The organism is Colwellia sp. SU-HH00943 (assembly GCF_057546125.1).
In genome coordinates this window covers 1-57,671 of the sequence record NZ_BAAJLW010000006.1, presented here as the reverse complement: position 1 = coordinate 57,671, position 57,671 = coordinate 1, and the positions used below count along the sequence as shown (strand labels likewise).

The following is a 57,671-nucleotide window of genomic DNA, read 5'->3' as shown; positions in this document are numbered from 1 at the left end:
TACAGAGCGCTTTCCTCTCGTACTCCCCAATAAACCACAACTTTACGCGTTGCAGCCGTTTCAGCTAAAAACTCAAACATTGATTTAATATATGAGAAGCCCGTGCCACCTGCTAATAATAGTAGTGGTCGTTCGCTGTCTGTACGTAGTTGAGCATTACCTAATGGAATTTCAATCGCTACAGCACTATTATCAGTATGTGCTGACTTTATACGCTCAATCACTTGCATAGGATAACTATCAGCAACAAAAGCACCTATTTGCAATTCTATTAATTCACTATTTGGCGAACTAGCAATTGAAAATGGGCGTTTATCTTCATCACTCATCACAAAGTTTAAATATTGACCGGGAATAAATGCAACTTGCTCACTGGGTTTTAATAGTACTTTAAATACATGGGATGTTAATGATGTAATAGAGACTACCTGACAATTAACTTTCTTCATTCAATTAACCTTTTTCTGCTGTTGGGAAAATATTGAGATCTTCCCAAATATCATCTATATGCTGTTTTACCGACTCATCCATAACGATCGGCACGCCCCACTCTCTATCGGTTTCACCCGGCCACTTATTGGTCGCATCGAGCCCCATTTTAGAGCCTAAACCCGAAACTGGTGAGGCAAAATCTAAATAATCAATTGGCGTATTCTCAATCATAACTGTATCACGGCTAGGGTCCATGCGTGTGGTCATCGCCCAAATTACATCTTCCCAATCTCTCGCATTAACATCATCATCACAGACAATCACAAATTTGGTGTACATAAACTGACGTAAAAACGACCAAACTCCCATCATCACCCGCTTCGCATGCCCCGCATATTGCTTCTTAATAGTCACAACGGCTAAACGATAAGAGCAACCTTCAGGAGGTAAGTAAAAATCTTGTATCTCAGGAAACTGTTTTTGCAAAATCGGCACGAAGACTTCATTTAAAGCCACACCTAAAATAGCAGGCTCATCAGGTGGTCTCCCCGTATAAGTACTATGATAAATCGGCTCTTGACGCATCGTAATATGAGTCACAGTAAACACTGGAAAATCATCAACTTCATTATAGTAACCTGTATGATCACCATAAGGGCCTTCCGGCGCCGTTTCTTCAGGGTCTAAATAACCTTCAAGAATAATTTCAGCAGTAGCAGGTACTTGTAAGTCATTACTAATAGACTTAGTTACCTCTGTTTTCGCGCCACGTAATAAGCCAGCAAACGCGTATTCTGATAAGGTATCAGGTACTGGTGTTACTGCCCCTAAAATGGTGGCAGGATCAGCTCCCAAGGCTACAGAAACAGGATATTTTTCTCCCGGATTCGTCTTTTTAAATTCTTGAAAATCAAGTGCGCCGCCACGATGTGACAACCATCGCATGATAACTTTATTTTTACTTAACACCTGTTGGCGATAAATACCTAAATTTTGCCTTTCTTTATGAGGGCCTTTGGTGATGGTTAATCCCCATGTAATTAATGGGGCAACATCTCCTGGCCAGCAAGTTTGTATGGGTAGCTTAGTTAAATCAACATCATCACCACTAATTACAGTTTGCTGACACGGCGCTTTTTTTATCACTTTCGTCGGCATATTAAGCACTTGCTTAAATACCGGAATTTTTCCAATGGCATCGCGAAACCCTTTTGGCGGCTCAGGCTCTTTTAACATGGCTAATAACTTACCAATATCACGCAATGCCCCAACATTATCTTGCCCCATGGCAAGCGCTACTCGTTCAGGAGTACCAAAAAGATTCGTTAATACTGGTACATCAAAAGGGTTACCTTGCTCATCAACAGCATTTTCAAATAACAATGCCGGCCCTTTTGCACGTAAAGTTCTATCACTGATCTCTGTCATCGCTAAATGAGTAGAAATGGGTGTGCTAATACGCTTTAACTGCCCAGTTCTTTCCAATTGGCTGATAAAATCTCTTAGATCTTTATATTTCATAGGTAGTTACCAATCATAAACAAAAAACCAGCCGTTAAGACTGGTTTTTAACAAAGAAATTAAACTGCTTATTTACGCTTCATTGAATCAAAAAATTCATTGTTAGTTTTAGTCATTGCTAACTTATCAATAAGGAACTCAATAGCACCAACTTCATCCATTTCATGGACAATTTTACGTAATATCCACATTTTCTGTAATTCATCTGGCTTAGTAATAAGCTCTTCACGGCGTGTACCACTGCGGTTAATGTGAATAGCAGGGAAAACGCGTTTTTCAGAAACTTTACGTGACAGGTGTAATTCCATATTACCTGTGCCTTTAAATTCTTCGTAGATAACTTCGTCCATTTTCGAGCCTGTTTCTACAAGTGCAGTTGCAATAATGGTTAAGCTGCCGCCTTCTTCAATGTTACGTGCAGCACCAAAGAAACGCTTAGGACGATGCAAGGCATTAGCATCAACACCACCCGTTAAGATTTTACCCGATGAAGGCACTACCGTGTTATAAGCACGGGCTAAGCGGGTAATAGAGTCAAGTAAGATAACTACATCTTTTTTATGCTCAACTAAACGTTTTGCTTTTTCAATAACCATTTCAGCCACTTGAACATGGCGACTTGCAGGTTCGTCAAACGTAGAAGCAACCACCTCACCTTTAACCAAACGTTGCATTTCAGTCACTTCTTCCGGACGTTCATCGATGAGTAACACCATCAACTCAGCATCAGGGTGGTTATAAGCAATACTTTGGGCAATATTTTGTAGTAATAATGTTTTACCCGCTTTTGGCGGTGCAACAATCAAACCACGTTGCCCTTTACCAATTGGTGATGCTAAATCAAGTACACGCGCGGTAATATCTTCCGTTGAGCCATTACCACGTTCCATAGTAAGACGGTCATTAGGATGAATAGGTGTTAAGTTTTCAAATAAAATCTTATTACGCGAATTTTCAGGGCGATCGAAGTTAACTTCCGTTACTTTTAATAAGGCAAAGTAACGCTCGCCTTTTTTAGGTGCCCTAATCTTCCCTTGAATGGTGTCACCCGTTCGCATGCTAAAACGACGGATTTGGCTTGGTGATACATAAATATCGTCAGGGCCTGCCAAATAAGATGAGTCAGCAGAGCGTAAAAATCCAAAGCCATCTTGTAGTATTTCTAAAACACCGCCACCAAAAATATCATTATCATTTTCAGCATGTTTTTTCAGTATTGCAAAAATAATATCTTGCTTACGAGTTCGGGCAAGGTTTTCTAGCTTCATAGACTCAGCTAGCTTAACCAATTCATTAATGGATTTATCTTTTAATTCGGTAAGATTCATAGAGGGTTTCTTAAATTATTTTAAGTGGTTATGTCTGTGGCGATTGCCAGCGACAGTATGTTTCAAATGTATTTTTATAATCTTCTTTTCTAATAAACAATCAATTAAGTCGTATATAAAGACAATAGAATAGGGGTAAAGAGATGTTATTTTGTACTCAGAAGCTAAATTTAGCATTAAAAGTTAACTAGGTAAAGGTACTAGCTAAAATGTAAGCGAATATTTTCATCGCTTTTTGACAGGCAAATAAAAACCCAACGTTTAAGGTTGGGTTTTTCGTTCAAATAAAATATTTAACCAATTGAATTAAAGGTTTTTATCTAAAAACTCTTTTAACTGAGTTTTTGATAACGCGCCTACTTTTGTATCGGCAACTTCACCTTCTTTAAAAAGTAACAACGTCGGAATACCACGCACACCATATTTAGGCGGAGTAGCTGAGTTATCATCAATATTCAACTTAGCTACCGTCACTTTACCTTCGTATTCAGTAGCAATATCATCAAGAACTGGCGCTATCATTTTACAAGGACCACACCACTCTGCCCAAAAGTCAACCAATACTAAACCTGACGCCTGTAAAACATCTGCTTCGAAACTATCGTCCGTTAACTGAATAATTTTGTCGCTCATTATATTCTCCATTGTTATGGCGAACTCGCCAATTTGTATTATTTCAATATAGCATCTTAATGGGGTTTTATTAGCAAAATTTCAAGTCAGTTTTTATAACATTCGTATTAAATTAATAATTTGCTTAATTAGGCAACTATTTCGCCAACAAAAATGATAAGCTAGCGCCATGAATAAAACACACTTAACTGAAATAAAATTCGCTGACTTAAATCTTGCTCCACAAGTAGTGACCGGATTAGAAGCCATGGGCTTCACAAACTGTACGTCTATTCAGGCCAAATCTTTACCTGTATTACTTCAAGGCAATGACATTGCTGGACAAGCACAAACAGGTGAAGGTAAAACCATTGCCTTTTTAGCCGCTACTTTCCATCAATTATTGCAAAAAGAAGCGCCAACACATAATCAGCCTAGAGCGTTGATCATGGCTCCTACGCGTGAGCTTGCTATTCAAATCCATCGAGACGCCATTGAAATGGCTAAAGCTTCCGGTTTACGCCTTGGCGTTGTTTACGGTGGTGAAGGCTACGAAAGCCAACGATTAGAGTTAGAACAAGGAGTCGATATTTTAATCGGCACTTGTGGTCGACTAATCGATTACATGAAGCAAGGTATCTACAATTTAAAGAATATTGAAGCTATTGTGCTTGATGAAGCAGACAGAATGTTTGATTTAGGCTTTATCAAAGATATTCGTTATATGTTTAACAAAATGCCGCCGGCAACTGAACGCTTGAGCATGTTGTTTTCAGCAACCTTATCATTTCGAGTCAAAGAGCTCGCGTTTGAACATATGAACGATCCAACCAGTGTTGAGATTGAGCCTGAGCAAAAAACCAATACCCGTATTTCAGAAGAATTATTTTATCCTTCTAATGAAGATAAAATGGCACTGCTACAGACACTCATTGAAGAAGACTGGCCAGAAAAAGCCATTATTTTTGCCAACACTAAACATGTTTGTGAAAAAATTTATGATCATCTCATTGCCGACAAACTAAGAGTTGGTTTATTAACTGGTGATGTACCACAGAAAAAACGTTTGAAAATATTAGAGCAATTTACTGAAGGTAGTGTTGATATCTTAGTCGCGACTGATGTTGCTGCTCGAGGTTTACACATTCCTGCGGTAACACATGTTTTCAACTACGATTTACCTGATGATTGCGAAGATTATGTACACCGAATTGGCCGTACAGGTCGTGCTGGTGCAACAGGTCATGCTATCAGCTTAGCTTGTGAACAGTATGTTTTTAATTTACCTGCTATTGAAAGCTATATTGAACATGAACTACCTGTTACCAAATATGATCATGATGCCTTGCTAGACGACTTACCTAAGCCTAAGCCTCGTCAACGCCGTCATAGACCGAATACCGGCAGAGCAGGCTCAGGTCGTGGCAATAATAGACAAGGTGGTAATAACTACCGTGGTCGTCGTTAGTTTTCATTATTAATCATGGCAACACAAGACGCTATACCACAGTATGATAATAACCATTATGCTGTGGTTGATTTAGGTTCAAACAGTTTTCATTTGTTGGTCACCCGACTCACTGAAAATAACATTGAAATCGTGAATAAAGTTAAACGTAAAGTACGTTTAGCAGCTGGGCTTAGCGAAGACAATCAATTGAGCCAAGAAGCCATTGCCCGTGGCCTTGATTGCCTTGCTTTATTTGCAAAGCACCTCAGCACTATTCCTAAAGAAAACATGCGCATTGTTGCTACAGCAACATTACGCATAGCTCAAAATAATACGGATTTTATCAACGCCGCCAATAAAATATTACCCGTAAAAATAAAACTCCTTACAGGTATGCAAGAAGCTAACACTATCTTTAATGGTGCCGCCCGTACTTCTTCTGACAATATAGCGCAATCTCAATTGATACTCGATATTGGTGGCGCGAGTACTGAGATCATTATAGGTGAAAGCCATACTGCTTTGCATGCCATCAGTTTAAACTTAGGGTGTGTTAGTTTTAATGAGCGTTTCTTTAGTGACGGTGAGTTAACACGTCACCATTTTGATCAAGCCATCGCTGCGGCATCAAGCTTAATTGCTCCCTCAGCAGATACATTCATCAAGCTAGGTTGGCAAACCGTACTTGGCAGCTCAGGCACAATACAAGCATTAGCAGAGATATTACAATATCGTCAGCAAGATATTGTTATTACTGAAAGTTTTTTACAAGAAATAAAACATTCACTAATCGCTTATAAAACCATTAATGATATTGACTTTGCTGGCTTGAGATCTGATAGGAAAGCGGTATTAGCAAGTGGGCTAAGCATCCTTATCGCTCTTTTTAATTGCCTAGCTATTAAAGCGCTGTATTTATCTGCTGGGGCATTACGTGAAGGCCTGCTATTTGAAGTACTCCCTCAGTGCACAGGCCAAAAAATCACTTTTAATCTATAACAAATAATTAGCTATCTTCTTTTAACCATCTTGCAACTTGCTTAGCAAAATAGGTAAGAATTCCGTCGGCACCAGCGCGTTTAAAGGCAAGCAGTCCTTCCATAATACACGGTTTTTCAGCTAACCAGCCATTTTGAATAGCCGCCATATGCATAGCATACTCACCACTCACTTGATAAGCATAAGTGGGTACAGCGAAGGTGTCTTTAACACGACGAACAATATCTAAATAAGGCATTCCAGGTTTCACCATTACCATATCTGCACCTTCAGCAATATCTTGTGCAACCTCATGAAGCGCCTCATTACTATTAGCTGGATCCATCTGATAGGTATGCTTATCACCACCTTTTAAATTACCTGCAGAGCCAACGGCATCACGAAACGGGCCATAATAATTAGACGCATACTTAGCTGAATAGGCGAGTATTTTAGTATTAACATACCCTTGTGCTTCCAGTGTTTCACGAATAGCACCAACACGACCATCCATCATATCTGACGGCGCGACAATATCAGCACCCGCTTGTGCATGTGACAAGGCTTGCTTTACTAAAATCTCTTTTGTGACATCGTTAAGTACATAGCCTGTTGCACCGGCGATGTTGTTATCATCTTCACTTAAAATGCCGTCTTGCCCGTGTACAGTAAAGGGATCTAGAGCAACATCAGTAATCACGGCTAGTTGTGGAAATTTCGCTTTAATAGCTCTCACTGTACGCTGTGCTAACCCGTCAGGGTTATAAGCTTCTTCTGCCATTAACGATTTTTTATCACCTGGGGTAACCGGGAAAATAGCGATTGCAGGAATACCTAATTCAACAAGCTCTTGCGCTTCTTCTAGTAACAAATCAAGACTTTTACGCTCGACGCCAGGCATAGAAGTCACCGCTTCTCTTTGATTTTCTCCTTCCAAAACAAATACTGGATAAATCAAATCATTCACCGTTAGTTGATACTCTGCCATTAATCGGCGAGTATAATCATCTTTACGCATACGTCGCATGCGGCGTGCTGGAAATTGGCCAAAGGCAGTATTGCTATTCATAGGTTTATTCTTCTGTAAATTGATAAAATTGGCTTTGGTTTCGACCTGAATCTTTCGCGTGATATAGCGCTTTATCTGCACCAGAGAAAAGTTGCTCTGGTTGCATATCAGTTTGCTGAACGTATGTATTAACACCGTTACTAATAGTTAGAGGGATTTCTAGGTCATTATAAATAAATGGTTTTTCAGCAATGCGCTTTCTTAGCACCTCTGCCAATGCCATTGCACCTTGACTCTCTGTATCGGGTAAAATCAAACAAAACTCTTCGCCACCGTAACGAAATGCCGTATCAGTACTTCGCTTCAAACTGTGCTTTATTTGCTCAGCTAACCAAACTAAACATTTGTCTCCAGCTAAATGACCATATGTATCATTCACCGACTTAAAGTGGTCGATGTCAATGAGCACTAAACTCAATGGCGTCAAATTACGTTTACTTCGACGGTATTCGGCAACAATTTTTTGATCGTAAAATCGCCTGTTAAATAGACCCGTTAGTTCATCTAGAGTATTTTTTTTCTCAAGCTCGCTATTAACTTCCTCTAACTCTTGTAAGGCAATATTTAACTCTAATGTGCGCTCTTGTACTTTATCTTCTAACAGGCCTTGATTGGCTTGCTGCTCTTCCAGTAAAGATTGTCTGGCTTGCTCTGAGAGTTCCTTGTCCTGACGAACCTTAGTTAGTTCAGCCATTAAATGCTGTCTATCAGCCTTAAGCCGACGGAACATAAAAAAAGCACAAACAATAAATAATACCAAACACAGTAAAAAACCTATGCTTAGGCCTTGAAGAAATGACGTATTAAATTGGGGGATAAAATTGGTCACTACATAAATACTTTAGTTATAAGTTAAAAACATTTTCTGTATTGAGCTTAGTTTGGCAAGCTATTTCCTTCGGGTCAATACCTGTCAACATTGCCAGTTGTTCAACCACATAGGGTAAATAACTCGGCTCATTACGACTACTTTTAGGTTTCGGTCTAATGGTGCGTGGCGTTAAATACGGAGCATCCGTTTCAATCAATAATTTATCTAAAGGAATTAGCTTTACAATATTTCGTAACTCCTGCCCTCTGCGCTCATCACATAGCCAACCTGTTATGCCAATATACATACCAGCCGATAAACACTGCTCTAATTCTTGTTTATTACCCGTAAAGCAGTGCGCCACCATAGCTGGCACTTCATCGATAAAAGGCTCAAGCACTGAAAACCATGCTTCAAAGGCGTCACGCTGATGTAAAAATAGCGGCATGTTTAACTGGGCAGCTAAATTCACTTGCGCAGTAAACACTTGAAGTTGTTGTGCTGGTGCAGAAAAGTTTCGATTAAAATCTAAACCACACTCGCCAATAGCCTTTACTTCAGGTTTGCTAGCCAGTTGAGTTAACTGCGATATGTAGTCATCACTAACGCCATCCGCATCATGTGGATGTACACCCGCCGTCGAGTATAAGCTATCAGGAAATTGCCCCTGATAATACTGACACAGATTTAGTGCTTGTTGACTTTCTTTAACACTTGTACCAGTAATAAGCAGGCCTGTAACCCCCTGCACTTTTGCACGACGAATAACATCAGTGCGATCTTTATCAAAACGCTTGTTGGTTAAGTTAACACCTATATCAAACAAATGACTCTGCCGCTATTTCAATCGCTTTACACGGATACTACGATGACTACCTTCTTTATAAAGGTAAATTGCTCCCATCGCCCCTTTGTTCATCTTAACGCTATCACCAACTTTCAATTTAATGGTTTTACTATCTTTTTGTTGCCATTGCTGTCCATTCGCTAAATCAATAATCCACTGACCTCTGATCATTTTTTTAAGCTTGGTAACCGTTGAAGATATACTTTCCAGCCCTTGTTCTTCTGGTGCTTTCTTTAAATGTTCTTTAGCAAAATCATCAACTTCTTTTTTAGTGACTGCTGGATCAGCCTTAGTTTCAACAGCAATAGAAACTTCTTCGGCAACATTTGCAGGTTGCACTTTTGGTATTAACGCATCATAACAAGCTAATCGTTCTTCATTTATTGAAACTGTTCGACACTGATTTAACTTATCAAGTAAAGCCGTCTCAGCATGAGCCACACTTAACCATAAACATACCAATATACAGCTAATGGCAACTTTCATGAAAATTTTCATGAATTGATTTCCTCTTCTGCGTTTTCTGTTTCATCACTTTTATTGTTTAATGAGGCAATGATGATACCCAGCTCAAATAAAAGTAACATAGGAATAGCTAACATTGACTGTGAAATAATATCCGGCGGGGTTAACAGCATACCAATGACGAAGGCACCAACAACCACATAAGGACGTTTTTTTCTTAAGCTACTTGGGCTTGTTACACCGGTCCAGCACATCAAAATAATCGCAATAGGTATTTCAAACGCGGCACCAAAGGCAAAAAACAGCTTTAAAACAAAATCTAAATAGCTACTAATGTCTGTTGCAATCACAACGCCCTCAGGTGCTACTGATGTAAAAAAAGCAAAAACAACAGGAAACACTAGAAAATAAGCAAATGCGATACCGGCATAAAACAATAATGTTGAACCTAACATTAATGGCGCCACCAGTTTTTTCTCATTTCGATATAGCCCAGGTGCTACAAAAGACCATATTTGAAATAAAATATAAGGCATAGCTAAGAAAATAGATAACACTATAGTTAATTTAAAAGGCGCAAAAAAAGGTGATGCAACATCAGTTGCAATCATTTGAGAACCTGACGGCATTGTAGATAACAATGGTTGAGCTAAGTACTGGTAAATATCTTGAGCGAAATAAACTAAACTACAAAAAACAACAAGTACACCTAAAACAGCACGTAACAAACGCGTTCTAAGTTCAAGAAGGTGATCAAAAAGCGTTGCACTTTTTGTAGGCTCTGGCTGCTGAGAATATGAACTCATTTTATGATTTTTGCTCTGATGATTGAGATTGTGTTTCGTCTGGTGATGGTGAGTCAATACTCTGTTGAGCTACTTTTTCAGCATCACTTGTACTTGACGATGCTGAATGAGCATCTTTGGTTGCTAATGACGAAGAAATCATTGAATCTAATGGGCTTGTATCAACTTGCTTAAATGGTTCATTAACCATATCAGCAGCCTCTTGTAATGATTTTACCGACTCCGCAACCTCAGGGCTTAAGTTACTCATATTACTTTGTTCTGCCTTTTTCAAATTGGCATGCAACTCATGAATACGTAACTCTTCTGATAACTCAGTTTTAACGGTATCGCTAAATTTTCGAACACCGCCTATCCAGCTTCGTACCGTTCTAATAGCAACAGGTAAACGCTCTGGCCCTAACACCACTAGCCCCATTACTGCTATCAGCATTAACTCCCAAAAACCAATATCAAACATCGACTACGCCTGACTATTTTCTTTTTGGCTTTCTTTTACTTTTTCACCACTTTCCGCAGTGTTATCAGCTAAAGTTTCAGATGTCTTTTCTGCAGGTTTAGCAGCCTCATTTTCATCACCGATAGCCTTTTTAAAACCTTTAACTGCTGAGCCTAAATCGCCACCTAAATTACGTAACTTTTTAGTGCCAAATAATAATACAACAATGACAGCAATAATTAATAATTGCCAAATACTGATACCACCCATAACAAACTCCTATAATCTAATTAGTTGCAGTATAACACCGAAATTATCTCATGAAACGAGCAAAACACTCTACTAATAAGAATTTTATGCGCTAGATTAAAGTTTGTTAGGATATAACCGAACTATGCGTAAGATTTATCAGGACTTCCGAAGGGGGAAAGCGATAATTTTTGAGGTCGACTAATATGATAGCCTTGACCAAAATCACAACCAACAGAGTGCAATTTACCCAAAACTTCTTCGCTCTCGATACCCTCAGCGACAAGTCGATACCCAAACTGCTCACCTAGATCGTGCAATGCCTTCACTAATGAAAGGTTTTTATTATTATGTTTTAACGTACGAATAAATTCTCGATCTAACTTAATAAACTCAAATGGATAATTATGCAGGAAACTAAATGATGAAACGCCGGAAGCATAATCATCTAGCGCTAATCGAACACCTAGCTCTTTTAATTTTCTTAAGCCTTGTAATGCAACTTCATTTTGTTGAGAAAACGCCGATTCATTAAACTCTAAAATCAGTTTTTGTGGCTCAAAGCTTTGCTCTTTAATTAAAGTGATCAGGTTATTTAGCTGGTTAGATTGTGTTAAATGCCTGCCTGAGATGTTGATAGCAATAAAAGCGTGCTGATACTGGCTATCGTGCTGCCATGATAATAACTGCCTTGCGACTTCTTCGACAACCCAGTTTTCTATCGTTAAAATAATACCTGTTTCTTCTGCAAGAAATAAAAACTCACTCGGTGTTAATATCCCTTTCTTAGGGTGTCGCCAGCGTAATAATGCTTCAAAACCAATGGTGGTTGAGTTATTCAGGTTAGAAATTTTCTGATAATGTAATTCAAACTGCTGCTTGTCTATTGCTAAGCGAAGCTCTTGTTCTAGCGTCATGGTAGCAATCAGTTTTTCTCTCATGCTGTCATCAAAAAACACATAACGACCACGACCTAAACTTTTAGCTTGATACATAGCTGCATCAGCATCACGTAATACTTCATCTGAACTTTTATATTGAGTACCACAAACAGCAATACCAATGCTTGCATTAGAGTACAGGGTGTTATTTTCAATCGTATAAGGCTTTTCAATAGCACTAATGATGCGCTCAGCAACATCTTCTGCATCATCAGATTTAAGGGAGTCGAGTAAAATAACAAATTCATCGCCACCTAAACGCGCTAAAACATCATTATCACGTACACATGCACGTAGGCGATCGGCTATTTCAACTAAAAACATATCACCGGTATGATGACCCAAAGTATCATTGATCATTTTAAAGCGATCTAGGTCAATAAAAAGAACCGCAAAACGTTGATTAGGATGGCGCTTTAAATGTCGAATGGCATAACTGAGCCTGTCGGAAAACATAGCTCGGTTTGGAAGTTTGGTTAAGGCGTCATGATGGGCTTCAAAATAAAGCTGTTCTTCAGCTTTACGTCGTTCAGCCATTTGCATACGCAAATTTAAATTTGCGGCTTGCAATTCTTGGGTACGCTCAGCTACTAAAGACTCCAGCTCTTTTAAATGCTGTTGCTCTAGCTTTTTTCGCTGCTGTTTTTCTAATTCAAGTTGCTCGTTAGCTTGTTGCAACTCTTGCAACAACAACTTAACTTGATGCAGCTCTTGCGGCGCACTCGGCTGTTTTTTATCCCTTGGTTCCATCAAGGTTCCCATTTTTAGCTTTTTCCAAACGTATTATTTGTGTTTATATATGAAGAAAAGCTTTTATTAGTATTATTTTTGAGCGCTAAGTGTATCAAATTTTTTGAGCTAGGCTAGCATTAATCGGTAAAAAGTTACTAGAATGTAACTATACAACAAAAAGACAACAAAAAAGCGGCAAACAAAGTTGCCGCTTTTGATGGTTATTCTAATTACTTAGCTTATTAGAAACGATAAGTCGTACTGATAAAGAATGTTCGACCCACAACATCATAAATGTTAGGTACGGTATTCATATCATTGCCATCTGGCACTGGCTCTGGATCTGTATCAAATATATTTTTAATACCGCCAGTTACCTGCCAATCGTTGTTAATGAAGTATGCTGCAGATACATTGTGGTATATAACATCGTCTGTTTTATAATTACTCCCTTCCATACCCTTAATGTAATTTGCTGTATACAATAAACTCAAATCTTCACTGATATTGGCGCTTACGGTTAAATTAGATTTTAATTGCGAATAACCTCCCATATTACCATCAATAGTCCCTTCATAACTGACATCATCTTCTTCGAATTCAAGTAAATATGTTGTATCTAAGGTAACTTTAAAGATGTCGTGACTATAGCTGATATTCCAATCTATACCGGACGTATTTTGTTGGCCGATATTAGTCAATGTTGCGGTCATATTCGATAAATCACCATCAGGGGTAACATTAATTGTTTGACAAGCACTTAAATCACCTGCTTCACAAGCATTTAATTGCGCCTGAACATTCACTCTGGCTATCGCATTGGTGATATCAAATTCCCAGTAGTCAATGGTCGTAGACAATCCTTCACTGATTTCCCATACGGCACCAAATGTAAATGACTCACTTTCCTCAGGCTTTAAGTTTTCATCACTGGTATAGTTCACTAAAATCTGAGAGTCTTCTTCATTTCCCCATGGATCATCGAGATAGTCAAAAGAGCCTGAATTACCGCCATATAACTCACTAACACTCGGTGCTCTAAAGCCAGTAGCTGCAACCGCACGAAGCATAAATGTTTCAGTGAAGCGATAAGTTGCTCCTAATTTCCACGTCGCTGCACCGCCAAAAGTAGAGTAATTATCGTAGCGAGTCGCAGCATCAACTGTTAAAGCATCAGTTAATGGTACAGATATTTCAGCATACATTGACTGCACTGAATAGTTACCAGCTGTAGGATCTTGTTGTGCCGCTGTACTCTCACCAGCTTGTACTATCTCATCTGGCGTGTAATAACCGCTTTCAAAGCGACTTTCAATACCAAAAGCATAGCCAATATCATTTTCACTTACGCCGCTGTAACCTGCCGCCAAAGTAAATTGCTCATTACCTCCTTCATTTTCTTCTGTATACATAATGCCTTGTGCGGCTAAGAAGTCTTGTGATATTTGGTCACCACTAAACCATAAATCTTGATTTTCATAAATGCTTTGCTCCATGTTACCGCCATGGATTGAGTTTTGTACTCTGTCTTTGGAGTCATTGCGGCCATAGGTTGCAGTAAGACTCCACTGATCATCATTATCTAAATACCCAGTCAGACCAATCGAAGCTTGATAGGTATCAGTAACTTGCTCATATATACGAGGGCCAGCGTCAACCATGCGTCGCTTATACAATAGCTCATCGGGTAAATTACCGTCTTCATCTTCAAATTGTTCGGTATATATATCATCAAGTAAGCTAGTATCTAAATCGATCGCTGCCGGTTGCGGAGCCATTTGTTGATTTGAGTCCCGTCGGGTATACATGAAATCAGCACTAAACTCTGTATCTGAGGCTATTTCAGTATTAAAGCTACTGAATAAGCTAAACAATTCATTGGGTGTTTGAGCGTAGCTGTCTTGTGTATAGTCATATGAGCTATCTCTTTCTTTCCAACCACCGTTACCATCTGGCACTAAGCCACCTAGTGAACCCTCTGGAATATATGACGACTCACCTGCGGGCACAAAATCACGATCCGCCTGAATAATTTCACCACGATTTGAATATTGGGCACCAACAACTAAGTTGCCACCGGCAAAATCAGTGCCATGCAAAATGCTGAAACCACCACTCTCACCATCACTTTTATCAGTGATACTTCCTTCCCCTCTAACTTCTGTACCCTGGAAGTCTTTTTTAGTGATGATATTCACAACACCTGCAATTGCATCAGATCCATAAACAGCTGAAGCACCATCTTTAAGAATTTCTATCGATTGGATTATAGAAACCGGAATAGTATTTAAATCAACAGATGAGTCTGCTCCTGTACCTGAAGCAACCATACGTTTACCATTTAATAATACCAAAGTGCGTTGTACACCCATACCACGTAAGTTAACCGTTGCTGAACCACCAGAGCCATTATTTGAGGTGGCTCCTAGACTCATACCGGCTGCTGCTGGCTGTGCCGATAAGATTTCTTGCACTGAGGTATAACCGCTCTTTAGGATAAAATCTGATGATATAACAGTAACTGGGCTTGCCGTTTCGATATCTGTTCTGTTTATTCTAGAGCCAGTGACTGCAATGCGCTCTATTTCATCTACACCTTCCTCAGCCAATGCTTGCGCTGTTGTTATAGATGTTGTTGCTATACCGAAAATCACTGCTTGATTAATACGGTTTTTTGTATTGGAAATTTTTTTCATAAAGATCTCTGAGTTTCTCTGGTTGTTATAGACACCATAGATACTGCAGGATCGTTTCAAAAAAGTTCGTTAAGAAATGTTGGGGAATTGTTATCTTTGTAACTTAACTGGAGCTATTTTAAGCACTTGTGGAGGGACTATATAAATTTCAGGCACAAAAAAACCGACAGATGTCGGTTTTTAAAATTATCTATTTTGCTTTATAACACCATAGTGTTTTTTAATTTTGATAAAGCATTTTTTTCAAGCTGCCTAACTCGCTCAGCAGATATTTGATATTTATTGGCCAACTCTTGTAAAGTTGACTTATCTTCATCTAACCAGCGCGTTTTAATAATATCTTGGCTACGTTCGTCTAACGCTACTAAAGCAGTTGATAAACGATTATTTGCATGGTTTTCCCAATTAGCATTTTCTACTTCAACAGCTAAATCAGATTGTTTATCTTCAAGATATAAAGCTGGTGAAAAACTGCTTGCACTTGCATTGTCATCGTCATCAGCAGAAAGCTCAAAGGCTTGATCATGACTGCTCATACGATTTTCCATTTCTAAAACGTCTTTGGTACTAACGCCTAATGTTTCAGCAACAGTATTGACTTCATCTTGGCTAAACCAGCCTAAACGTTTTTTATTTTTACGTAAGTTGAAAAATAATTTACGTTGCGCTTTAGTCGTTGCAACTTTAACAATACGCCAGTTTTTTAATACATACTCGTGGATTTCAGCTTTGATCCAATGCACGGCAAATGAAACTAAGCGCACGCCTACTTCTGGGTTAAAACGCTTAACAGCTTTCATCAGACCAACATTACCCTCTTGCACTAAATCAGCTTGGTTTAAACCATAACCGGCATAGCCTTTGGCAACATGAATAACAAAACGTAAATGTGACATGATAAGCTTTTGTGCTGCTTGTAAGTCATTCTCTTCATGCAAACGAGTAGCAAGATCATGCTCTTCTTCAGCGCTAAGCATAGGAATGCTGTATGCTGATTGCATGTATGCTTCTATACTGCCACTTTGTGAAACGGCTAGCTGCATTGTATTACTCATAAATGACCTCTTTCGTACTAAAACTGAACTTCCCTTCGCTTGTCACTGTAACATAAAACAGCAATTTTAACTAGCTGCTCCCAGCCAAGCGAACACAAACATTAGCTTAATAGAAAGGGCAAAACAAGATGATCTTTCATTTAATTAATGAATAATTTGTGAAAATTTGTAATTAGCTAAAATTAGCCTAGATATAGCAATGACTTACTGTTAATCAGCCTAATTAATCGGCATTAGGCTCTATAGTACGAATATGCTTACGTACTGAGATATAACTCCCCACCAAGCCCAATAAGACTGCAAAAACTATCAACACTAAAGCTTCGTTCACTGCTAATCCTTGCAACTGAAAATCACTTTCGTACAAGTCAGTTAACTGGCTAATGGCTGATGTTAAATATTGGGCAAGTAAGGTAACCGCTAACCAAGAAAGTAAGCCGCCAAAAATGCCATACCACATACCACTATACAAAAATGGTCGTTGAATAAAACTATCGGTTGCCCCAACTAACTTCATGATAGCTATAGCATCTTTCTGATTTAATATAGCTAAACGTATCGTGTTACCAACAATAAGTACCACAGATAGACAAAGTAATAATGCCACTCCTATCACTATATCTTGTATTAATTGTGCCATGGCTTCTAAGCGAGTTAACCACTCAAGATCTAACTTACCTTGATCAACTTCTCGTTCCTTCTGCAGTTTAATCAATAACTCATTGGCAGCAAGTGCTTGGCTTGCTCTTTGCGTAGGTGTCACTAACAAAGTTGCAGGCAGTGGGTTCTTGTTCAAATACTCTAATGATTGACCAAATCCAGATAAAATTTTAAATTCTTTTAACGCTTGCTCTGCTGAAATATAATGAACACTATCAACTTCTGGATACAAGCTAATGCGTTTAACAAGGCTTTGCGCACTACTTTCACTAGTGGATAACTTTAAAAACAAGGTGATTTGTGAAGCACTATCCCACTGCTCACTCACTTGTTGAGCATTTTTAACAAAGAGATGTAACGTAGCAGGCAATGCCAAACTAATACCCAAAACAAAAACAGTCATCACAGAGGTAAATGGTGTTCGCCATAAATCTCCTAAACTACCTATGGCTTGCTGTAAATGACGAATAGGTAAGGTTAATAATCGTCTCAAGAAACTACTTCGCCCACTTAATCCACTTGAGTGCAAATGTTTAACCATTGTACACTCCTTGACTTGCTACTGGCTCAGACTGTAAACCATCAACTAAGCCATCATTAATCATGGTGCCTTCTTTAAGTGTGAGGGTACGATACTTCATTCGGGCAATTAACCCCAAGTCATGAGTAGCAATGAGGACAGTGACGCCAGCAGCATTAAATTCTTCAAAAAGGCGAATAATATCTAAGGATAGTTTGGGATCTAAATTACCTGTAGGTTCATCTGCTAGTAAAATAGGTGGTTTATTGACAATAGCGCGGGCGATACCTACTCGTTGTTGTTCACCGCCAGATAACATATGTGGATAACATTTAAGCTTGGCACCTAAATGTACTTTTTCCAGAGCCGTTTCAACTCGCTTTTGGATTTCTTTTCGACTAACGCCTTCAATTATCAGTGGTAATGCTACGTTATCAAAAACCGTTCGGTCTTTTAACAGGTTGTGACTTTGAAAGATCATCCCTATGCCACGACGAACATAGGGGATTTGCTGATACTTTATTTTCGCAAGTTCACAATGATTGACTAAAATACTGCCTGAGCTAGGCTTTTCCATCATGGAAATTAGTTTTAATAATGTACTTTTACCTGCCCCTGAGTGCCCTGTTAAAAAGGCCATTTCGCCGGCTTGCAGGGTAAAGTTAACCTGCTTTAGCGCAAGAAACCCGCCTGGGTAAGTTTTGTTAACACTATTAAAACTGATCATATTTTATTGTTATTTATTATCTAGTTGTTGTGCAGTTTATTACTATTTTTCAAAAAGCGCATCAATAAAATCATCACCTACAAATGGACGTAAATCATCAATACCTTCTCCTACACCTAAATAACGAATTGGAATGTTGTGCTTATCTGCAATGGCAAAAACAACACCACCTTTAGCGGTACCATCAAGCTTAGTTAAGGTTAACCCTGTTAAGCCAACAGCATCATCAAATAACTGAGTTTGACTTAACGCATTTTGCCCTGTGCCCGCATCTAGCGTTAGCATCACTTCATGAGGTGCATTAACATCAAGTTTTTTCATTACTCGAACCACTTTTTTCAATTCTTCCATTAAGTGGGCTTTATTTTGTAAACGACCTGCTGTATCAGCAATGATGACATCAACATTACGTGCTTTTGCAGCACTAATCGCATCAAAAATAACGGATGCGCTATCTGCTCCTGTATGCTGAGCAATAACTGGGATGTCGTTACGTTCTCCCCACACTTGTAATTGCTCTACCGCTGCAGCCCTGAATGTATCACCAGCAGCCAACATAACGGACTTACCCTCTGCTTGAAATTGCTTAGCAAGTTTACCAATAGTTGTGGTTTTACCAACACCATTAACACCCACCATTAACATGACAAATGGGCCTTCGCTGTTATTAATATCTAACGGTACGCTGACATCTTCAATAACTTTTTTAAGTTCTATTTTTAACAGCTCGTATAAAGCTTCTGCATCTTTTAACTGTTTACGATTGGCACTTTGCGTTAACGAGTCAATGATTTTCATCGTGGTTTCTACACCAACATCGGCCATTAAAAGGTGTGTTTCTAACTCTTCAAATAAATCATCGTCTATTTGCTTTCCGCGAAATAAATCAGCTAAGCCGCCACCTAAGTTGGCACGCGTTTTACTCAGACCTTGCTTAAGACGAGCAAAAAAACCTAAGTTAGACTGTGGCTTTTGCGTTTCAGGTTCCTCTGCTGGCTCTGGCTCTGGCTCTGGCTCTGGCTCTGGCTCTGGCTCTGGCTCTGGCTCTGGCTCTGGCTCTGGCTCTGGCAAGTCATCTTCAATATTCTGTGCAACACTTTCAACGGGATTATCATCATTAGGTGCAGACTCAACTGATGCTGATAACGTTTCTTCAACGCTTTCACTTTCTTCAGTTTGAGCTTGCTCCGTTGTGACATTCTCTTTTTCGTCCTGACTAAAGCCTAACCAGGAAAACATACCTTTTTTCTTCTTCGACACTATCTTCGACCTAAGTAATTTGTGTTATTTAATTGGTATTAAGACCAAATAGGGATAAAATTGCCGCTATATTAGCATCAAATCATCTAGCTGTCAGTGATATGAATCAAGGTAAAAAACCACATAGTAAAAAGGCTCCACTCGGAAATATTCGTATTATCGCTGGCAAACATCGCGGCAGAAAACTACCTGTTTTGATGGCTGATGGTTTAAGGCCGACCACCGACAGAGTAAAAGAGACGGTATTTAACTGGTTAGCACCCTACCTACATAAGGCTCATTGTTTAGATTGTTTTGCCGGAGCAGGCAGCTTAGGATTTGAAGCACTCTCTCGTGGCGCTGAACTAGTAACTTTAGTAGAGCTACATAAGCCTGCTGTTAAGCAGCTAGAAGCCAACAAGGCGTTATTAAAAGCAAGCAACTTAACGGTTATGCAAAACGATGTGTTGTCTTTTTTGGGAAATGCAACCAAACAAGGTTTTGATATCATCTTTATTGATCCGCCATTTCGCCAAAATTTAGTTGAGAAAACGGCGCAATTACTTACCCAAGGTTGGCTCAATAAACAGGCATTAATTTATCTAGAAATGGAAACTGAAACCAGCCCTTCGTTACCCAATAACTGGCAATTACTCAAAGAGAAAACTGCTGGCCAAGTGACTTACCGTCTCTACCAAGTACAAGAATAAGCGTTTACCATGATAAAATTACATGTGTTTAATGGTTATATTCAGTCAATTTTACTGGCTGAATACGCTGATAAATTATTATTACTTGATGGCTGCTGTCGTGCTGATGTTCCTTTAATCAAACGCTTTATTACTGAAACGCTCGCACGCCCTTTCACAGACTTAACCTTAGTAGTAGTTACGCATATGCATCCTGACCATGCTGGAGCCGCACACAAGCTAAGAAAACTCACCCGTTGTAAAATAGCTAGTGCCAATGTTCCGGGCCAATGGTATAGCGGTTTTGACGGTAAGATGATGCATCTAACGGATTTACTTTTAACCCGCTATGTTGCCAATAAAAAGCAACAAAAGCAGCGTTGGTTATGGTATTCAAGTATCTTAAAGCCTGATTATCAACTCAATGAAGGTGATTTATTACCAGGCTTTAATGATTGGCAAGTGCTTGAAACCCAAGGGCATACAGATAGAGATATTTCGTTGCACCACTTACCTACCAATAAAATATATATTGCGGATTTAATCGTAAGTATTAAAAAAGGGCTTATTCCCCCTTTTCCAGTTTTTTACCCGAATCGGTATCGAAGCTCTGTCTCAAAAATAGCGAATATGAATGCTGATAGTGTGATTCTTGCCCACGGTGGTGAACTTCGTTTAACCCAAGAAGACTTTGAGCAAGTATTAGCAAAAGCCCCTACCGAGCCAATGACTCATTGGCGCTCAGTAAAAGCCAAATTAAGGCAAGTATTTGTAAAGTAATCGACTAGATTTCTATGCCTAAATTTGACAAACCTTCGGATAAAGCCATTTTTTTCGCAAGCTGACATGAACGTTTATTTTCTGCGGCTAACTTTAAAAAATCAAACAATTCATTTTGTGTTTCTTTTTCCCAAACGATAAGCGGGTGCGCTTTTATCGCATGAACATGTGCTTCTTCAGAGGCTTGAATGTTCTCTTCATCGTCTTCTTCAGCTATGAGTAATTCTACATAGTAGCTAACACTGTTGTAGGATAACCTGCTAACGCTACTGACATCTTCATTCTGTTTATCTTTCCCCTTGCTTTGTATGAGCTGCCAGACTGACATCATTGCCATACACACATCTAGTGCAGGAAAAACACCAAAAAAGTCAAACTCTTCAGGATCCGGCGTTTGCTCTTCGAGCTTATTTAATTGCGCATCGATATTTATTTTAACTGCACTATTTTTATCTAACCATTGCCAGATAAGATCGAGTTGATTGCGGATGATGCTATGATCACCAAATTCAGCTGCCGTTGAAAACATTTGGTAATTAGGCAACATGCGTTCAATTATTGCGGCTGAAAAAGCAACTTGTTGCCAGTAACTTAGTTTTGCAAAAGGAAGGTGTAAAGCCAAGTGCTGCCCTTATAAAAATCAAAAATCGTAAATGGCTATTATACGCGAAAAGTTAGCCGCTTACTTTTAACTATTTTGGTTTAATTGCTTTTGCGCATATTCGAATTTAAGTCGATATTCGGTTAGCTTGCTTTCTAAATCATTAATCTGTTCGATAAATTGCTCTTTTTGCTGATTATGTTGGGTGATCATCTCAGAGTTTTCATCGCGTAAATACTTAATAGTTTCACGTACTTGATTATTTTCTTTTTCCTGTTTGTCTCTATTGGCATTAAAACGATTAAGAATATTCTCTTGCCCTTCCTGCGCTAATTTCACTTGTGATTTTAACGAGGCAGCTTCTTTTTGATAGAGCTTAATATCTGCTTGCTCAGTAATTAAATTTTCAGCTAACTCTTTATTTTTTTGAGTTAATTCTTCGATTTGTTGCTCAGCTGCTTCTTTTTCTTGTTGCGATTGCTTTTGTAATAATGAAGCTGATTTTTTATCTTCAAGGTGCTGCTGTTTTAACTTAGCTAGCTCATCACTGGTCTGCAAGATTTCCTGCTTATAATCTTGAGCAATTTTAACATGCTGTTTAATTTTTTCTTCTAAGAAAGTTTGCTGTTCTTGTTGATCGGAAATGGTTTGTTTCTGCTTCTTGCTCTCACTGGTTAATTGTTGCAACTCCAGGGTTAACTGATCAATCTTCTTACCCGCTTCTTGATTACTAGCAGTAAAGGCTTGATGATGTTGTTCTTGAAGTTGAGTGAAGTCTGACTGAGAAGTATTGAGTTGAGTAGTTAACTCAGCAATTTGAGCTTTTTGTTCCGCTAAGGTACCAGTTTGCAATGCTAATGTTTTTTGCTGTTGTTCCGTTTCAGTTTGCAACGATTGTATTTGACCATCAAGTTTAGCCACAACTTCCTTCGTGGTTAATTCGTTATCCGTAACTTGTTGTTTATGTTGCTCTTGAAACTGTGTTAAGTCATTTTGAGAAGCGCTAAGCTGTGCGGTTAATTCGACAATTTGAGCTTTTTGTTCCGCTAAAGTGCTGGTTTGTACCGCGAGTGTTTTTTGTTGTTGCTCCGTTTCAGATTGTAACTGTTGTATTTGCTCGTCAAGTTTACCAGCTGTTTGCTCCGCCGCTAAATTACTATTAGATAGTTGCTGTTTATGCTGTTCTTGAATATGTTCTAAATCGCTTTGTGCAACATTTAGCTGTTTAGTTAATGTAACAATTTTATTTTTCTGTTCAATTAAAGAATGCGTTTGCAATTCATCTGTTTTTTGCCAAGTTGCTTCTGCCTTTTTTAACTTACTTTCAGTATTATCTCTTTGCTGTTCGACAATATCTAACCGCTCTGTCAAGCTTTGCTCTTGTTCAGCTAATACCGCTAAACTTTCATTCAGCGTTGAAATTTCTTGTTGCTGCTCCTGTTGAGTTTGCTCATTTTTTGCAGTGGTACTTTTTAATACTTTCGCTAACTCACTCGACTTATCTTGCTCTTGCTGTAGTTGTTGCTGTTGAGTGGCGACTTGTTGCTCTAGGGTTACGATTGTTTGTTGTAAACTTTGGCCTTGCTCTGATATTTCTGCTTGTAACGTTTGCTGCTCAGATTGTAGCTTAGCTTGCTCGTGTGTTAATGAATCTTTTAAACGTTTATTCTCATGCTCTAAACGCTCAATGGTTTCTGTAAAGTTGATGTTATTTTGAGTCAATTCAACTTGATAGTTTTGCTCACTTGCTTCAAGTTTAGCTTGTTCATCTGCTAATTGCTCTTGAGTTTGGCTTAGCTCTTCTTCAAGTTGAGAAATTTTATTTGTAGCATCGACATCATGTGCTTTTAGTTGTTTTTCACTGTCTTGCTGTTTATTTTTTTCATCGTTAAGTTGGCCAGTAAGTGAAGACACTTCTTTCTCTAAAGTCGTAATTTTTTCAGAGAAATTTTTAGTTTTTTCTGTTAATTCACTTTGGCTAGTTTGGTAGTTATTTTGCAAAGCAATATAGGCAGGATCTTGCTCTACAGACTTGTTATCTTTTGAATTTTCTGGCGTTGCAGCAGATATTAGCTGTGTTAGTTTTTCTTCTATTTGAATATAAACATCACTTGCTAAACTTTGAATTTGCTCTTCTACATCCTTGGAAAGCTTATCTTTTTCTGCCATTTCATTTCCACGCTCAAATACTAGTACCATTAAATTAGCACAAGAATGCAGCTATCGAAATAAGCAATTGAGTTTATTTAACTTTAAATAAAAAAAAGGAGCTAAAAAGCTCCTTTTAATTAATATTAGTTATTAAAACTACGCTTCTTCTTTAGCTTCTTGACCTACTGGCGCAATTTGAACACCCGTCACTTTCGCTTCAGACGTTTGATTGCGTAACTGAACTAAACGGTTAACTTGGCTTAATGAGCTTAGCATAGAGTAGATAGGTACAAATAAACCACGCTTATGGAAATCAACGACTTTATCTTCTGCTAGCGCTTTCACTTTGTCTTCATTGATAGTGAAAATACCAACCAATTTTTTCTTCTCGCCGGTACTTAAATTAATATTTAGCTCAAGCTCTTGTAATAATTCATTGTCATCAAGCTCTTTAATGAAGTTTTCTGTCATTCTTTCGTTGTCATATAAACGACCAAGCGCTTGTTGAACATTTGTTAATACTTCAGACTCTTTACCGTCTTCTTCAAAAAGTGCTAACTCTTGATCTTCACCTACAAACTTACTGTCTAGATCAACACAAGCCGTTAAAGTATTTTCTTTGTCTGGATCAAGGCCTAATGAGAAAGGTACCATAGCAATGCTTTGTGGTAATGATAAGCCAGTCCATTTTTCATCTTGATAATATAAGTTTTCGCCTGCTTCTAAGCCAAGCATAGCCACACTGCGATAACGCTCTGAGTCTGGGTTTTTAACAAGTACAATTGGAAAGCTAGCTGAAGCTTGTGCGTATTCAGCTGCTGTTACAGGAATGATATGCTGATCGGTAACGTGTGTTAAGTCGCGTGATTTTGCAAGTTTTAAGTTTTGGTGCTGTTCTTTTCTTACTGGAACGAAATTAGCCATAATTGAATCTCTTTCTTATTGTACTGATTTTATCTACTTAAAGGTAAGCGGATATTTTTATAATAATGTAATTGAACTTGTGTTTTAATTACTGCGTTATTTGTTGCTTGTATAAGTTATGGAGACATCTTTTGAGCTTTCAATACTAAACTTAAAAATAATTACTTTTTTCTCAAAAAAATATTTAGGTTGTCACGATGAAAACAAAAATTCTGCTTTGTTTGCTACTTATATCGGTATCATTTTATGGTGTTACGAAACCTAAAACTCTGATTAAGCACAAAAGAAATTTAAAAAACTTAGCTGAAATACAAATAGTTAACCAAACACAAAAAGAATTAGTGTGCTACGTTGCTATTGACGGCCATAAGATTAGGTTTATTCTACCACCAAGGCAGCCATCTAAATGGTATCAAGCAACGGATCCGCGCTTTAACCACAAAAACTTTAGCACCTGGTGTGACTATTTAGCTTCACACCCTAAATACCAACCGAAACAAAACTGATAACACTAGTTCAAACGCTTGAGATCACTGTGCGGTGAATATTTTGATATAAATGTTTTATGCCGCTACACTTAAATGACTAAAACAAGTAGTGGCTACAAATGTTAAAATCCTCTCCATTAACGATTAAAATTTCAGTTATATTCTTGTGTTTCATCAGTCTATATGTAAAAGCACAAGACTTTGTAATAAACCTGCCACAACCTCTTGAAAACTCAGACTTCTCCAAAGAAGTACAAACGTTTCTTATCAAGGTATATGGCGATGTTAATATAGAGCCCTCTTTCATTTTTACTTCACCCTCGCGGGGGTTTAATTTATTAAAACAAAATCGAATTCAAGCCGAAGGCTACCGTAACAGTTTTTTCGCAGATAAACTTGGTAGTCAATACAAAATAGATATCCCATTATCCCATGTAAAAGTAGCTATTTTTTGTCTCAAAAAAGAAAACTGTGACGCTAATTCCCAGGCTAGCTATGCCGTTCAATCAGGGTTCGGGTTTGGTAAATTGATATGTGAGTCGCTTAAGATAAAGTGTAAATATGAAAGAACACCAAAGGGTGTATCTAAATTACTTGATAGCGGTTTAGTTGATGGCGTGATATCCCCTTATCCCGCCTACAATCGGTTTTTATGTTTGTCTAAGTTAAATACTTTCTATTTTAAAAACTTAAGTGCTTTTGGCTTTGATATTTATCACTACACTAATGTTTCAGATAGACAATTAAGAACAGCAATTGAAAAGAGTTTAATTACTAATTTACCCAAGTATTCAAACCTTTTTGCAAGGTTTCATGAAAAGCCAACCCTAAATAATTGCAATAAAAAGCTCGTTGAAATAAAGCCATAACATCATTTATTGCTCATCTTTAATTAATGCATCAAGTCCTAAAAACAGAGCGAATTAGCTATTCTATGTTTCTTGACTATACTACCTCGTTATCTACTATTGTTGGCGTCTTCGTTGGGGCATGTGTCTTAAGGTTGTAATAATATAATCTAGGGGCAATATTATGAAAATAATAGCCATACTTGTTGCAACGAGTGCATTATTTGCACTTTCTACTTTCGCTGAAGAAACAAAATCCTACACCCAATGGGACACTTTTCGATTTACTATCGATAATAAAAACGCCAAAAAATTTACCAAAAATATGCGTGCGCATATAAAAAAGTATCATACAAAAGCCCCACTAAAAACAAAGATATATAACATTACTTATGGCCCTAGTACTAACGAGTTAATTTGGGTTATGGGACCTGTTAGCTTTTCAGAATTAGATGCAAGGCCTGATAATAAAAAGCACGATGAAGATTGGGAAGATAATATTAATCCTTACATTACTTCATATAAGCAAAGTGAGATTTGGCGAAACCTGGATGGTCTAGTCATCAATAATTTAAATGATAAAGCCAAATCGCCAGAAAGGTTCATCGCGAGATATTTAACTGTTAACCAAGGTAAGGAACCTGCAGTCAAAAAATACTTGCTGATGCAAGTTAAAAAGACGCTTGAGAAAATAGGTAAAGTGAAATACTGGGCTGTTATGGATAACCAATTTATTCAAGGAAGCAAAAATGACCGGCATTTATTAGCGCTTTCAACGTTAGATAATCTTGCCGAAATGGATGAAGACTGGCAGTTTTCAAAACATTTTGAAGAGTTATATGGAAAAGGCAGTTTTAAAGCCTTTCAAGCTAATTATGCAGAAGTATTTAAGAATCAATGGCACGAAATTATCACAGTCAATACTGAAATGAGCGGGCTATAATGTAGAAAACTCAATAAGGTTGGATGATGAACGCTCAACCTTATTGAGTTCAATTTTCTGTCATACCTGCTCAGGCTATCAACTTGAGCAAGCATGTAAACTTATCTAGTTAGATACAATCATTTCTTATCAAGGTAAATGATGGTTATAAAATAGATACCTCTTCCATTTTCCCTCAAAAAAGAAAACGGTGACACTAAAGTTCAAATTAGCTTCACCGTTCGATCTAGGTTCAGCTTCGTAAATTTATATGTGACCCGCTTATTTAAGAAAAAGTGCAAGTATCAAAGAACTCTGCATGATGTAACTAAGCTGTGCGTTAGAAAATAGTTGTTGGCGAGATATCTCCTCTTACCCTCTACAATTGAAATTTAACTTCCTTTGGCTTTGATATATTCCAGTATATTCTCACTCCAGATGAATATTTAAGAGCAACGATAAAAGAAGTTTAAGTACAAAGTTACCTAAATATTACCCACACATGTTTACCTATTATCAATAACAAAAATGAATATAATCGATATTTTTGTTATTGACAATATAATACCGCTTATTTACTATGAGCTAATTCTATTTTCAAAATTAAGGTCATAACTTGAGATTCATTTCATTTTCACTTGATGGTCAGCAACGAGTAGGTTGCTTGATTGATCAAAACATCGTCGATTTATCTAAGGTAGATCCAAATATTCCAACATGCTTCGGTGCTTTATTAGCGCAAGGGGAAGAAGCACTTACTAATGCATACACATTAGCTAAGAAGGCAACTAGTGACGCATATGTTGATCATGAAAGCATCACTTATATTCCCTTAATTACTCGTCCCCCAAAAATAATCTGCATTGGTAGAAATTATGCGGCACATGCTAAAGAAGGCGGTGTTGAGCCACCGTCATACCCTGAAATATTTTATCGTGGTGCATCGTCATTAATCGGCCATAACCAGCCTATTTTGAGACCTATCTGCTCTGACAAACTTGATTATGAAGCAGAGCTAGTTGCTATTATTGGTAAACGTGCTCGCCATGTTGCGAAAGAAGATGGTTTAAATTACATCGCTGGTTATTCGATATTCAATGATGCTACCTTACGTGATTACCAACGACGCAGTTCTCAATGGACGATTGGCAAGAATTTTGACGATACTGGTGCTTTTGGTCCTGAATTTGTAAGTGCCGACGAGTTACCACCTGGTGCCCATGGCCTAAGAATACAAACAAGGTTAAATGGCCATACCATGCAAGATGCAAATACTGCTGACTTTATTTTCCCTATGGATGATTTAATAGCCAAGCTTAGTGAGTGTATGACATTAGAGCCTGGTGACGTGATAGTTACAGGAACTCCAGCAGGTGTTGGATATGCACGTAAACCACCCGTCTATATGAAAGAAGGTGATATCTGTGAAGTTGAAATTGAAGGTATTGGTATTTTAAGTAACCAGGTTCTTAATGAAGTATAGTCGTTAAGTTATCTCTCTAGTTTAACTTCTTTTTCATTCTCTAGCGCGAATAGAATCAATAATGGTGGCCAAATTGATAACTAAGAAAGTTGAATTTGCCCTAGCTTCGGCAATACCAGTTTTCACGAAATAGAAATGGCAACAGCAATACCTTTCTATTTTGCAAGGTATTGCTGTTACTTTAGTTTTCAATAAATAGTCTCAATACCTATAAACTTCAAACAAGCACCTAACTACGCAGCCGCCTCAACTTCCATAGGCTGCTATCTATTTTTGGCCGGTAGAGCTTTACTTTTCACGAAAAAATAAAACGGCTAAAAAGAACTTTATAAGTAAAAGAAGCTAACCACCCTATCAACGATTAAACTCACTCATTGTAAAATTAACTATTTTCTCCTTAAGCATAGGCTCAAGCTCTTATAATATTTAGTGCCCCCCTTTTAATAGGCAAGCTCAACTCAATCGAAATAATATCGCTAAAAACAACCAAGAAATTAAATAATCGTTTTTAATTGCATAAAACACTACTTTGGTATAAATTTTAAAACACACTAATTAAAAAGAGTACGTGAAATGAAAAAACTTTCTAAAGCAATAATTAAAATAACAGCCGCTTTAATCATGGGCCTTTCTGCTAACTTAGCTACTAGTGAAGAACTTAGACTAGGAACTGCAAGCCTAGGGGGCGCGTTTTACCCTATGGGCCAGAGTATTTCTAATTTAGTCAACCAATACGCTGGTGATAATATCTCTATGGTACCTGTTGTAACAGGTGGTTCCGTACAAAACCCACGTTTAGTACATTCTGGCGAGGTAGAAATTGCAATTACTAACAATAATTTAGCTGTCTTAGCGTTAAAAGGAAAAGGTCCTTATCGTTCAGGAAAAATTGACTTAAAAGCTGTAGCAGCGTTACACCCGAGTGTATTACACATGATGGTTGTTGAAGGTTCCGACATCAATACCATTGAAGATTTAAAAGGTAAACGTGTTGCTGTTGGTCCAGCAGGCGGTGGTACATTAGGTTTTCTTAACTTCCTATTACCATTACACGGTATGTCCTTAGATGATATGACACCAAGCTTTTTATCGTACTCTGACGGTTTTAGCCAACTTACCGATGGCAATGTTGATGCGGTATTTGCTCTATCTGGCTATCCTGCGGGCGCAGTTATGCAAGCCAGTGCTTCGAGCAAGTTAAAATTTATTTCATTTTCTTCAGGTAAGCTAGATCAAGCTCTAGCCAAAAATAGTGCTTATCAAGCTGTTGAAGTACCTGCAGATGTTTACGGCACAAAACAATCAGGAAAATTGATTGGTGTAAACAACATGTTAGTAGTGCCTAGTACTATGGGCGCTAATGTTGTGGAAAAAATAACCGCGGCCATATTTGACCACCTTGCCGAGTTTAAAGCTGAGAACGCAAATGCTAAACAAATTGATCCGAAAATGTCTAAAGATTTAGCAATACCTTTGCATGAAGGAGCTGCTCGTTATTTCAAAAAGTAATCACATAAGGGTCTGTTAGATAGCCAAAATAGGCGTTAGTGGTTTTATACAAATATAGGTCAAACATTGCACATGAAGTTATTTAGTTCATTTGAAGATTTTAGGATTAAGCTAATTGTTGTAGCAGCATTTTGCTTAGGCATATTCCATCTTTTCGTTGTGTCTGGCCTATATTCTCTTTCGACAATGCCAATGCGAATTATTCATGTAATCCTGGCATTTTCTCTGTTATTCGCAATCAAGCCGTTAACAAGCAAATTAGAAGGCACGTTATTCAATAGATTACTCTCTGGTGTATTAATAATCGGTGTTATAACTGCTGGCGTTTGGATGCTAATGCGTTGGAAACCTATCGCCTTTAGTGGCGGTTTAACCGAAACTGAAGACTTTTACGCTGGTTTGCTTATTATTGCTCTTGTTCTTGAAGCAGCTAGACGGGGTGTCGGCAATATATTAGCGCTAATTACTCTCACCTTCTTTAGCTACCCTTTTATCGCACCTTATTTACCAGGTGTATTAGAAGGACGAGGCTATAGCCTTGAACGTATCGTTATCTTTTTAACGACTGATACAGCTGGTGTTTACGGAATACCTATCGGGGTTGCTGCTACATATATTATAGTTTTCACCATATTTGGCGCCTTACTTTCACGCTTCGGCGCAGGCGATTTCTTTTTTGAAATATCAGTACGAGCTACTCACGGACTTCGTGCCGCTAGCGCAAAATCCTCAGTAATATTTTCAACACTTATTGGTATGGTTTCAGGGTCAGCTGCCGGTAATGTCGCCGTTACAGGTACTGTTACTATTCCTATTATGAAGCGTGAAGGCTACCAACCACACCAAGCAGCAGCAATTGAAGCAGTAGCTTCAACAGGCGGACAACTAATGCCTCCAGTAATGGGAGCAGCAGCATTTATTATGGCTGAAATTGTGGGTGTTCCGTATACCGAGGTTATGTCAACCGCCATAATACCGGCATTATTATTTTTTGGCTCAGCATTTATCATTGTTCACTTAAGAGCAGTAAAGTCGGGTATAAAACCTGCTGTAGAATCAAAAAAGGATGATCGCCCTTTAAGGCAAGTCCTGCTAGAAGGTTTACCGTTTATTGCCACATTCGTAACATTAATTGTGATGATGCTACTTGGTTATTCGCCTTTTAAAGCGTCATTGTGGTCAATGAGTGTTCTGTTAACTCTTGATGTCGTTCGTCATCGAAAAATAGACATGACTTTCATCAAAAAACTTATTGGCGCCATCACAGATGGCTCTAAATCTGTAGTGACTATATCAGCCGCATGTGCTGCAGCAGGTATTATTGCTGGCATTTTAGGTATTACAGGATTAGGTTCAAAAATCGCATTATTAATAGATGTCGCTTCAGGTGGTCATTTATTTTTAGCGCTTCTTTTTACCATGGTGACATCTATTATTTTAGGAATGGGCTTACCAACAACAGCAGCCTATTTGATTTTGGCAACTGTAGTCGCGCCCGCCTTGGTTAAATTAGGTGTCCCTATGTTAACCGCTCATTTTTTCGTTTTTTACTATGGCTGTATTTCAACTATTACTCCCCCTGTTGCCCTTGCAGCTTACGTCGCAGGTGGAATAGCAAAAGCCGATATCAACAAAGTTGGGTGGACTGCTGCCGCTTATTGCTTGACAAGCTTTATCTTACCTTTTGCTTTTGTATTTGGTCCTGGTTTACTCCTACAAGATAGTTATTTCAATAATTTTATCGCTGTTATTACCGGCTTTATAGGCATGGGGTTAATTGCAATTGCAATCATAGGCTGCATTAACAACGTCATTAATATACCTACGCGAGTGGCTGCCGCTTTAGCAGGGCTTTTATTGCTTTTCCAAGGGCTAATCACCGCAGCTATCGGCATTGTTATATTAATAGGCATTTTCTTTTTTCAACGTTTTAAACAGAAGCCCGTACAGGCTTAATTTTATAGGAACAAAATAATGGCAAGACAATTTAGAAGAGTAGTAACAGGCCATGATGAAAATGGTGTTGCTATTGTCGAATCAGACCAAGTTGCTGATCATATTTTACAACGCCCTAATCGTCCTGGCGTAACATTAACAAATTTTTGGTTATCTCATACAACACCAGCTGAATATGACGGTGCCATTGAAACATGTGAAGGCCCTTTCATATTGCATCCACCAACTAACGGTAGTGTTTTCAGGTGTGTAGAGTTCTTACCTGAAGATCCAGAAGTACTTAAAACATTAGATGGTAAATCTGCGTTTGCAGAAATGGGTGCTGGTAATAATATTGTAGAAGATGCACGCCACCCTTTTATGCATCGTACAGATTCACTTGATTATGCCATTATTCTAAGTGGTGAAATATACATGCTGTTAGATAACGAGGAAGACGATGTGTTATTAAAAGCCGGAGACGTAGTGATCCAGCGTGGTACTAACCACGCGTGGTCAAACAAGGGGACGCAACCTTGTGTAATAGCCTTTGTCTTAGTTGATGGCGTAACCCAAACTACAGCACAGCCTGGTGAGTGCAAAGGTATTCCTGTTCGTTAGGATACTTTTACCTTAGCCAATTTACTTTTACTTTTGCACAAACAGGATATTACTATGAAATTTATAGTCGGTTCACAAAACAGTACAGAAACATCTAGTGTTTTTCTCGTTATCGACGAGCAAGCCATTAATTTAACCGCACTTGATTCTACTATTGGTCAAGACTTAATGGGGCTTATCTCAAGAGGTGACTTAGAAACCTATATAAAGTCACTAATAGCTAACGCAACGACAATATCGCTTGATTCAATTAAACCAAGCTTACCTTTAAAAAAACCCGGTAAAATTATTTGTTTAGGCTTAAACTACGCTGAACATATCAAAGAAGGACCATATGAGCGTCCAGATTACCCAGCAATATTTATGCGTACAGCTACCTCCCTTATTCCTGCCGAAGCGCCAATGGTGATCCCTAGCTGCTCAGAAACATTAGATTATGAAGCAGAATTGATGGTTATTATTGGTAAAGGTGGACGCCATATATCTATGGAGAATGCTCTTTCGCATGTATTCGGCTATACCGTATTTAATGATGGCACTGTACGTGAATACCAACGTAAAACTCATCAATGGACACCGGGTAAAAACTTTGATGGAACAGGCCCAATTGGACCTGTCATTGTAACACCTGATGAATTACCACCGGGTGCAGAAGGTTTAAAAATTGAAACTCGCGTTAGTGGTGAAGCTTTACAATCGAGTAATACCAGCCATATGATTTGGAAAGTAGCCCCTATCATTGCCGAGATATCACTTTATTCTACACTTGAACCTGGTGACATGATTGCAATGGGTACACCAAGTGGTGTTGGTCATCCAAGAACGCCACCACGTTGGCTAAGAAATGGTGAGGTAATAGAGACAGAAATAGAAGGTATTGGTATCTGTCGTAATCCTATAGTTTCTGAAAGTTAATACTAAAAACGCATTCCTTAAAAGGAATGCGTTTTACATTGGAAACCATGCAGATTAACTTTACCAATCTGATGGATTGTTTTGATCTAATTTCTTCGCCAAAAAAGCACCGGTATTTTTATAGTGTGATATGAGTAGCTCAGATGCTAATGCGGCATCACGATTAATAGTAGCTTCTAAGATTTGGTTATGTTCATCTTTTACTTGCCTAGATTTATACGTAGACGACTTTTCAGCTAAAAAGCGATAGCGAATGTTTTGATCGTAAAGTTGGTAGCAATAGCTAACCAAAATAGGTGAAGTACAGGCTTCAAATAAACACATATGAAAATTTTTGTGCAAATTTTCCCAATGATCAAAGTCATTAATATCTGCTCGTGAAAGTCGATGATGCAATAACACAAGCTTTTCTTCCCAGGCCTCATCGCCATGTTCAATGCTATTTCGAAGTGCAATATCATCTAAATTGCATCGTAACATGAGTATCTCATTAAAGTTAGCTTGGCTAATTGGAGAAACACGAAAACCACGTTGATCCATACGTTCAACAAGGTTATCTGATGTTAATAAGCTGAGTGCTTCACGAATGGGTGAAGCACCTGTATCGAATAATGATTTAAGTTTTTCTATTTTCAACCGCTCACCAGGTTGAAACTCACCTTTGATAATTTTCTTTCTTAATTGAAGATAAACACGGTTAATCGCCGTCTGAGCTCTTCCATCTGAACTATTCAACAGACTTCCTTTATTATTTATAGTAGAAATAACTAACTCCTTAGTCTAAAGAACATCATAAATAAGTATCAAATAAGCTATAATACCGATAATATTGTTAAAAACATACAACTTTGATGTTATATATAATTTCACTACATTATCGATAATACTTAAGGACTACTAACTTAAACATACTTAAGTTCAAAATATCCTAATAAAATATTAGCTTTCAAAGCACGTTTTGTAATCTTCTCTCAGTTTTGCTTTTTGCACTTTACCCATTGTATTACGTGGTAACTCATCCACAAAGAATACGCGTTTCGGTTGTTTATATTTTGCCAATGTTTCTACCATTGGCGCTTTAATGTTTTCTTCTGTAGCACCGCTTGATTCATGCTTAACTACCACAGCAACTACTGCTTCTCCAAAGTCAGCATGAGGAACACCAATCACAGCAGACTCAACTACCGCAGGGTTATCATCAATTATTCCTTCAATTTCTTTAGGGTAAACATTGAATCCACCAGAGATAATAAGATCTTTTGAGCGGCCAACAATCGATACATACCCGTCTTTATCAACGATACCAACGTCTCCAGTTAAAAACCAGCCATCTTCACGAAGCTCTAAAGCGGTCTTTTCAGGCATTTTCCAGTACCCAGAGAACACATTTGGACCACGGACTTCAATCTGGCCAACTTCACCAGTAGCTAAGGTTTCTCCCGAATCTGGATCGGTAATTTTTAATTCAACATCAGGCAACGGTAAGCCTACAGTACCCGGGCGACGCTCACCGTCATAAGGGTTTGATGTATTCATATTCGTTTCTGTCATACCGTAACGCTCAAGAATCGCATGGCCTGTTTTTTCTTGCCATAAAACATGAGTTTCACTTAACAAAGGTGCAGATCCAGAGACAAATAACCTCATATTTCCTGCTAACTCTTTATTTAAATGCGGGCTCTTTAAAAGTCTTACATAGAAAGTTGGTACTCCCATCAGTACAGTTGAGCGCTCCATGAGTGAAGTAATTTTATCTGCATCGAAACCTTTTAGAAAATGCATAGAAGAACCAGCAAATAACGTAATATTGATCGCAACAAACAAGCCATGAATATGGAATATAGGCAGAGCATGAATCAGACAATCATCACTCGAAAATTGCCAGTACTCTTTTAATGTTGCAGCATTAGTAGCTAAAGCTCTGTGAGACAACATAGCACCCTTTGAGCGCCCCGTAGTACCTGATGTATATAAAATTGCAGCTAAATCATTTTCCTGACGATCAACAAGGGTAAATTCTCCTGATACTTTTGATTGCTCGTCAATAAGAGTGCCCGATTGACCATCACTAGATAAGCTTAAAAGCTTGTTAACTTTTGCCTCTGTCGCAACCTCTTCCATTGCTGTAATAGTTTGTGTATCACAAACAAAAACAGCTGGGCTAGCATCCCCTAAAAAGTATGCAACTTCAGCTGCGGTATACGCGGTGTTCAAAGGTAAAAATACCCCGCCGGCCATTACCGTTGCTAAATATAATTCAACAGCAGTGATCGACTTACCTACTTGAACTGCAACTCTGTCTCCGGGAGACACACCATTTCGTTGAAGTACTAATGCTAGCTGTTCAGCATGCTTGAATAACTCTCCATAACTAATAGATGTATCATTATCAAGCCAGGCAAATACCTTATCTTCATTACCGATCGAAGCCGATCTAATTCGATTCGCTAAATAGTTTGAGTCATACATTTTTTTGCTCCAATAATTTATTCTTATTAATTTTTTTTATCTGTGACGAGGAAATAATAGTGCTGTTTGCAATAAAAGCCTCGTGGTTTCGTTCAATATATCGCAGGTCATATTCATAATTAACCATTAGCCCCCAAGAATTTTTCAGCCCTTGGTTAGACATATCGGCCCATAGGTTAATTTGTTTTAGTAATGCACCATTACCTAAATGAAAACGTGATACCGGATCATATGGCCCACCATTTTTGTGCTGACCGTATAGCAAATAAAGCGTTGCTAATTGCATTAATAATGGTGATGCTCTTTCTTTAAACTCATCACTTGGGCTGTCGCCTTGTATTTCAAGTTCAGACACTAATTGCTTCAAATCCGCACTCAGATTATCTTGGCTTTTAACCCATCTACGTAACCCCGGAACAGGTGACATAGTGACGAAATGTTTAAGGTTTGGAAACTCTCGTTTTAATTCTTCTACCACCTGTTTAATAAGGAAGTTACCAAAAGAAATACCACGTAAACCAGATTGACAATTTGATATAGAGTAAAAAACTGCCGTTGTTGTTTCTGTTGGCTCAATGGCATTTCTATCTTCAGCTAAGATCTGGCTGATTGTCGTAGGCGTTGCATCAGTTAAAGCGACTTCAACAAAAATCAACGGGTCATTCTTTAAAGAAGGATGAAAAAAGGCATATAAACGCCTATCTTTAGCTGCGACTCGGCGACGCAGGTCATCCCACCCTTGTATTTCATGAACCGCTTCATAAGCTATAATTCGCTCTAAGATTTCTGCTGGTGTCGTCCAGTTGATAACCTCTAGACTCAAAAAGCCCCGGTTAAACCAAGAAGAAAACAAGTGACGAATATCTTTATCCAGCCCTAATAGTGATTTATCTTCTCTCGATAGTGAGAGTAAATCTTCGCGTAATTTTACTAAAGCTGCTGTACCACCTGGTGCTAAGTTAAGTCGCCGAAACAATTCTTGGGTGCTTGGTTCAGATATATTATGCAGAGCTCGTGATCTGTCTGTTGTAGGGTCATTTAACCATTCTTTGATAGATGCACGTACAGCATCTTCATCAACGGTAAAATCTCTATTTATCGTTTGAAAAAAAGTTATCTTTTCTTCTTTGCTTAATGATTGGTATTTATTCAAAATTTTAAGAGAGCGTGCAAGGTTTGTTGCTTCACCAGTATTTGAAAGTAGCCCACTACACATAGTAGGTAAGGATATATCTTCATTACTTGAGATCATGGTACTACCAATATCTGTTATTCGAGCAACGATATCTTCTAACAAATTAGGCCATTTGGGCATGTCCACCTCTACTTCACATTTAGCTAATGATAACGGTCAAAAAACAGAACAATAAAAATAATCGATTATTGACCACAAACTACACTTAATAACGTCGATACTAATATAATTTTGTATAAAAGAATAGTAAAAGCTGATAAAACAACCAAAATGTAATCAATTTTATAAAAAACTGACAATTTATATTCTGATATTAAAAAAACAGACATTTAAACAAATTAACAATAAATACATCAACTTAATACATAAAACACCCGTAAACCCCAACGACACCAAAATAAATAATCGTTATTTTTGCATCTATTTTAATAAAATAGTTATTTTTGTGTAATTATTGTGCTAGATTTAAATTTCCTTAAACTAAAAATATAAAAATGGGACACTTAAAAATGATGAAACGTTTATTACAAATTAGCTTAATCACTGCTGCAACCACTTCAATGGCATACGCAGATGAAACAAAAATAACAGTTGGGGGTTTTGTAAAGCTAGATGCTTATTATGACAATAAGGTAAATAGCTCTGTGGCACCACGAGGCTATGATTTACTCGACTTTCGTGGCATCCCACTAGACGGTACTCCAAATGCAGAAAGAGCAGGCGGTTTTAAAGCGCATGCGCGTGCTTCTCGTTTCTATATACAATCTGCCACTCCTTTTCAGGGTGATACCATTAAAACACATCTCGAAGGTGACTTTTTTGGCCGTGTCGATACTGGGGCATTAACGGATGATGACACCCTATCTAACTCTTATGAGCTACGATTACGCCAAGCGTTTATTACCTGGGGTAATTGGAAAGTTGGCCAAGCATGGAGTAACTTTGTTGACCTTAAAGCTTACCCTGACAGCATGGATTTCACCGGCCTAGTTGGTCGTACATTCTTAAGACAAGCCCAAATCACATACACTTATAAATTAGGTGGCGGCGATAAATTAGCTTTCTCTTTAGAGAACCCTGAGACAGATTATAACACTGACCATCCAGCGCCGGGTGCCAATGCACGTGAGAGCGAGTCAATGCCTGATATCATCGCTACTTACTTTAACACTACTGATTGGGGTCATTTTAGAGCCAGTGCTGTTGTGAGAAGACTGGGTACAGAAACGTTTACTAATGATACGATTGCACCAGATACATCTAGCAATGCGATGGCTTATGGTATTGGTTTATCAAGTAAGATTAATTTCAATAAACAGTTTAATTTAAAACTTAACTTTGTCGGTGGTCCTGGTATTGGTCGTTACCTATACAGCAACCATTATAGAAGTGCCGTATTAACACCAGAAGGAGAACTGGAAGTAGAAGATGCTTGGGGCGCAAATGCTATGTTGCAGTATAAGCCAACTTCTAGCTTACGTTTTAACATAGGTTACGGTGTTAACGATATGGGCTCAGGTGAAAACTTCAACACACATGGCAGTGTAAATACCGCTATGACAACACTTCATGGTAATGCCATTTATACCATTGCTCCTAAACTAAATGTTGGTGTTGGTTTTACACATGCAACACGTGAAGTAGCTGATGGTAGAGAAGGTGATATTACACGCTTGATGTTTTACATAAAAAGAGATTTTAAAGCTACTTTTTAATCGTTAAAACAAAAAACAACGGTGACCATAGGTTACCGTTGTTTTATAAAACTAACTCAACTTAAGCAATCTCTACAGGCTCATTTCTTCTCTTTAACTCTACTTATTTATACTTGTTTGAATTCTTATATCAAAGATAAGCTTAAGCTACCTATTATTAAGCACCGCCTGTATAAATCTAAATAGTGCCACTATCCCCTACTTGTAACATCCAATAGTTACTTTTTGTTTAATATATTGCTTTTATCGTTTGCAGAAACACAAACTGAAAAATGCTCTCGATCAATTATTCAGGTTGCTGCTAACAAATCTATATAGGTTTACATGTTGCTTTTAAGGTAATAGTTTATGTTTTAGGACAAAATACCTACTGTGCCTTTATAGAGTAAAGACAAACCAGAAATAAATAGGAAGAAATAGCACAAACGGTATATTGTTGTAACGCTCACCCTATGAAGTAAGTAGTAACCCAAGGCTACACCAATAGGCGCTAACGGTATCAACACTAGTGAAGTGGTTAAATTAGTATCATCGAACAAACCTAGCCAAAAATAAGGCAGAAGCTTTAATAAGTTTACAACAGTAAAAAACCAGGCAAACGTTCCCATCAAAATGGTCTTATCCATTTTTTGTGGTAACAAATAAACACTAATAGGTGGGCTTCCAGAGTGTATCCCAAAGCTTGTAAACCCTGATACAGCGCCCCAAAAGGTTCCTTTTAAACGGTTAGGTGTCTCCTGCTTAGTCACTTTTTGCTTAAACCAATAATCTAGCGTAAATATAACGGCAAGAGCGCCTATCAATACTCGCATCATATCTGCTGAAAAGTAACTAAACGTTAAAGCTCCGACTAAAAGTCCAAGCATGGCCCCTGGAATAATAATTTTGAGGTTTTCTTTACTACACTGGCCACTAAAACTTTTTATTGCAAAAAAATCCATGACAACAAGAATAGGTAATAATATTGCGGCAGCTTGAGCAGGAGAAACAGCTAATGCTATTAATGGTACAGATAATATAGAAATACTACCGCCAAAGCCTCCTTTTGCCATACCAAAAAGTAATACAGCTGGAATAGCGCAAATGTAAAAAAAGCTGTCGGTAATCATGACAAGTGCATCCTCTTCTTAAGTAAAATCACCTTGCGTATATAGGATAACGTAAATGTAGGTTGTTTTGAGATATAAACTCGAGGGTAAATTCAGGAAGCCTAGTTAAATGTGTAACAACGGAAGTATTTGAGTGCTAGGCATAATTAGTGCAATCTTACTCACCATAATATCACTTTGAAAAGCGTGCTCTCAAAGGATATTATGGTAGATATACTTGTACCTAGGTTTTACTCAATATTGCATCAAAGTGGAAACCTAAATATTCGCCTGGGACGGTGCCTGACAGTTCGAAGCCTTCATCTGGAAATGTTCCCGCTTTATGTCTTTCGTATCCAACAACCAAATCATCTCTAACGCCAAAGACTGTATCTTCATCGAGATAAGGGTCATCCTCAGGGAATACTTCTGTTACTAAGGTTTTAAAACCTGGTGCTGATACAATGTAATGTAAATGGGAAGGTCGCCATGGATGTCTTCCTGTAGCATTCAATATCACACCTACAGGGCCATCACTTGGCACGGTATATACACAAGGTTTTACCGTTGTAAAACGATACATTCCATTTTCATCTGCCGTAAATACACCGTGGAAGCTATGAATATCCTGCTCCTCATCTTGTGATGAGTACTTGCCATTTGGTGCTGTTTGCCAGATATCTATACTCGCACCAGGGATTGGATTACCATCCGTATCTTTAATGCAGCCTTCAACCAGTACAACTTCCCCCTCATAATGGCGTTTAAAGTCCGCACCTAATTCTTTAGGTGGTGCATCAGACACATGGAACGGCCCTAAAACACTCGAACTAGTCGCTTCCGGTTTTGAGTTGATCATATCAACTAATGATGAAACTCCTAATACATCTGATAACAGTACAAACTCATTTCGCTCTGGTGTTGTTATTTCACCCGTCCATTGCAATAACTTTAAAGCACTTCTCCACTCTTCATGGGTAATTTTTGCTTCTTTGATAAAGTCATGTAAATGAGTCGCTAAACTCGTCATTATCTCCTTAGTTCTTGGGGAAGTTTCCTCCCCAAAATAACTTAAAAATGTCTCTGTTATGTTGTCGCTATTTACACTACGCATAACGTTCTCCAATTAGTTTAATTTAAAATCCCAATACTTAAAGCTGGGAAACGGATAAGTAAAATTAATACAAGCAACATGACTCCTGCGAAAGGTAACGCGCCCATAAATACATCTTTCAAGCTGATACGCTTATCATTCAAGGTTGCCTTAATAACGAAACAACTTATGCCTAAAGGAGGTGTTAATAAGCCAATTTCAGCACCAATAACTGTGATAATACCGAACCAAACTAAACTAAGTCCCATTGGTTCAATTAACGGTAAAAATAAAGGTACAACGATTAATATAACAGAAGCGGTATCAAGTAATGTGCCTAAGAAAAGCATTAAACAAACATACAAAATCATGATCATGAGAAAACTCATGTTGTTTTGTTCTAAAATATCAGCAAGTTCATTTGGCAGACCTGCTAAACCTAACATACGGCTATAAATAGACGCTGCTGTAATCAAGAATAAAATAGATGCTGTGATATGACCTGTTTCAATTAAAATAGCCCATAACTTTTTGGTATCCATTGTTTTACGACTAAACGCAATTATTAGTCCAGCAGCAGCACCAACAGCACCAGCTTCTACAGCTGTAAGCCAACCAGTGTAGATACCGCCAAGCACTATAAAGATAAGACCAGCAAGAGGAAGCACTTTACTCATAACCTCTCTTAAAGGCATGCGTTCAGCATCATCAACTTTACGACCACCAATAAAGCCCTTGGTAAATTTACCCATAAACCAAATGGTAATAATAAAGGCAATTGCCAGTATTATGCCTGGAACAACGCCTGCTAAAAACATATCACCAACTGACTGCTCTGCAACAAAAGAGTAAATAATAAGCATAGCTGAAGGCGGAATTATCATTCCTAATACAGACGATCCAGCTACAACGCCAACAGCAAAGCGTGGGTTGTAACCATATTTAAGCATTTGTGGTACAGATACTTTGGCAAAAACTGAAGCAGAAGCAATTGAAGAGCCAGTAACTGCAGCAAAAACAGCGTTAGCGCCAACTGTTGCCATACCAATACCACCAGTAACACGGCGATAAGCAAAATTCATCACTTGATAAATATCGCTGCCCATTCCCGCCTTGGAAACGACAAGCCCCATAAAAGTAAACAAGGGGACGGTAGCAAAGGCATACTCCATAGCACTGTCACCAATGGCCACTTTTAACAGGTTCATAGAAAGGTCAAAGTTGTCACGCATTAACCAAATAGAAACAAAAGAAACAACACCTAATGCAATTGGAATATAAAGACCAGCATAAATGAGGAATATTATTGCTACTACGGAAATTAATCCAATTTCAATTGGACTCATGAGTTTCCTCCTGAAGTACCTGGTACATCTCTCATTTCGTTCATGCGAATCAATTCAAAATCTTTCTCAGATAGAATGACTTTTAAAACAAAAAGAACGGTACATAAACCAGCACTTAAAAATATTGTTAATTTGATCGGCCACCATGGAGCCGTGAAAATACCTGGAATACCAAAGTAATCTCTAGTTTCGAGCATTTCTATGAATTCAGGCCAAATTGCCACCGCTATAAGCACCATAAATATGCCTGAAACTGAATCGATGATTTTACGCATAATTGATGCTAATTTTGGATACTTTGGCGCAAGAAGCGTTAATAAACCATCAGAACGAGTTAGACGGTTTACTCGCACAACATCGGGCAATTGCAAAAAAACTATCAACACCATTGCAAATTGAACCACTTCAACAGCACCCATAAAAGGTGTGTTAAATAAGCCACGCGCTACAACGTCGTAACAAACGATCAATACCATAGCTAACACAACTAATGTACCTGTAGCATTGGCAATTTTTGCTATTAAATTAGCAAGTATGGAAATGCGGCAAGCAATTCTTCTATATAATTTAGACAAAAAGTTATCTCCTACTTTATTTTCTGTACAACCATTGACTGCTGTTTATCACAAAATATTAGTCAAATTTATTGTAAGAGTGACGACCCATTATCTAGGGTCGTCAAGTTAACTTCGATTATAGCTCTGCAGCCCAATCTCTTGATGGGGTATAACCTGCGGCCTTAAGCTTAGCCATATAAGCTTTCAGCATTTCAGTACCAGGTTGACCTTTTGCGTCTAAATTTTTTGCCCACTCAGCAGCAATATTTGGCATTGCATTTGCCCAGTCTTTTCGTTGATCATCGCTAAATGGAACAACTTCACCACCAGCAGCAATATATGCATCAACACTTTCACTAGCGCGTTCCATAGCAATGTTGGCTACGTGATCACGATACAGTACCGCCACCTCTTGAAGCACATCTTTTACTTCTTTTGGTAGTTTTTTCCAGTAATCAGAATTAACAGTTACTGTTTTAGAATTTACGGCACCTAAGTCTGCACGCAACATATAAGGAGCAACTTCAGCCATCTTGAAGGTTTTAGCTGCTTCAGGCCAAAGGAGAGCATGGCCAGTCAATCCAGTTTGAACCATGTTATAGAAATTAGTTAAACCACCACGTACACCAGCAGCATCTTTAATACCTTCGAGGTACCGTAAGTTCATACCTGCGCCAGCAACTTTACTACCTTCTAAATCAGAAATTTTTGAAACCTTTTCTTTACTAAATACTTGGTAAGTATTTAAAACAACACCTGTTGCCAAATACACTTGGTTTTGCTTTTTAAATTCAGATTGCATGGTTGGAAATTCTTTAGCGATTTCATCAACTGCTTTTGCTACAACACGCGAATCAGCTACAACAAATGGCGTAACTGCAGAAAGGGCTTGGCTAGGTAGTTTTGAACTATGAAAAATAGTAGTAACGATACCAATATCACCTAATCCTAATTTAACTCCCTCTAAAACCCCTTTAGGTTTTACAACGGTACCACCATAAGACTCTTGCCATTCCATCTTATAGTTGCCTGTTTTAGCTAATCGTTTATCAACTTCCGGTATGAAAAAGTTTGAAAATTCCGCCACCCACATTGCTTTTGCTGGGTAGCCATCGATCACCGATGTTTTAATTGTTTGTGTCGCATAGCTTGGTAATGCAGCCGATACGCCTAGTGTAATCCCCACGATATACTTAAGTAATTTTTTAGTTTTCATTTTTTACGCTCCATACGCATTTTTATTTATTTACTTATTTATTTTTACTCTACTATCCATACTGCTTTTACTTCTGTTCCTGAATTTTCAAAAACTTTGGATAAGGGGCAAAACTTTTCAACTTGCCTCCCAACCTCAGTTATTTGTTCCTGTGTTAACGAACCACTGGCTTTAATCAATAAATCTATACTAATGAAAGGTGTTTCTATTTCTTCTGCTAAGGTCACACCTCGCCTATCAAATTGACAAGAAGCTTCAATGTCTAACTGACCTAAATCAACCCCTAAAGACTTAGCACATTTATGACCTATAACATTAGTGCAACCCACTAAAGCAGCAATTGCAGCTTCAGTTGGAGTAGTTCCTTTATTAGTTCCACCTCGCTCAACCGGCTCATCAATAATAGTTGTTAGATCTCTTACATGAATATCTGACCTTGCATGTGAAGCACTTTTTGTTTTTGCTCTTAGTGTTGCTACTGTTTTTAATTTCATGATTTACTACTCAGTACTCTAATTATCTGCATTTATAAATAACTGCATACTTCATCGAAGTTAAATCGTGGCAACTTTTGGAATATCGCTGTTTCATCTGCGTAACCTAAATTACACAAGAAATTTGAACGCTGAGTTGTACCTTTAAAGAATTCTTCATCTACAATCTCATTGCTAAATCCTGACATAGCGCCAACATCTAAGCCCAAAGCTCTAGCAGCAATCATAAAGTAGGCTCCTTGCAAGGTGCCGTTTAAAAAAGCGGTACGCTCTATATATTCGTCTTTCCCTTTAAAAAATGGGCGTCGATCTTCATGAGGAAATAGGAAAGGAAGTTTTTCCCAGAAATTTAAGTCATAAGAGATGATGGCGGTTACAGGTGCATCCATCATTTTGTCTATATTTTTTTCTTTTAGCGATTTAGCAAGGCGAGCTTTTCCTTCAGGACTTCTGACAAAAATAAAACGAGCTGGACAACAATTCATACTAGTTGGACCGTTTGCAACAATCTCATATAAATTTTCTAATATTTCTTCAGGTACTTCTTTTTTTTGCCAAGCATAGTGTGAGCGAGCATCTCTAAGTATTAAGTCGATAGAGTCATCATCTAGCTTAGATTTGCGTGTTCTAAGCTCTCTAATATTCTGTTGAGCTTCACTACGTGCTTTAGCTAGTGCCTCACCGGTTAATGCTGTCATATTACATCTCACTTATTATAGTTAACTGGTACTTGAAAGATTAACAACAAAGCTTTTAGCCTAGTTCGCTAACCTTATACCTTATGTTTAAAGTTACCTTATTTTTAACGACAATAATTAACAAAGTCAAATAAAATCGATATTATTTTTAGCGATAATAACAACCAATGTCAAACAAAATCGATATTACTGTTGGTGTAGAAGACAGATTTTCTCCTTACTTGATTACTATTAACTTTTGAATATATTAAGTTTTCTTCTTTCAACGCTTGTTTTTATTACATTCTCATAGAGCTCTCACCACTCATTACACATGCTTATTAACTTTCTATGTTGACAGATTTTTAAACTACTGACTTAATTATGGTTGTTTTTAGCGATAATAATGGTTATTGTTACAAAAAAATCGATAATAACCGAGGATAAATATAATGCCTGCTTGGAAAGAATATAAAAAAGAATCTGTTGAACGAGGCTCTCTTGCTTTTGAAGTTTACTGTGTACACAGCGTACCTTCAGGTGATATGGCTGCTGTAAAGCAGAATTTACCTGCACATTTGGCTTATCAAGCTGAACAGGAAAAGCAAGGGGCATTAATGCTTGCTGGCCCTGTTTCTGACTTATCTGGTGATTTAATGGAAGGTGAAGGTCAAATCATCTATAAAACAACATCACTTGAAGAAGCTATTAACATTACTGAGAATGATCCAATGCATTCAAGTGGTGCTAGAAGATATACAATACGTAGATGGTTAATAAACGAAGGGTCATTTCAATTTGATCTTAAATTGTCAGCACAAACCATCAAAGTTAAATAATTACTTTATTAGAACAGTAATAGCATAGGTACCAACAGTGAGTTGATGAATGAGCAACATATTGTACATACTCATTACTAATCTTACTGGTTTTCAAGTGCTCAATTTTCTTGTAATTAATGAAGGCGCCAAAATAATGAATTATATTTCGGCGCCATAATCGCCAAGTTGTAAAGTTTTATTAAAAATATCCCTATTCTCTCTTAAGATTAATTAGGGTTAACAAGTCAAAAGTCCTCTATTTTTCCGAAGGTTTTACATGTTAAAAGAAGATGCTTTAAAGCCAAAGTTAAGTCGTATAGTAAGTCGAGGCTTTACGAGTATACTCATTGCTTTAACACTTGCTACGATCATTATATGGCCGTTCGAATACCACTTCTTTATTAGTTGGGTCGCTACCACATTTATGGCGGCAACCCCCACACAAATGCTTTTAGGCTTACTATGGAAAAATAGCGTACCTCAATTTATAAATAACTATCCAGCGCCAGTAAAAGGCTTAATACTGACCAGTATAACGGTCATTACAGGGGCTATTGTTCTAACCATAACTTTGACATTAATCAGCGGTGGTCATGGAGTAACTCCAATGTTAAGTCAATTTATGATTATGACTGTTGTTTCTACTATATGGATGTTGCTTATTTGGCAATGTTGGCCTGCTACCATATTCTCAAAGGATAAGGTGAAATTTGGCCTATTAACTTTCTTTTTTTCTTACTTAATTGCCTTTACGCTATGGCAACTATTTTTTGATTATAGTTTCCTTTATAAAAGCTCTGATCCTGCCTACTACAAAGATATAGATCCAAAAGGTCTATTAGATATGTGGCATGCAACTTCGTTCTTTGTAACAACAGCTTGCATTATTATTGTTCATACCTTGTTTGATTTCTGGCCAATAAATAAACTCGTTGGAAAAATTAAACAGCCTCTTCGAGGATTAATAAGCACTCTCTATATTTTAACTTTAGCCTTTATATTACGACTTATATTTGTTGATTGGTTTCAGTTCGATCAGGTTGAATATTTGGTTAGAGTGCCTGTATGTTTAATATTTGGAACCTTTTTAATCAGTAACATGATGCAATTGAAATTATTTATAACAATTGCTCAGCCTTTTAAAGGTTTAATTTTACTAGTTTGTGCAATATGCGCTGCCTTATTAATGCATGAAGTCTATTCTTTTGCTTCAAGCATACATGCAGGTAAAGTATTAGAAAAGGGGCCGTTAGCAGGCTATGAAAGAGAACAGTGGATTGCCTCTGCTGTACTAGGCGTGACTTTTCCAATGATATTTATTGTTTCAGGCTTTTTTAACTTTTGGCCAATGAAGCCTTTGAAATAAAGCTTTTTAAAAATAAAAAAGCGACTTTACCTCAGTAAAGTCGCTTACAATTTTGTTGCTTATAATAGCTAGAGCAGGGTTGTCGCCACCCACAGCAAGTCGCTGAATATAATCTCTAACTATTCAACAGTCACTGACTTCGCTAAGTTTCTTGGTTGGTCAACATCCGTACCTTTAATAATAGCGACATAATACGATAACAATTGTAGTGGTATTGTATAGACTATAGGTGCAACAAGTTCATTACACACAGGGACATCAATAACCTTCATTGTATCATCATTGGTGAAATTGGCATTTGAGTCAGCAAAAACATACATTAAACCACCACGTGCTCGAACTTCTTCAACATTAGATTTTAATTTTTCAATTAAATCATTTTTAGGCGCGACAACAATAACTGGCATTTCAGCGTCAATTAAAGCTAGCGGCCCGTGTTTCAGTTCGCCAGCAGCATACGCTTCAGCATGAATATACGAAATCTCTTTAAGCTTCAACGCCCCTTCCATGGCGATTGGGTATTGATCACCTCTACCTAAAAATAAGGCGTGATTTTTATCGGCAAAATCTTCAGCCAAATCTTCAATGGAACTTGCTAATGCAAGGACTTCTTCAAGTTTACTGGGTAAAGTCATCAACGCTTGCGCGATTTCCGCTTGCACTTCACTGTTCATGTCATGATATTTACCTAATGCTAAGGTCATCATCATTAAACCCACTAATTGAGTGGTAAACGCCTTTGTTGATGCAACGCCAATTTCAACACCAGCTTTAGTCATAAAGGCTAAATCAGATTCACGTACTAATGACGAACCATCAACATTACAAATAGTTAAACTTGCACGATAACCCAGTTCTTTAGCTAACCGTAAAGCCGCTAATGTGTCAGCCGTTTCGCCAGATTGTGAAATTGTGACTAATAAAGCATTTTTAGGTACATATGATTTGCGATATCTGAACTCACTGGCAATTTCAATATTACAAGAAACGCCTGCCAGCTCTTCTAACCAATAACGGGCCACCATGCCTGAATGATAACTGGTACCACAGGCAATAATTTGTACATGCTCAATATCTTTGAATATATCTTCAGCGCCTTCACCAAAGGTGTTTACATCAAGCGTATCACCTGATAAACGCCCTTCTAAAGTATTGCGAATGGCGATTGGCTGCTCGTAAGTTTCTTTCAGCATATAATGGCGATATTCACCTTTATCACCGCTATCATGATTCACATTAGCTTCTTTTGCTTCTCGTTCTACGGGCTGGTCATTGTCATCAAAAACATTTACTTCAAAACGAGTTACTTCAGCAACATCCCCCTCTTCCAAAAAGGCAAACTTACGGGTTACCGGTAATAACGCCATCATGTCTGAGGCAATAAAATTTTCCCCTAAACCAAAGCCTATTACAAGAGGGCTACCTGAACGAACTACTATGATGCGATCTTTATCTGTACTGTCCATCACCACTGTGCCGTATGCACCTTCTAATTGTTTAACGGCTTTTTGTACGGCAGATAATAAGCTATCACTTGTTTTTAGTTCGTGATGAACTAAGTGGCCAATAACTTCGGTATCTGTTTGAGAAACAAATTCGTAACCTAAACCTTGTAATTGACTGCGTAAAATTTGATGGTTTTCAATAATTCCATTGTGAACCACGGCAATATTACCGCTAGAGAAGTGTGGGTGAGCGTTTACTTCGCTTGGCGAACCATGTGTAGCCCATCGTGTGTGGGCAATACCTGTTCCACCACTTAATGGCGTTTCAGTAAGTGCTTGTGCTAATTCTTGCACTTTTCCTAAACGTTTAGCACTCGCTAATTGGTTTTGTTCATTTATAGTTGCGATACCTGCAGAATCATAACCTCGATATTCTAAGCGCCTTAAACCTTCTACTAGTATTTCTGCTACGTCACGTTGTGCTACCGCACCAACTATGCCACACATATATTAATCCTTATTTTTCTGCTGAACTTTTATTTAATTCGGCTTGGCGCATATTAAGTTTACGCCTTGGGCCTTTAGTTGTGTTCTTACTGACTCAGATAAATCATCATCAGTAATGAGGGTGTGTATTTGTTGCCAAGCTAACTCTAAATTTGGAATTTTTTTGGCTATTTTATCTGATTCAACCATCACAATAACTTCTCGTGCTACTTCAGCCATTACTCGACTTAGGCCTATCAATTCGTTAAAAGTGGTTGTGCCTCGCTCGATGTCTATGCCGTCAGCACCAATAAATAATTGGTCAAAATCATACGATCGTAATACTTGTTCTGCCACTTGCCCTTGGAAAGCTTCAGAATTCGCATCCCAAGTGCCGCCGGTCATCAATAAGGTTGGCTCATTTTCTAAGGCATGAATCTCATTCGCTATACTTAAAGCGTTGGTCATCACCACTAGACCTTTTTTATTAGTTAACTCTGCCACTAAAGCAGAGGTGGTTTGCCCACTATCAATAATAATACGGTTATGATCACGAATCAGGGTGGCGGCTTGTTTGGCGATGGCTTTTTTTTGCTCGGATAATCTTTCACTTTTTACTTCAGTAATTTCACTAGGTAAGGCGATAGCACCACCATAGCGTCTGAGCAATAAACCACTATTTTCTAAAGCAGCTAAATCTTTACGAATTGTCACCTCAGAAATATCAAACTGCTTTGCTAAGCTATCAACACTGACTTCACCGGTTAAATTCAAGTCAGCAATGATGCGATGGCGGCGTTGTTGAGTATTTCTTTTTGACATATTTTCTGAGGCTTATTTCGATATGGTTTCACTTTGCTCACCATTATGTTTCAAATCGAAAGTTAATGCAATATGAGTCTACTATCTTAATGACAAGGGTTTCGAACTTAACTGTAGAAGAGAGAATTAAATATAGGTAGGGTTAGCCACATAACAAAATTATGTGGCTAACTAAGTATTACTGCTTTACCTAACGACTAAGTGTTATAGCTTAGTAGGGCGTTGCCAATTTTTAATGTTACGTTGTTTGCTGCGCGCCACTGCCAGCTCTTCATTTTCTACGTCTTTGGCAATGACAGAGCCTGCACCTACAGTGGCAGTGCTGCCAACAAAAACAGGCGCAACTAGAGAGCTATTTGAGCCAATAAAGGCATTGTCATCAATAATAGTTTGAAACTTATTAACGCCATCATAGTTACAGGTGATAGTGCCAGCACCAATGTTTACATGTTTGCCTATTAGCGTATCACCAAGGTATGTTAAATGCCCTGCTTTACTGCCTTCACCTAAGGTAGACTTTTTCATTTCAACAAAGTTACCCACATGCGAATTTTTATTCATCACTGTGCCTGGACGAATACGAGCAAAAGGCCCAACAGAACAATTTTCACCAATGACAGAGTCTTCGATAATAGTATTAGGCTTAATTTCCACATTTTCAGCAACAGAGCAATTTTTAAGGATGCAGTTCGCGCCTACTTTAACACCGTTTGCTAATTCAACAGAGCCTTCAAAAATACAGTTAATATCAATACTAACTTCATTACCAACAAATAAGTTACCACGGATATCGATACGCGCAGGATCGCGTAAACTCGCTCCTGCTATCATTAACTCTTCTGCTAATCGTGCTTGATAAGCACGCTCTAGTGCTGCTAACTGTACTCTGTTATTAGCACCTTCAACTTCAATTTCTGTTTCAGGGTGTGCCGTTGCAATTGTTTTACCTTCATTATGTGCTGCAGCAATAATGTCTGTTAGGTAGTATTCTCCTTGCGCATTTTCATTAGATAAGCCAGATAACCAGCGTTTTAAATCACCGCCATTAGCAAGTAAAATTCCGGTATTAGCTTCTTTTATTTTCAGTTGCTCAGCACTCGCATCTTTTTGCTCAACAATACCAACGACGGTATTATCTTCGCGTACAATACGACCATAACCAGTAGGGTTGCTAAGATTAACAGTGAGTAACGCCATACCATCGTCAGGTTTTACCGCTAGTAAGCCAGTTAGGGTAGACACTTTTGTTAATGGCACATCGCCATAAAGCACCAAGACATCTTCATCATCTTTCAAAAAAGGTGATGCTTGATCAACCGCATGCCCAGTACCTAGTTGGTCTGCTTGCTCAACAAACGTTAAATCATCCCCTTTAATAGATGCTTTGAGTACTTCTCCGCCAAAGCCATACACTACATAAATATTAGTAGCACCTAGTTGGCGAGCACTATCAATAACGTGCTCTACCATTGGCTTATCTGCGACAACGTGTAGTACTTTAGGAAAAGAAGATCGCATACGGGTACCTTTACCCGCAGCAAGAATGACAACAGAGAGAGACATAGAAAATCCATTCGGCTTAAAATAATTATGCATTATTGTAACCAAGAATAGCCAAACTATGCTAGCAATACTCTTACTTGAAAAGCGTTACCCTGCATTAGGATTTATTTAATAAGCCAACTTCCAGAGCTTCAAACCAATCAAGAAAGCGCTGCACATCATCTCCTTTGAAAATGCGGCCATGCTGTGGACACATCATATCAATATCCAATTTTCTTACTCGTTTTACCCAATCGTTTTTGGCTGAGTTAGATGGCATCCACCGTTGATGAAACATCCGCATTTTATTGGTATGCTCATCAAAATTTTCTACATATAAAGGTGCTTCTACGTCCTCTAGCGCTGCACCAATATCACCCGACATTAAAATTTTTGCTTCTGGGTCATAAACATTAAAGTTACCTGATGAATGTAAATAATGTGCAGGGATAAACTCTAAACTAACCCCATCAATTTTTAACGAACTGCCTTCATCGGGGATTGGATCATAGGTAATACTTTCCATGCCAAAGTGGCGTATAAACCCTTCCCAAATCCAAGGTGAGTGGAGTGTTGCAGAGGGTAATGCTTGATCCCAAAGCCCTAGAGAAGAAATAATATCAGGGTCTTGATGTGATGCAAAAATATGGGTGATTTTATCGGCAGGCACTTGTTTGATCACCGCTGATAACATAGCGGAAAATAACTCAATGCCACCTGGATCCATTAATAAAGCATTTTTTTTAGTAATTACAATATACTGATTTGTATCAATAATTTGCTCGGGCTTATCATCATCACGGCCAAACATTAACCAGGCGTGAGATGCACTTTCAAATAACTTCTGTGTTTTCATTTTCCTATTCCATTAATATTCATCAAGTGTGGCAACCATTTGTTGAGAGTATTTAATATGATCTTTAATTTGCCCCGCTGCACCTTCAACATTATTGGCAACATTAATCAGTGCCTCTTGATATTGTGCGCCTGCTTGAGAGGCCTCAACCCTAGAAAGTGTTGCGAGAATCACCGCATTACGAAGCTCATTACTTAACATAGCTAATTCTTCACTGAGCTGCTCTATCTGCCGCTTATATGTACTATCTAACGCTTGTTGCTTTACACTACAACGCTGATAAACACCGTCTAAACTATTGATGTATGGTGAGCTTTTAGCTTGAGTGTAAACTCTATTAAAGTGTTCAATAGCCGTATCTGCACGTACTTTTTCAGCTGAAGTTTGACTTAATATTGCCGCTAACTGGTTAATTCTTTTTGATGACTTGATAGTCACTTCCGCTAATCTATCAATGAAATCTGTTAAAGGCCGAAAACCAGCCGCACGTTCACCTGCTCGTAATGCAACAGCTCTTGCGTTACTAGCCGTTAATGACAACTTTTGGGCAATATGCGTAGCCAGATCTAATTTTGCTGCAATCTCTGCTACTGATACAAAATAATTTTGAGATGGGTTAGACATTTTAAAATTTTCATTATTAGTTTCAATTAACTATAGCCATAAAAATTAAATTTGTTAGAAAATAATGTCACTTTTCTTAAAGAAATATTCACTGTATAACACCATTCACCCTTGCACCCTTGCTGTGCAACTGAATATTTTTTCGCCCTAAAAATAAGCAAATATGAAAAGCACAAGCTATAAAACAACTGTTTTATCTTTTATTTTTAATTACTTACCTGTGAAATCCTCTTTGGTACAGTACTTGCGATACGGATAGCAATAGAACGCAACCTGCGGTAGTAAATAAGATGAGCGATAAAGTAAAACTAGTAGTAATTGGTAATGGCCCTGTAGGCCATAATTTTTTAGAGTATTTAGTTGAGTCAGGCAAAGCTGACGATTACCAAGTCACTGTATTTGGCGAAGAACCTCTTCCAGCTTATGACAGAGTACATTTAACAGCTTGGTTCAAAAATAGAACGGTTGATGATATCAACATGGTTCATGATGACTTTTACGGCAAGAATAACTTCACTTTGCATACAGGTGATAAAGCAACGAAAATTGATCGTGAAAAGAAAGTTGTTCTTTCTGAATCAGGCCGTGAAGTAAGTTACGATAAAATAGTGCTTGCTACAGGCTCTTTCCCATTTGTTCCACCAGTTCCTGGTCATGAGCGTGACAATATTTTTGTTTATCGTACTATTGATGATTTAGAGAAAATCACTGAAGCCGCTAAATCAGCTAAAGTTGGTGCTGTTATAGGTGGTGGTTTATTAGGTTTAGAAGCTGCCAAAGCAGTTATGGACCTTGGTTTAGATACCCATGTTGTTGAATTTGCACCTCGTTTAATGGCCGTACAAATTGACGATGGCGGCGGCGCCATGTTGAGTAAAAAAATTCAAGATTTAGGCGTTAGTGTCCACACTCAAAAGAATACCCAAAACATTGGCGATGGTGATAGCGCCGTACATAAAATGAGTTTTGCCGATGGCAGCGAGCTAGAAACTGACATTATCGTTTTCTCTGCGGGTATTCGCCCACGTGATGAATTAGGTCGTGCAGCTGATCTTGCCATGGGTGAGCGTGGCGGTATTGTTATCAATAATAACGCATTAACTTCTGATGAAGATATTTACGCTATTGGTGAAGTAGCACTTTGGGACAATAAGATTTTTGGTCTTATCGCCCCGGGTAATGCAATGGCTCATGCTGCCGTTGATCATCTAACTCAAACTGGCGAAAGTGAATTTGCTGGTGCTGACATGAGCACTAAATTAAAACTGATGGGTGTTGATGTTGCTTCTATTGGTGATGCACACGGTAATACGCCTAACGCTCGTAGCTACACCTATGTAAACGATCGTGAAGAAGTTTATAAGAAAATTGTTGTCAGTGAAGACGACAAATATTTACTAGGTGCTGTACTTATCGGTGACGCTGCCGAGTATGGTTCACTACTACAATTCATGCTTAATAAAATGGAATTACCTGCTGAGCCTGAAGGGCTAATTTTACCAAGTGTTGATGGCAGCTCTAGTGGTATTGGTGTCGATGCCCTACCTGATTCAGCACAACTTTGTTCATGTTTAAATGTGACCAAAGGCGACATTATAGAAGCAGTAGACGCTGGAGCCACTGACATGGCTGCTATTAAGTCTTGCACTAAAGCAGCCACAGGCTGTGGTGGTTGTGCTGCACTAGTTACACAAGTACTTAACTGTGAATTAGAGAAAAAAGGTGTTGAAGTCAATACTGACCTTTGTGAGCATTTTGCTTACACACGTCAAGATTTATACAACATTATCCGTGTTGAAAAAATTAAGTCATTCGAAGAGCTGCTTGAAAAACATGGTACCGGTTTAGGCTGCGATATTTGTAAACCTACAGCGGCGAACATTCTTGCTTCATGTTGGAATGACCACGTCTTTGAAAGTAGTTTACAAGGTTTGCAAGATACTAACGATTTTTATATGGGTAACATGCAAAAAGATGGTACTTATTCAATTGTACCTCGTGTTGCCGGTGGTGAAATTACACCAGAGAAACTTATCGTTTTAGGCGAAATAGCGAAAGAGTATGATTTATACACCAAGATTACTGGTGGTCAACGTATCGATTTATTCGGCGCACGTGTTGAACAACTACCACCAATCTGGCGCAAGCTAGTTGATGCTGGTTTCGAAACAGGTCATGCCTACGGTAAGTCATTACGTACGGTTAAATCATGTGTTGGCTCTACGTGGTGTCGTTACGGCGTACAAGACTCTATGGGCTTGGCGATTAAGTTAGAACACAGATATAAAGGTTTACGTTCACCTCACAAAATTAAACTAGCTGTATCAGGCTGTACCCGTGAATGTGCTGAAGCACAAAGTAAAGACTTTGGTGTTATCGCAACAGAAAACGGTTGGAACTTATATGTTTGTGGTAACGGCGGTATGAAACCACGCCACGCAGACTTATTCGCCTCTGATTTATCAGAAGAAGAAGTTATTACTTATATTGATCGAATCTCTATGTTCTATGTACGTACTGCTGATCGCTTACAACGTACTTCGGTATGGATGGACAATATGGAAGGTGGCTTAGAGTACTTAAAGTCTGTCATTATCGATGACAAATTGGGCTTAAATGCTGAATTAGAAGAAGAAATGAAAAGCGTTGTAGATACCTATCAATGTGAATGGAAATCTGCCATTGATGACCCTGAAAAAATGAAACGCTTTAGCCACTTTATTAACAGCGACAAACAAGATGATAATGTTATCTTCACTACCGAGCGTGAACAAATTCGCCCAGCCTATGCTGAGGAAAAGTCACTTGCTATTGAAGTTAAATAACACAGGAGTAAAATCATGAGCGACCAAAACCAATGGCAAGACATTTGCAAAACCAGTGATATTCTGCCTAATATAGGGGTCTGTGCTTTATTTGAAGGAAATCAAGTAGCTATTTTCAAAATAGCAGATACCTCAGGCACAGAACAATTATTTGCTATCAATAATTATTGTCCATTTAGTGAATCGAATACTATCTCTAGAGGTATAGTTGGCAGTTTAGATGGTAAAACAGTTGTTGCGTCACCTCTATATAAACAACATTTTGATCTTACAACAGGAATCTGCCTAGAAGATAGCACAGTGACTCTTAACACCTACCCTGTGCGTATAGAGGGAGATACCGTTCAATTAGCCGCTTAAGGACGTATAATGAAATATAGTTATTACATTGCTGATGTTTTCACTGACCAAGCTTTTCATGGTGTACCACTGCCAGTTTTTACCAATGCAAGTGGACTCAATGACAAGCAAATGCTTCAAATTGCTAGTGAGCTTAACGCAAGTAATACTATATTTCTAACTCCAACTGAGCAAAGCCACTGCTTTAATATTAAAGTTTTTTCTAAGCTAGAAGAAGTACCTATCGGTAGCCACTCAATTTTAGCGGCAAGCTATACCTTAGCTAAAACCGAATTAGCAACGTTATCAGATGAACATACCCTTATTTCTTTCCGATCTAATTGGGATGACAGCATAGAAACTGTTAAAACCTATGTAAGTAAAAACGCCCAAAATGAGCCTTCACTTGTACAGCAAACTTATAATACCAAACCAACAATAGATCGCTTTACACCTACAACGGAAGAGTTAGCGGCAATGTTGTCTCTAAGCCCTGCCGATATTGGTTTCGACAATTATCGACCACTTATTGTCTCATGTGGTGTTCCATACCTTATTGTGCCCATTAAATCATATTCCGCCATTCGCGATGCTAAGTTCAATGAAGATGCTTGGAGTAATTCCTCTGCACCGACTTCATTAGCTCAAGAAATCTTACTATTCTCTAATAACACCGATAACAACCAGGCGGACTTTCATGCTCGATTATTAGGGCCAAGCATAGCGCATCATGAAGATCCACCCATCGGTGGGGCAATTAATGGTCTCGCTAACCATATTTGCGCTCATCCACACATACAAGCAGGAACACATGTCTTCGCTGTACAACGCGGAGCAAACGATGCACGTCAAAGTATGTTTTATATAGAAATGGATCATAAACAAGAAAGGGATTTAACCGTCCGTGTGGGCGGTCATGCTGTGATCGTTAGCGAAGGTAAAATTACTGTTGAGACATAGCTAATACCTACCTAATTACTGTACAAACTAATACGCAATTAGGTAATTTTTCTTAGGCTTGCTGAATTCCAGCAAGCCTTTTTTTATTGGCTTTTTACTATCTATCATTAGCGCTTTAAAACTCATTAAAGATATTTATATATAGTTTTCTCTGTCAAATAAGCCACACTACCACTGCTGCTACTGCTTTTCACTACTGTGCGCCGTGGCATTTATTCCAGCTAAAAGTGAATGGAGTCAGGTAGGAGCATTGTCCTATTGGTACTAGTTTGTTTTATTAAACCCCAAACAA

At 38.2% G+C, this 57,671-nt stretch carries 52 protein-coding genes (1 of these 52 running past the window's edge); 17 read left to right on the top strand and 35 right to left on the bottom strand.

What is annotated here, in order from left to right; translation table 11 throughout:
- From fre to trxA, 4 genes are all read right to left on the bottom strand, one after another.
- On the bottom strand, nucleotides 1-449 hold the 5' portion of the coding sequence (gene fre / locus AC27GZ_RS15300) for an NAD(P)H-flavin reductase (protein WP_487096236.1). Its footprint begins 259 nt before the window's first position; the window shows 449 of its 708 coding nt (coding positions 1-449); the start codon lies at nucleotides 447-449; its stop codon lies beyond the left edge, outside the window.
- Nucleotides 450-453: 4 nt separating this feature from the next.
- A complete protein-coding gene (gene ubiD, locus AC27GZ_RS15295; protein ID WP_487096235.1) occupies nucleotides 454-1,953 on the bottom strand; it encodes a 4-hydroxy-3-polyprenylbenzoate decarboxylase in 1,500 nt (499 codons plus the stop codon).
- 68 nt (nucleotides 1,954-2,021) lie between these two features.
- Nucleotides 2,022-3,281 (bottom strand): transcription termination factor Rho, encoded by a 1,260-nt coding sequence (gene rho, locus AC27GZ_RS15290; RefSeq protein WP_487096234.1) that lies wholly within the window; start codon nucleotides 3,279-3,281, stop codon nucleotides 2,022-2,024.
- A gap of 306 nt (nucleotides 3,282-3,587) precedes the next feature.
- Entirely contained in the window at nucleotides 3,588-3,914 is a 327-nt protein-coding gene (trxA, locus tag AC27GZ_RS15285) for a thioredoxin TrxA (RefSeq protein ID WP_487096233.1), read from the bottom strand.
- 169 nt (nucleotides 3,915-4,083) lie between these two features.
- Here trxA and rhlB point away from each other — a divergent pair, with 169 nt between their 5' ends.
- Together rhlB and AC27GZ_RS15275 are read left to right on the top strand one after the other, a co-directional pair.
- Entirely contained in the window at nucleotides 4,084-5,361 is a 1,278-nt protein-coding gene (rhlB, locus tag AC27GZ_RS15280) for an ATP-dependent RNA helicase RhlB (RefSeq protein WP_487096232.1), read from the top strand.
- Nucleotides 5,362-5,376: 15 nt separating this feature from the next.
- Nucleotides 5,377-6,342: a Ppx/GppA phosphatase family protein gene (locus AC27GZ_RS15275; protein ID WP_487096231.1), complete on the top strand. Its 966-nt coding sequence runs from the start codon at nucleotides 5,377-5,379 to the stop codon at nucleotides 6,340-6,342.
- A gap of 7 nt (nucleotides 6,343-6,349) precedes the next feature.
- Here the strand turns inward: AC27GZ_RS15275 and hemB are convergent, their stop codons facing one another.
- From hemB to ftsY, 13 genes are all read right to left on the bottom strand, one after another.
- A complete protein-coding gene (gene hemB / locus AC27GZ_RS15270) occupies nucleotides 6,350-7,390 on the bottom strand; it encodes a porphobilinogen synthase (protein WP_487096230.1) in 1,041 nt (346 codons plus the stop codon).
- 4 nt (nucleotides 7,391-7,394) lie between these two features.
- Complete coding sequence (locus AC27GZ_RS15265; protein ID WP_487096229.1) at nucleotides 7,395-8,120, bottom strand: GGDEF domain-containing protein; 726 nt, start codon at nucleotides 8,118-8,120, stop codon at nucleotides 7,395-7,397.
- Between the two features lie 115 nt (nucleotides 8,121-8,235).
- Complete coding sequence (locus AC27GZ_RS15260; RefSeq protein WP_487096228.1) at nucleotides 8,236-9,027, bottom strand: TatD family hydrolase; 792 nt, start codon at nucleotides 9,025-9,027, stop codon at nucleotides 8,236-8,238.
- Between the two features lie 12 nt (nucleotides 9,028-9,039).
- Nucleotides 9,040-9,546, bottom strand: coding sequence for a hypothetical protein (locus AC27GZ_RS15255; protein WP_487096227.1), 507 nt, complete (start codon nucleotides 9,544-9,546; stop codon nucleotides 9,040-9,042).
- Complete coding sequence (gene tatC / locus AC27GZ_RS15250) at nucleotides 9,543-10,319, bottom strand: twin-arginine translocase subunit TatC (protein ID WP_487096226.1); 777 nt, start codon at nucleotides 10,317-10,319, stop codon at nucleotides 9,543-9,545. Before tatC ends, AC27GZ_RS15255 begins: the two co-directional genes overlap by 4 nt.
- A 1-nt stretch (nucleotide 10,320) precedes the next feature.
- A complete protein-coding gene (tatB, locus tag AC27GZ_RS15245; RefSeq protein ID WP_487096225.1) occupies nucleotides 10,321-10,779 on the bottom strand; it encodes a Sec-independent protein translocase protein TatB in 459 nt (152 codons plus the stop codon).
- A 3-nt stretch (nucleotides 10,780-10,782) separates the two neighbouring features.
- A complete protein-coding gene (tatA, locus tag AC27GZ_RS15240) occupies nucleotides 10,783-11,028 on the bottom strand; it encodes a Sec-independent protein translocase subunit TatA (RefSeq protein WP_487096224.1) in 246 nt (81 codons plus the stop codon).
- 122 nt (nucleotides 11,029-11,150) lie between these two features.
- On the bottom strand, nucleotides 11,151-12,710 hold the full coding sequence (locus AC27GZ_RS15235; RefSeq protein ID WP_487096223.1) for a putative bifunctional diguanylate cyclase/phosphodiesterase: 1,560 nt from the start codon (nucleotides 12,708-12,710) through the stop codon (nucleotides 11,151-11,153).
- 212 nt (nucleotides 12,711-12,922) lie between these two features.
- Entirely contained in the window at nucleotides 12,923-15,376 is a 2,454-nt protein-coding gene (locus tag AC27GZ_RS15230; RefSeq protein WP_487096222.1) for a TonB-dependent receptor plug domain-containing protein, read from the bottom strand.
- Between the two features lie 200 nt (nucleotides 15,377-15,576).
- The gene (rpoH, locus tag AC27GZ_RS15225) at nucleotides 15,577-16,431 is read right to left on the bottom strand and encodes an RNA polymerase sigma factor RpoH (protein ID WP_487096221.1); all 855 of its coding nucleotides are present in this window, start codon (nucleotides 16,429-16,431) and stop codon (nucleotides 15,577-15,579) included.
- A 223-nt stretch (nucleotides 16,432-16,654) separates the two neighbouring features.
- A complete protein-coding gene (ftsX, locus tag AC27GZ_RS15220; protein ID WP_487096220.1) occupies nucleotides 16,655-17,632 on the bottom strand; it encodes a permease-like cell division protein FtsX in 978 nt (325 codons plus the stop codon).
- Nucleotides 17,625-18,338: a cell division ATP-binding protein FtsE gene (ftsE, locus tag AC27GZ_RS15215; RefSeq protein ID WP_487096219.1), complete on the bottom strand. Its 714-nt coding sequence runs from the start codon at nucleotides 18,336-18,338 to the stop codon at nucleotides 17,625-17,627. The genes ftsX and ftsE overlap by 8 nt, the downstream gene beginning before the upstream one ends.
- 42 nt (nucleotides 18,339-18,380) lie before the next feature.
- A complete protein-coding gene (gene ftsY, locus AC27GZ_RS15210) occupies nucleotides 18,381-19,577 on the bottom strand; it encodes a signal recognition particle-docking protein FtsY (RefSeq protein WP_487096218.1) in 1,197 nt (398 codons plus the stop codon).
- Between the two features lie 122 nt (nucleotides 19,578-19,699).
- On the opposite strand from ftsY, the gene rsmD reads away from it, so the two are divergent.
- Both rsmD and AC27GZ_RS15200 read left to right on the top strand, forming a co-directional pair.
- Nucleotides 19,700-20,287 carry a 16S rRNA (guanine(966)-N(2))-methyltransferase RsmD gene (rsmD, locus tag AC27GZ_RS15205; RefSeq protein ID WP_487096217.1) on the top strand — a complete coding sequence of 196 codons (588 nt, stop codon included), beginning with the start codon at nucleotides 19,700-19,702 and terminating at the stop codon, nucleotides 20,285-20,287.
- A gap of 12 nt (nucleotides 20,288-20,299) precedes the next feature.
- On the top strand, nucleotides 20,300-21,046 hold the full coding sequence (locus AC27GZ_RS15200) for an MBL fold metallo-hydrolase (RefSeq protein WP_487096360.1): 747 nt from the start codon (nucleotides 20,300-20,302) through the stop codon (nucleotides 21,044-21,046).
- 4 nt (nucleotides 21,047-21,050) lie between these two features.
- Here the strand turns inward: AC27GZ_RS15200 and AC27GZ_RS15195 are convergent, their stop codons facing one another.
- The 3 genes from AC27GZ_RS15195 to AC27GZ_RS15185 all read right to left on the bottom strand — a co-directional run bounded on the left by AC27GZ_RS15195 (nucleotide 21,051) and on the right by AC27GZ_RS15185 (nucleotide 24,722).
- A complete protein-coding gene (locus AC27GZ_RS15195) occupies nucleotides 21,051-21,668 on the bottom strand; it encodes a YjaG family protein (RefSeq protein ID WP_487096216.1) in 618 nt (205 codons plus the stop codon).
- 66 nt (nucleotides 21,669-21,734) lie between these two features.
- Complete coding sequence (locus AC27GZ_RS15190) at nucleotides 21,735-23,816, bottom strand: coiled-coil domain-containing protein (RefSeq protein ID WP_487096215.1); 2,082 nt, start codon at nucleotides 23,814-23,816, stop codon at nucleotides 21,735-21,737.
- A gap of 138 nt (nucleotides 23,817-23,954) precedes the next feature.
- Nucleotides 23,955-24,722, bottom strand: a complete 768-nt coding sequence (locus AC27GZ_RS15185) for a SapC family protein (protein WP_487096214.1) — start codon at nucleotides 24,720-24,722, stop codon at nucleotides 23,955-23,957.
- A gap of 607 nt (nucleotides 24,723-25,329) precedes the next feature.
- On the opposite strand from AC27GZ_RS15185, the gene AC27GZ_RS15180 reads away from it, so the two are divergent.
- The 7 genes from AC27GZ_RS15180 to AC27GZ_RS15150 all read left to right on the top strand — a co-directional run bounded on the left by AC27GZ_RS15180 (nucleotide 25,330) and on the right by AC27GZ_RS15150 (nucleotide 33,443).
- Entirely contained in the window at nucleotides 25,330-26,079 is a 750-nt protein-coding gene (locus tag AC27GZ_RS15180) for a hypothetical protein (protein WP_487096213.1), read from the top strand.
- A gap of 163 nt (nucleotides 26,080-26,242) precedes the next feature.
- Nucleotides 26,243-27,001 (top strand): hypothetical protein, encoded by a 759-nt coding sequence (locus AC27GZ_RS15175; RefSeq protein ID WP_487096212.1) that lies wholly within the window; start codon nucleotides 26,243-26,245, stop codon nucleotides 26,999-27,001.
- Nucleotides 27,002-27,596: 595 nt separating this feature from the next.
- Nucleotides 27,597-28,463 carry a fumarylacetoacetate hydrolase family protein gene (locus AC27GZ_RS15170; protein WP_487096211.1) on the top strand — a complete coding sequence of 289 codons (867 nt, stop codon included), beginning with the start codon at nucleotides 27,597-27,599 and terminating at the stop codon, nucleotides 28,461-28,463.
- A 573-nt stretch (nucleotides 28,464-29,036) separates the two neighbouring features.
- Nucleotides 29,037-29,972: a TAXI family TRAP transporter solute-binding subunit gene (locus AC27GZ_RS15165; RefSeq protein ID WP_487096210.1), complete on the top strand. Its 936-nt coding sequence runs from the start codon at nucleotides 29,037-29,039 to the stop codon at nucleotides 29,970-29,972.
- A gap of 72 nt (nucleotides 29,973-30,044) precedes the next feature.
- Nucleotides 30,045-31,928 carry a TRAP transporter permease gene (locus tag AC27GZ_RS15160; RefSeq protein ID WP_487096209.1) on the top strand — a complete coding sequence of 628 codons (1,884 nt, stop codon included), beginning with the start codon at nucleotides 30,045-30,047 and terminating at the stop codon, nucleotides 31,926-31,928.
- Nucleotides 31,929-31,946: 18 nt separating this feature from the next.
- On the top strand, nucleotides 31,947-32,528 hold the full coding sequence (locus AC27GZ_RS15155) for a cupin domain-containing protein (RefSeq protein WP_487096208.1): 582 nt from the start codon (nucleotides 31,947-31,949) through the stop codon (nucleotides 32,526-32,528).
- A 54-nt stretch (nucleotides 32,529-32,582) separates the two neighbouring features.
- Nucleotides 32,583-33,443 (top strand): fumarylacetoacetate hydrolase family protein, encoded by an 861-nt coding sequence (locus tag AC27GZ_RS15150; protein ID WP_487096207.1) that lies wholly within the window; start codon nucleotides 32,583-32,585, stop codon nucleotides 33,441-33,443.
- 60 nt (nucleotides 33,444-33,503) lie between these two features.
- Here AC27GZ_RS15150 and AC27GZ_RS15145 read toward each other — a convergent pair whose 3' ends face one another.
- From AC27GZ_RS15145 to AC27GZ_RS15135, 3 genes are all read right to left on the bottom strand, one after another.
- Nucleotides 33,504-34,178, bottom strand: coding sequence for a GntR family transcriptional regulator (locus AC27GZ_RS15145; protein WP_487096206.1), 675 nt, complete (start codon nucleotides 34,176-34,178; stop codon nucleotides 33,504-33,506).
- Between the two features lie 204 nt (nucleotides 34,179-34,382).
- Complete coding sequence (locus AC27GZ_RS15140; RefSeq protein ID WP_487096205.1) at nucleotides 34,383-35,912, bottom strand: malonate--CoA ligase; 1,530 nt, start codon at nucleotides 35,910-35,912, stop codon at nucleotides 34,383-34,385.
- Nucleotides 35,905-37,227, bottom strand: a complete 1,323-nt coding sequence (locus AC27GZ_RS15135) for a malonyl-CoA decarboxylase (RefSeq protein ID WP_487096204.1) — start codon at nucleotides 37,225-37,227, stop codon at nucleotides 35,905-35,907. The genes AC27GZ_RS15140 and AC27GZ_RS15135 overlap by 8 nt, the downstream gene beginning before the upstream one ends.
- 389 nt (nucleotides 37,228-37,616) lie before the next feature.
- On the opposite strand from AC27GZ_RS15135, the gene AC27GZ_RS15130 reads away from it, so the two are divergent.
- Nucleotides 37,617-38,822 carry a DcaP family trimeric outer membrane transporter gene (locus tag AC27GZ_RS15130; protein ID WP_487096203.1) on the top strand — a complete coding sequence of 402 codons (1,206 nt, stop codon included), beginning with the start codon at nucleotides 37,617-37,619 and terminating at the stop codon, nucleotides 38,820-38,822.
- A 353-nt stretch (nucleotides 38,823-39,175) separates the two neighbouring features.
- Here AC27GZ_RS15130 and AC27GZ_RS15125 read toward each other — a convergent pair whose 3' ends face one another.
- The 7 genes from AC27GZ_RS15125 to AC27GZ_RS15095 all read right to left on the bottom strand — a co-directional run bounded on the left by AC27GZ_RS15125 (nucleotide 39,176) and on the right by AC27GZ_RS15095 (nucleotide 45,314).
- Nucleotides 39,176-39,931, bottom strand: coding sequence for a sulfite exporter TauE/SafE family protein (locus AC27GZ_RS15125; RefSeq protein WP_487096202.1), 756 nt, complete (start codon nucleotides 39,929-39,931; stop codon nucleotides 39,176-39,178).
- 223 nt (nucleotides 39,932-40,154) lie between these two features.
- Nucleotides 40,155-41,024: a dioxygenase family protein gene (locus tag AC27GZ_RS15120; RefSeq protein WP_487096201.1), complete on the bottom strand. Its 870-nt coding sequence runs from the start codon at nucleotides 41,022-41,024 to the stop codon at nucleotides 40,155-40,157.
- 17 nt (nucleotides 41,025-41,041) lie between these two features.
- Entirely contained in the window at nucleotides 41,042-42,349 is a 1,308-nt protein-coding gene (locus tag AC27GZ_RS15115) for a TRAP transporter large permease (RefSeq protein ID WP_487096200.1), read from the bottom strand.
- The gene (locus AC27GZ_RS15110; protein WP_487096199.1) at nucleotides 42,346-42,924 is read right to left on the bottom strand and encodes a TRAP transporter small permease subunit; all 579 of its coding nucleotides are present in this window, start codon (nucleotides 42,922-42,924) and stop codon (nucleotides 42,346-42,348) included. The genes AC27GZ_RS15115 and AC27GZ_RS15110 overlap by 4 nt, the downstream gene beginning before the upstream one ends.
- A gap of 118 nt (nucleotides 42,925-43,042) precedes the next feature.
- Entirely contained in the window at nucleotides 43,043-44,122 is a 1,080-nt protein-coding gene (locus tag AC27GZ_RS15105) for a C4-dicarboxylate TRAP transporter substrate-binding protein (protein ID WP_487096198.1), read from the bottom strand.
- A 44-nt stretch (nucleotides 44,123-44,166) separates the two neighbouring features.
- Nucleotides 44,167-44,616 carry an OsmC family protein gene (locus AC27GZ_RS15100; RefSeq protein WP_487096197.1) on the bottom strand — a complete coding sequence of 150 codons (450 nt, stop codon included), beginning with the start codon at nucleotides 44,614-44,616 and terminating at the stop codon, nucleotides 44,167-44,169.
- A gap of 32 nt (nucleotides 44,617-44,648) precedes the next feature.
- Nucleotides 44,649-45,314: a malonic semialdehyde reductase gene (locus AC27GZ_RS15095; protein WP_487096196.1), complete on the bottom strand. Its 666-nt coding sequence runs from the start codon at nucleotides 45,312-45,314 to the stop codon at nucleotides 44,649-44,651.
- A gap of 431 nt (nucleotides 45,315-45,745) precedes the next feature.
- Here AC27GZ_RS15095 and AC27GZ_RS15090 point away from each other — a divergent pair, with 431 nt between their 5' ends.
- Together AC27GZ_RS15090 and AC27GZ_RS15085 are read left to right on the top strand one after the other, a co-directional pair.
- Nucleotides 45,746-46,132, top strand: coding sequence for a YciI family protein (locus AC27GZ_RS15090; RefSeq protein ID WP_487096195.1), 387 nt, complete (start codon nucleotides 45,746-45,748; stop codon nucleotides 46,130-46,132).
- A gap of 427 nt (nucleotides 46,133-46,559) precedes the next feature.
- Complete coding sequence (locus tag AC27GZ_RS15085; RefSeq protein ID WP_487096194.1) at nucleotides 46,560-47,480, top strand: hypothetical protein; 921 nt, start codon at nucleotides 46,560-46,562, stop codon at nucleotides 47,478-47,480.
- Between the two features lie 119 nt (nucleotides 47,481-47,599).
- Here the strand turns inward: AC27GZ_RS15085 and glmS are convergent, their stop codons facing one another.
- The 5 genes from glmS to AC27GZ_RS15060 form a co-directional block, all read right to left on the bottom strand.
- Nucleotides 47,600-49,432, bottom strand: coding sequence for a glutamine--fructose-6-phosphate transaminase (isomerizing) (gene glmS / locus AC27GZ_RS15080; protein WP_487096193.1), 1,833 nt, complete (start codon nucleotides 49,430-49,432; stop codon nucleotides 47,600-47,602).
- A 33-nt stretch (nucleotides 49,433-49,465) separates the two neighbouring features.
- Nucleotides 49,466-50,233, bottom strand: a complete 768-nt coding sequence (locus AC27GZ_RS15075) for a DeoR/GlpR family DNA-binding transcription regulator (RefSeq protein WP_487096192.1) — start codon at nucleotides 50,231-50,233, stop codon at nucleotides 49,466-49,468.
- Nucleotides 50,234-50,437: 204 nt separating this feature from the next.
- Nucleotides 50,438-51,796 (bottom strand): bifunctional UDP-N-acetylglucosamine diphosphorylase/glucosamine-1-phosphate N-acetyltransferase GlmU, encoded by a 1,359-nt coding sequence (gene glmU / locus AC27GZ_RS15070; protein WP_487096191.1) that lies wholly within the window; start codon nucleotides 51,794-51,796, stop codon nucleotides 50,438-50,440.
- Between the two features lie 97 nt (nucleotides 51,797-51,893).
- A complete protein-coding gene (locus AC27GZ_RS15065) occupies nucleotides 51,894-52,631 on the bottom strand; it encodes an oxygen-binding di-iron domain-containing protein (protein ID WP_487096190.1) in 738 nt (245 codons plus the stop codon).
- A gap of 12 nt (nucleotides 52,632-52,643) precedes the next feature.
- Entirely contained in the window at nucleotides 52,644-53,255 is a 612-nt protein-coding gene (locus AC27GZ_RS15060) for a hypothetical protein (RefSeq protein WP_487096189.1), read from the bottom strand.
- A gap of 290 nt (nucleotides 53,256-53,545) precedes the next feature.
- Between AC27GZ_RS15060 and nirB the strand changes: the two genes are divergently transcribed.
- Genes nirB through AC27GZ_RS15045 form a run of 3 tightly spaced genes read left to right on the top strand, consistent with a single transcriptional unit; the run spans nucleotide 53,546 to nucleotide 57,379 of the window.
- Entirely contained in the window at nucleotides 53,546-56,080 is a 2,535-nt protein-coding gene (gene nirB, locus AC27GZ_RS15055; RefSeq protein ID WP_487096188.1) for a nitrite reductase large subunit NirB, read from the top strand.
- 15 nt (nucleotides 56,081-56,095) lie between these two features.
- Entirely contained in the window at nucleotides 56,096-56,440 is a 345-nt protein-coding gene (nirD, locus tag AC27GZ_RS15050; protein ID WP_487096187.1) for a nitrite reductase small subunit NirD, read from the top strand.
- Nucleotides 56,441-56,449: 9 nt separating this feature from the next.
- Complete coding sequence (locus tag AC27GZ_RS15045; protein ID WP_487096186.1) at nucleotides 56,450-57,379, top strand: PhzF family phenazine biosynthesis protein; 930 nt, start codon at nucleotides 56,450-56,452, stop codon at nucleotides 57,377-57,379.
- The last annotated feature ends 292 nt before the right edge of the window (nucleotides 57,380-57,671 follow it).

What these genes read in the sequence shown, in the direction of transcription:
- ubiD (WP_487096235.1), bottom strand. Translation starts at nt 1,953, where the DNA reads ATGAAATATAAAGATCTAAGAGATTTTATCAGCCAATTGGAAAGAACT.
- rho (WP_487096234.1), bottom strand. Translation starts at nt 3,281, where the DNA reads ATGAATCTTACCGAATTAAAAGATAAATCCATTAATGAATTGGTTAAG.
- trxA (WP_487096233.1), bottom strand. Translation starts at nt 3,914, where the DNA reads ATGAGCGACAAAATTATTCAGTTAACGGACGATAGTTTCGAAGCAGAT.
- rhlB (WP_487096232.1), top strand. Translation starts at nt 4,084, where the DNA reads ATGAATAAAACACACTTAACTGAAATAAAATTCGCTGACTTAAATCTT.
- AC27GZ_RS15275 (WP_487096231.1), top strand. Translation starts at nt 5,377, where the DNA reads ATGGCAACACAAGACGCTATACCACAGTATGATAATAACCATTATGCT.
- hemB (WP_487096230.1), bottom strand. Translation starts at nt 7,390, where the DNA reads ATGAATAGCAATACTGCCTTTGGCCAATTTCCAGCACGCCGCATGCGA.
- AC27GZ_RS15265 (WP_487096229.1), bottom strand. Translation starts at nt 8,120, where the DNA reads ATGTTCCGTCGGCTTAAGGCTGATAGACAGCATTTAATGGCTGAACTA.
- AC27GZ_RS15255 (WP_487096227.1), bottom strand. Translation starts at nt 9,546, where the DNA reads ATGAAAATTTTCATGAAAGTTGCCATTAGCTGTATATTGGTATGTTTA.
- tatC (WP_487096226.1), bottom strand. Translation starts at nt 10,319, where the DNA reads ATGAGTTCATATTCTCAGCAGCCAGAGCCTACAAAAAGTGCAACGCTT.
- tatB (WP_487096225.1), bottom strand. Translation starts at nt 10,779, where the DNA reads ATGTTTGATATTGGTTTTTGGGAGTTAATGCTGATAGCAGTAATGGGG.
- tatA (WP_487096224.1), bottom strand. Translation starts at nt 11,028, where the DNA reads ATGGGTGGTATCAGTATTTGGCAATTATTAATTATTGCTGTCATTGTT.
- AC27GZ_RS15235 (WP_487096223.1), bottom strand. Translation starts at nt 12,710, where the DNA reads ATGGGAACCTTGATGGAACCAAGGGATAAAAAACAGCCGAGTGCGCCG.
- AC27GZ_RS15230 (WP_487096222.1), bottom strand. Translation starts at nt 15,376, where the DNA reads ATGAAAAAAATTTCCAATACAAAAAACCGTATTAATCAAGCAGTGATT.
- rpoH (WP_487096221.1), bottom strand. Translation starts at nt 16,431, where the DNA reads ATGAGTAATACAATGCAGCTAGCCGTTTCACAAAGTGGCAGTATAGAA.
- ftsX (WP_487096220.1), bottom strand. Translation starts at nt 17,632, where the DNA reads ATGGTTAAACATTTGCACTCAAGTGGATTAAGTGGGCGAAGTAGTTTC.
- ftsE (WP_487096219.1), bottom strand. Translation starts at nt 18,338, where the DNA reads ATGATCAGTTTTAATAGTGTTAACAAAACTTACCCAGGCGGGTTTCTT.
- ftsY (WP_487096218.1), bottom strand. Translation starts at nt 19,577, where the DNA reads ATGTTTTCCTGGTTAGGCTTTAGTCAGGACGAAAAAGAGAATGTCACA.
- rsmD (WP_487096217.1), top strand. Translation starts at nt 19,700, where the DNA reads ATGAATCAAGGTAAAAAACCACATAGTAAAAAGGCTCCACTCGGAAAT.
- AC27GZ_RS15190 (WP_487096215.1), bottom strand. Translation starts at nt 23,816, where the DNA reads ATGGCAGAAAAAGATAAGCTTTCCAAGGATGTAGAAGAGCAAATTCAA.
- AC27GZ_RS15185 (WP_487096214.1), bottom strand. Translation starts at nt 24,722, where the DNA reads ATGGCTAATTTCGTTCCAGTAAGAAAAGAACAGCACCAAAACTTAAAA.
- AC27GZ_RS15180 (WP_487096213.1), top strand. Translation starts at nt 25,330, where the DNA reads ATGTTAAAATCCTCTCCATTAACGATTAAAATTTCAGTTATATTCTTG.
- AC27GZ_RS15175 (WP_487096212.1), top strand. Translation starts at nt 26,243, where the DNA reads ATGAAAATAATAGCCATACTTGTTGCAACGAGTGCATTATTTGCACTT.
- AC27GZ_RS15165 (WP_487096210.1), top strand. Translation starts at nt 29,037, where the DNA reads ATGAAAAAACTTTCTAAAGCAATAATTAAAATAACAGCCGCTTTAATC.
- AC27GZ_RS15160 (WP_487096209.1), top strand. Translation starts at nt 30,045, where the DNA reads ATGAAGTTATTTAGTTCATTTGAAGATTTTAGGATTAAGCTAATTGTT.
- AC27GZ_RS15155 (WP_487096208.1), top strand. Translation starts at nt 31,947, where the DNA reads ATGGCAAGACAATTTAGAAGAGTAGTAACAGGCCATGATGAAAATGGT.
- AC27GZ_RS15150 (WP_487096207.1), top strand. Translation starts at nt 32,583, where the DNA reads ATGAAATTTATAGTCGGTTCACAAAACAGTACAGAAACATCTAGTGTT.
- AC27GZ_RS15140 (WP_487096205.1), bottom strand. Translation starts at nt 35,912, where the DNA reads ATGTATGACTCAAACTATTTAGCGAATCGAATTAGATCGGCTTCGATC.
- AC27GZ_RS15135 (WP_487096204.1), bottom strand. Translation starts at nt 37,227, where the DNA reads ATGCCCAAATGGCCTAATTTGTTAGAAGATATCGTTGCTCGAATAACA.
- AC27GZ_RS15130 (WP_487096203.1), top strand. Translation starts at nt 37,617, where the DNA reads ATGATGAAACGTTTATTACAAATTAGCTTAATCACTGCTGCAACCACT.
- AC27GZ_RS15125 (WP_487096202.1), bottom strand. Translation starts at nt 39,931, where the DNA reads ATGATTACCGACAGCTTTTTTTACATTTGCGCTATTCCAGCTGTATTA.
- AC27GZ_RS15120 (WP_487096201.1), bottom strand. Translation starts at nt 41,024, where the DNA reads ATGCGTAGTGTAAATAGCGACAACATAACAGAGACATTTTTAAGTTAT.
- AC27GZ_RS15115 (WP_487096200.1), bottom strand. Translation starts at nt 42,349, where the DNA reads ATGAGTCCAATTGAAATTGGATTAATTTCCGTAGTAGCAATAATATTC.
- AC27GZ_RS15105 (WP_487096198.1), bottom strand. Translation starts at nt 44,122, where the DNA reads ATGAAAACTAAAAAATTACTTAAGTATATCGTGGGGATTACACTAGGC.
- AC27GZ_RS15100 (WP_487096197.1), bottom strand. Translation starts at nt 44,616, where the DNA reads ATGAAATTAAAAACAGTAGCAACACTAAGAGCAAAAACAAAAAGTGCT.
- AC27GZ_RS15095 (WP_487096196.1), bottom strand. Translation starts at nt 45,314, where the DNA reads ATGACAGCATTAACCGGTGAGGCACTAGCTAAAGCACGTAGTGAAGCT.
- AC27GZ_RS15090 (WP_487096195.1), top strand. Translation starts at nt 45,746, where the DNA reads ATGCCTGCTTGGAAAGAATATAAAAAAGAATCTGTTGAACGAGGCTCT.
- AC27GZ_RS15085 (WP_487096194.1), top strand. Translation starts at nt 46,560, where the DNA reads ATGCTTTTAGGCTTACTATGGAAAAATAGCGTACCTCAATTTATAAAT.
- glmS (WP_487096193.1), bottom strand. Translation starts at nt 49,432, where the DNA reads ATGTGTGGCATAGTTGGTGCGGTAGCACAACGTGACGTAGCAGAAATA.
- AC27GZ_RS15075 (WP_487096192.1), bottom strand. Translation starts at nt 50,233, where the DNA reads ATGTCAAAAAGAAATACTCAACAACGCCGCCATCGCATCATTGCTGAC.
- glmU (WP_487096191.1), bottom strand. Translation starts at nt 51,796, where the DNA reads ATGTCTCTCTCTGTTGTCATTCTTGCTGCGGGTAAAGGTACCCGTATG.
- AC27GZ_RS15065 (WP_487096190.1), bottom strand. Translation starts at nt 52,631, where the DNA reads ATGAAAACACAGAAGTTATTTGAAAGTGCATCTCACGCCTGGTTAATG.
- AC27GZ_RS15060 (WP_487096189.1), bottom strand. Translation starts at nt 53,255, where the DNA reads ATGTCTAACCCATCTCAAAATTATTTTGTATCAGTAGCAGAGATTGCA.
- nirB (WP_487096188.1), top strand. Translation starts at nt 53,546, where the DNA reads ATGAGCGATAAAGTAAAACTAGTAGTAATTGGTAATGGCCCTGTAGGC.
- nirD (WP_487096187.1), top strand. Translation starts at nt 56,096, where the DNA reads ATGAGCGACCAAAACCAATGGCAAGACATTTGCAAAACCAGTGATATT.
- AC27GZ_RS15045 (WP_487096186.1), top strand. Translation starts at nt 56,450, where the DNA reads ATGAAATATAGTTATTACATTGCTGATGTTTTCACTGACCAAGCTTTT.